This is a genomic window from Streptomyces sp. NPDC101181 (assembly GCF_044767975.1).
Classification (GTDB): Bacteria; Actinomycetota; Actinomycetes; order Streptomycetales; family Streptomycetaceae; genus Streptomyces.
The window spans coordinates 1-55344 of sequence record NZ_JBIWOX010000025.1 but is presented as its reverse complement, the minus strand read 5'-3'; the positions used below and the strand labels follow the sequence as shown (position 1 = coordinate 55344).

Below are 55344 nucleotides of genomic sequence, written 5' to 3'. Positions count from 1 at the left end.
ACCAGGGCCAGCGTGATGATCCCCATCGTCTTCTGGGCGTCGTTGGTGCCGTGGGCGAGCGAGACGAGCCCGGCGGAGGCGATCTGTCCGGCCCGGTAGCCCCTGGCGGTCGACTTCCGCTGGTTCGGGTCGGTCACGTTCCGGTTGATCCGGTACGTCAGCCGGGTGGCCAGCATCGCGGCGATGCCCGCGACCAGCGGGGCGGCGATCGCGGGGAGCAGCACCTTGGTGACGACGGTGCCGCCGTTGATCGAGGACCATCCCGCCGACATCACGGCGGCGCCGATCAGACCGCCGAAGAGAGCGTGGGAGGAGCTGGACGGCAGGCCCAGCAGCCAGGTCAGGAGATTCCACAGGATGGCGCCGACGAGCGCCGCGAAGATGACCTCGGTTCTGATGCCGTCTTCGTCGACGATCCCGCCGGAGATCGTCTTGGCGACCTCCACGGACAGGAACGCGCCGACCAGGTTGAGAACGGCGGACATGGCCACCGCTGACTTGGGCTTCATCGCGCCGGTCGAGATGGTGGTCGCCATCGCGTTGGCGGTGTCGTGGAAACCGTTCGTGAAATCGAACACGAGAGCTGTCACGACCACAATCGCAAGCAGCAGCGTGATGTGTTCCATTTACCCAGGCAATCGTTCGACGTCATTGGCTCGTGGAACGTAGGCAACCTGGATGAACGGAAGATGAACTGGGCGGGGCGCTGTGGTGACCCCGGACGGGACCCGGTGGCTCCACTTGTGTACGGCAGGAGGACCGCGAGGTCAGGGGTGCGCTGTCCGGGCCGCCCTTTGCCGGACGTTGGCGCATTCTTTGACCGGCCGTCCGGACCCCGGAGGAGATCCCGGTCACGTGGGACGCGGCGTTCCGGTGGCCGCCCCCGCCCCTACGCTCGCCCCATGAGCGAACAGCAGCCGGAATCCGTCGCCCGCGCCTGGCGGGACGTGGTCTCCACCGCGCGCCGGAGCGCCGCCGAGGGCCTGGTCGTCGGGACCTCGGGCAACGTGTCGGCCCGGGTCGGCGATCTGGTCCTGGTGACCCCCAGCGGGGTGCCCTACGACCGGCTGGGACCCGGCGACACCGTCGGAGTCGGTCTCGACGGCCGGCAGGTCGTCGGGGACCTCCGGCCCACCAGCGAACTCCCCCTCCACCTGGCGGTCTACCGCGCGACCGACGCCGCCGCCGTGGTCCACACCCACGCCGTCCACGCCACGGCCGTCTCCACACTGCTGCCCGAGGTGCCGCTGGTCCACTACGCGGCCGCCCTCCTCGGCGGCCCGGTCCGCACCGCCGCCTACGCCCGCTACGGCACCCCGGAGCTGGCCGACGCGATGCTGGCGGCCCTGCGCGACCGCACCGGCTGCCTGCTGGCCAACCACGGCACCGTCACCTACGGCGACACCCTCGACCAGGCCTACGAACGCACCGCCCAACTGGAGTGGCTGTGCCGGCTCTGGCTCACCGCCGCCTCCGTCCCGGGCCACGCCCCGGCCCTGCTCAGCGAGGCCCAGCTCGGCGAGGTGACCGAGGCGCTGAAGAAGTACGGCCAGCGGACCTGACCGGGTCCGCGAGTTGCCACCGCTCCCGGGGGCCCTGCCTCCGGGGCCGCCGCCCCCGGCCCACCGCTCCCGGGGGCCTGCCGCCGTGGCCGCCGCCCCCCTCAGGTCCCTGCCCCCGGCCCACCGTCGAGGTGCCGTCCCGCTCCGGCCGCCCGCACCGGACGGCCCCCGCCCGCTGGCACCGCGCCGCCCGCCCCAGGACACTGGGTCCGTGCGCCCGGCAACTGCGACGGCAACGGCCGTCACCACGATCCTCGGCGTCGGCGCGGCAGCGGTCGCGGCCGGCCGGTACGCCAGCGACGCCGCCCTCAAAGCGGCCCACGGGCGGTCCCTCCCCGCCGACCGACGGCTCACCGTGCACTCCACCGCGGCCGGGCAGGTGACGCTGACCCGGTCCTTCTCCGCGCTCCGCCCCGGCACGTACGGGCTCACCGGCCCCGGCGTCCACGCGGTGGTCGGACCCGTCGTCGAGGGGGCGCCCTCCGCCCCCGACACCGTCGTCCGCACGGTGGAACGGGTCACCCGCGGGCTCCTCGAACCGGGCGCGAAGGTCCGCCTGACGACCGAGCTGTACGACGGCGACCCCGGCGTCGATCTGGGCCTGGACCACCGGGAGGTGCGGATCCCCGGCGAGCTGGGGCCCCTGCCCGCCTGGTTCGTGCCCGGCGCCCGCGACACCTGGGTCATCACGCTGCACGGCCTCGGCACCACCCGGGCCCACCCGATGAACCTGATGGGCTTCCTGCACGAGCAGCAGTTCCCCGTGCTGGACCTCGCCTACCGGGGCGATCCCGGAGCCCCCCGCCCCGCCGACGGCCTCGGCCGCTTCGGGGCCTCCGAGTGGCGCGACGCCGACGCCGCCATCCGCTACGCCCTGCGCTACGGGGCCGCCGACGTGATCCTGCACGGCTGGTCGACCGGGGCCACGATGGCCCTGCTCGCCGCCGTCGAGTCCCCGCTGCGCGACCGGATCGGCGGGCTCGTCCTCGACTCCCCGGTCCTCGACTGGCCGGTCACCCTGCGCGCCCTGGCCGCCGCCCGCGGGGTCCCGGCCGCTCTGCTGCCCCTGGCCGTGCGCGCCGCCCAGGGCCGGACCGGGATGAGCGGCGGCCCCCTCGTGCCGGTCACCTCGGCCCCCGCGGCGCTGCGCACCCCGACCCTGATCCTGCACGGGCCCGACGACACCATCGCGCCCTGGGGACCCTCCCGTGAACTCGCCGCCCGCCGCCCGGACCTGGTCAGCCTGCACGCCGTGGCCCAGGCTCCGCATGGGGCGATGTGGAACGCCGGCCCGGCCCGCTACGAGGAGACCCTGCGGCGCTTCCTCACGCCCCTGATGTGAGGCGATGCGGCGACCGTCCCCCTGGGGCACCAGCCCCGGCAGGGCCTTTCATCTACCGGTGAAACAGCTTCCGTTTGGGCTTTCGGGCTGTCAGGGGCAAGACTGCTCCCGTGACGTCCCGTACCCCGCGCGACTCCAGGCTGCGACTTGTCCGCCCGCGACCCCTAGCCACCGCACGCAAGGCCGTGACCACCCGGCGCACCAGGCCGGCCCCGCGGCCGCCCGAGGGCACCCCGCCCCGCACGGAACTGGCCCGCCAGGCCAGGGCGGTGCTCGCCGACGCCGTGCGCGTCGCCCGCTGGGCCGCCGACTCCCCGACACCCCCGGGACCCGGCGCCACCGCCCCGCTCGCCGCCCACGCCCCCGACCGGGCGGCCACCGCCCTGGAACTCTCCCCGGCGCAGGTGCGCGCGGGCTGGGACCGGGCCCGGCTGGCCGGACTCGTCGAACTGCACGGCGACACCGCCCGCCCCGGCTGGCGGCTGCGGGCCTGGGATCGGGACGACTCCGCGGTCCTGCGCGGCTGGGTGGCGCTCTTCGACGCCTGGTCGCTCGTCCACGCCGCCCCCGAGGGCATCGAGGCCGGAGCGGTCGCCGAAGCCGTCGAGGCCGTGCCCCAGGTGCTCTCCCTCCTCCAGCTCTCCGCGGGCCCCGTCGCCGTCCCCGCCCTCCTGGACCTCCTCGGCCAGCGCGTCGCCGAACTCCGGGAGGAGCGCTGCGAGGTCCCCCTCGGGCCCGGCAGATCCACCGCAGCGGCCACCCCGGCCCCGGCCGACACCGCCACCGGCGCCGCCCGGAGCGCCGGTGAACTCAACGCCCTGCTGCTGGACTGGGCCCTGGAAGGGCTTGCCGCGGTCGGCGCGCTCACCCTCGGTCAGGGCCACGCCACCCTCACCCCGCTCGGCAACTGGGCGGTGTGGGTCAAGCTGGAGCAGATCTGCGTCGCCGCCCAGAGCCCTGCCGGGAACATCGAGCAGTCCGCCGCCGACATGCTCCTCGGCTGCGCCCGGCTCACCCCCGGCCCGGCCCGCGACGAGTACCGCGCCTGGCTCGCCGCCCGCACGGTAGGCAGCGCCGTCGCCGAACTGCTGACCGTCGCCCGGGGCGAGGACGCCCTGCTGCGCGGACTGGCCTTCGAGGCGCTGCGCGTCGTCGGCGGCCCCGCCGAACCCGAGGTCCGCGCCGTCCTCGCCGAACCCCCGCTGCGCCCCTACGCGCTGCTCTGGCTCGCCGAGTACGAAGGCAATGACCCCGACGACGCCCAGGAGGTGCTCAGCCGGGAGGAGGCCACCTGGCTCTGGGTCGACACCGCCGCCGCCGTCGCCGACCACGGCGAGATCGCGCTCCTGGTGCGCCACCTCGACTCCGCCGTCCAGGGCACCGTCCCCGCCCTGCTCGACGAGGTCAGGGCCGTCGGCCACCCGCGCACCGTCCAGGTCCTGGTCGCCCTGGCCGCCGCCCACCCGGACCCGGCCCTGGCCAAGGCGGTCCGCCGGGCCGCCTTCCAGGTCCACACCGGCGGCGCCTGAGAGCCGCGCGTCCGGGGTCCGCTCAGCCCGCGGACCCCGGGGCGTACGTCCCGAAGCTCCACACGTTGCCCTCGGCGTCTCGGGCCATGTAGTCCCGGGAGCCGTAGTCCTGGTCGGTGGGCTCCATCAGGATCTCCACCCCGAACTCCCGGGCCCGTGCGCAGTGCGCGTCGACCTCGTCGACCACGACGTACACCCCTGCCGGCCCCGCGCCCGCCATCGCCCGTGCGAACGCGCCCTCGCGCCCCGTGGAACCCAGCATCACCCTGCCGTTGCCGCAGGACAGCTCGGCGTGCAGCACCCTGCCGTTGTCGTCCTCGTAGACCGCCTCCTCGGTGAACCCCAGCCCCTGCGTCAGCGTCCTGATCGCCGCCTTCGCGTCGTCGTACAGAAGCGTCGGACAGACCGTCGGAACCCCGCTCGCCGCGCCCGCCATGGCACTCACCCCTTCTGTCGTCCCCGCTGTCGCACCACGTTCTGTGATGTACGTCTCAGTCTTCCACCGGCCACTGACAACGCCCTCCCGGAGCGGGCCCCCCGGGCGAGCGGGCGGGCAGGACAGACGCGGCTCGGCTCGGGCGAAGCATCGCGGCTCAGCTCAGCTCGGCTCAGGCGAAGGTGTCGCACCGCGCCATGTCCCCGGTCCGCAGCCCGGTCGAGAACCACTGCTGCCGCTGCGCCGCCGAGCCGTGCGTCCAGGACTCCGGCGTGACCCGCCCCTGGTACCGCTGCTGGATCCGGTCGTCCCCGACCGCCGCCGCCGCGTCCAGCCCGTCCCGGATGTCCGCCCGGGTCAGCTCCGTGATCAGCGGCCGGCCCGTCGACTCGTCCGGCGTCGACGTCGCGTGGTGCGCCCAGACCCCGGCGTAGCAGTCGGCCTGCAACTCCACCCGTACCGCGTTGCTGTCCGCGCCCTGCCGCCCGTCCTGCGACCGCTCCAGCGTGCCCGTCTGGTTCTGCACATGGTGGCCGTACTCGTGCGCCACCACGTACGCCTGCGCGAACGGTCCGCCGCTGGAGCCGAACTTCGTCCGCAGGTCGTCGAAGAAGCCCAGGTCCAGATAGACCCTGCGGTCACCCGGGCAGTAGAACGGCCCGACCGCCGAGGTCGCCGACCCGCACGCGGTACCCACCTGCCGGCTGAACAGGACCGTCCGGGCATCCGTGTAGCTGCCGCCGCGCCGCTGGAACTCCTGGCGCCAGAAGTCCTGCACGCTGTTGACCACCGCCACCGTCCGGCAGTCGTCCCGGCTGTTGGCGTCCTGGCCCTTCAGGCAGCTCTCCTGCACCTGGGCGGCCGACGAGGAGCCGACCGACGGGTCGGAGCCGTCCGACGACAGCCCGAGCTGATCGGGCCCCACCCCGAAGAGCAGCCCCAGGATCAGGGCGATCACCCCGGCGATGCCCCCGCCCACGGTGGCCCTCCCGCCCGGGATGCGGCTGCCGCGCACATCCTGGACCTCGGACGTGTCCAGATCGGCGTCGTCGTCGAACCGCACGCTCGCACCACCCTCGCCTCGGGGCGGGCGGCGCGGTGCCGCCCTGCGCCGAGTATCGGACGGTTCCTCCCACCGGGCACGCGGAAAAGCAGTTGCGCGCCGCCAGTAGAATGGCCGCATGGCCATTCTCCTTGCGCATTAGCGGCGTCGAGAGACCTCCGCTTTCGTCCCTCCGCCGTCCACACTGCCCTGGAGTTTTTCCGTGATCACCGCTTCCGGCGTCGAGCTGCGCGCCGGCGCCCGCATCCTCATCGAGTCCGCCTCCTTCCGCATCGCCAAGGGCGACCGCATCGGCCTGGTCGGGCGGAACGGGGCGGGCAAGACCACGCTCACCAAGTGCCTCGCGGGTGAGGGCACCCCCGCGGGCGGCACCATCACCAGGTCCGGCGAGGTCGGCTACCTCCCCCAGGACCCCCGCACCGGCGACCTCGACGTCCTCGCCCGGGACCGCATCCTCTCCGCCCGCGGCCTCGACGAGATCCTGCGCAAGATGCATGAGAACGAGGACCGGATGGCGAACGGCAAGGGCGCCACCCGCGAGAAGGCGATGAAGAAGTACGAGCGCCTGGAGACGGAGTTCCTCACCAAGGGCGGATACGCCGCCGAGGCCGAGGCCGCCACCATCGCCGCCGCGCTCAACCTCCCCGACCGGGTCCTCGGCCAGCCCCTGCACACCCTCTCCGGCGGTCAGCGCCGACGCGTCGAGCTGGCCCGGATCCTCTTCTCGGACGCCGACACGCTCCTCCTCGACGAGCCGACCAACCACCTCGACGCCGACTCCATCGTCTGGCTGCGCGACTACCTCAAGTCCTACCGCGGCGGTTTCGTCGTGATCTCGCACGACGTCGAGCTGGTCGAGACGGTCGTCAACAAGGTGTTCTACCTCGACGCCAACCGCTCGCAGATCGACATCTACAACATGGGCTGGAAGCTCTACCAGCAGCAGCGCGAGGCCGACGAGAAGCGCCGCAAGCGCGAGCGCCAGAACGCCGAGAAGAAGGCCGCCGCCCTCAACTCGCAGGCCGACAAGATGCGCGCCAAGGCCACCAAGACCGTCGCCGCGCAGAACATGGCCAAGCGCGCCGACCGGCTGCTGGCCGGACTGGAGGCCGTCCGGGTCTCCGACAAGGTCGCCAAGCTGCGCTTCCCCGAGCCCTCGCCCTGCGGCAAGACCCCGCTGATGGCGGAGGGGCTGTCCAAGTCCTACGGCTCGCTGGAGATCTTCACCGACGTCGACCTCGCCATCGACAAGGGTTCCCGCGTCGTCATCCTCGGCCTCAACGGGGCGGGCAAGACGACGCTGCTGCGCCTGCTCGGCGGCGCCGAGAAGCCCGACACCGGCGAGATCATCCAGGGGCACGGCCTCAAGCTCGGCTACTACGCCCAGGAGCACGAGACCCTCGACCCCGAGCGGACCGTCCTGGAGAACATGCGCTCCGCCGCCCCGGACCTCGACCTCGTCGAGGTCCGCAAGACGCTGGGCTCGTTCCTCTTCTCCGGCGACGACGTCGACAAGCCCGCGGGCGTCCTCTCCGGCGGCGAGAAGACCCGGCTCGCGCTCGCGACCCTCGTCGTCTCCTCCGCCAACGTGCTGCTGCTCGACGAGCCGACCAACAACCTCGACCCCGCCAGCCGTGAGGAGATCCTCGGCGCGCTGCGCACCTACAAGGGAGCCGTCGTCCTCGTCACCCACGACGAGGGCGCCGTCGAGGCCCTCCAGCCGGAGCGCATCATCCTGCTCCCCGACGGCGTCGAGGACCTCTGGGGCGCCGACTACCGGGACCTGGTCGCCCTCGCCTGATCCGCCGGGATGGATCATTCGGCCTACGCGTGATCCGTCATCTGCGTGAGGACGTCTCGTACTCCGGTGGTGCGCCTGGCGCTCACCCGCCGTACGCCCCCCTTTCGGCCGGTGTTCCCCGTACGGCCCTGACCTGGAGATTCTTCTTCCGGTCCAGGCCGTGCATCCCGCCACCTCCCTTGGAACCGGCGATTCCGTTCATGTCGGGGTCCCGCGTGCCCGGTAATCCGCGCGCATCGACCTTGCCGAATGGGTGGCCAGGAAGCGCGGGAGGGGTGATCATGAGAGTCCAGAGCGCACTTCCCATGAGGAGGCACGGGTGGCCGAGACTCTGAAGAAGGGCAGCCGGGTGACCGGCGCCGCGCGTGACAAGCTCGCGGCAGACCTGAAGAAGAAGTACGACTCCGGTGCGAGCATCCGGGCGCTGGCCGAGGAAACGGGCCGCTCCTACGGATTCGTCCACCGGATGCTCAGCGAGTCCGGAGTGACGCTGCGGGGACGCGGCGGCGCGACGCGTGGGAAGAAGGCGGCTTCGGCCTGACGGCCGCAGGCGTCCGGAGGTCCGCGTCCGAGGTCTTCGGGGCTCGACGGAATCCGGGGTGACCACCCGGGTGACCGCGAGGTCGCCCGGGTGGTTACTGTTCAGTCACTTGATGCCGAGTGCTGACCGCACCCCGATCCGGAGGCTCCCATGACCTCGCTCGACGCTGTGCTCGACCAGGACGGTGTGCGGCTCACCATCGACGGTGCCGTCGCCACGGTGACGCTCACCAACCCGGCCAAGCGCAACGCCCAGTCTCCCGCTCTGTGGCGGGCGTTGACCGAGGCCGGACGGGTGCTTCCCGGTTCGGTGCGGGTCGTGGTGCTCCGCGCCGAGGGCGTGTCCTTCTCCGCGGGCCTCGACCGCCAGGCGTTCACGCCCGAGGGCTTCGACGGCGAGCCGTCGTTCCTCGACATGGCGCGCGGCCCGGAGGACCGGCTCGACGCGATCATCGCCGAGTACCAGGAGGCGTTCACCTGGTGGCGCCGCAACGACCTCGTGTCGATCGCGACGGTCCAGGGCCATGCCATCGGCGCCGGTTTCCAGCTCGCCCTCGCCTGCGATCTGCGGATCGTCGCCGACGACGTGCAGTTCGCGATGCGGGAGACCAGCCTCGGTCTCGTCCCCGACCTCACGGGCACGCACCCCCTGGTCCACCTCGTGGGGTTCGCCCGCGCCCTGGAGATCTGCGCCACCGGCCGCTTCGTGCACGCCGAGGAGGCCGAGCGCACCGGCCTCGCCAACCTCGTGGTCCCGGCCGACCAGCTCGACGCCGCCGCCCGCGACCTGGCCGCGGCCCTGCTGGCGGCACCCCGTGACGCGGTCGTCGAGACCAAGGCGCTGCTCGGCGGTGCGGTGACGCGTACGTACGAGGAGCAGCGCGTCGCCGAGCGCGCCGCCCAGGGCCGCAGGCTCCGCGACCTGGCGGGCATCACCGACTGACGCCACCCCGCGTCGCCCCCCGGACCGTTTGAGGGCCCCGGCTGGCCGGCCGGGGCCCTCCGGCCTTCGCGGGACCGGTTCCCTGACGGGGTCTCATGTACCGGGGCCGGGCTCCACCACGTTCGTGACCAGCACCGTGACCGGGAGCCGGTCCTCCGTGGCCGCGGCGACCGCCCTGCGCACCGACCGGGCCACGTCCAGCGCCCGCCGGTCCGCGGCCGTCGCCACCTCGATCCGTACGTGGTCCTGGGCGGTCCGCACCGCGGGGCCGAGGACCGCGGTCAGCGAGACGACGCCCGGCACTCCGGCGGCCGCGACCGCCGCGGGGCCGTCCGCCGTCGCGACGGGGACCGTGGGCACGGCGGGCGTCACCTGATCGGGCGCATCCCCGTCGAGCAATTCCGTGACCCGCAGGTCCACCTCCGCGATGTCCAGGCCCAGCCGGGCGTCCGCCGCCGCCCACAGCGCTTCGCGCACCGCCGCCGCGGCGTCGGGCAGGGGGCGGTCCGCCCCGGCCGAGAACTCCGCCTCGATCCGCAGCGGCCCGGCCGGCAGCGCGCTCACAGGAGCGGGAGCGGGAGCAGGAGCAGCAGCGGAAACCGAGGCCGGAGCGGGGGCTGAGGCACGGGCTCCGCGGTCCACCGCGGATGTCCCGGTTTCCGCCGGATCCACCGCCGATTCCGCGGCCGAGCCGATCCGCAGCTTCCCCAGCACCGTCCCCGGGACGGCCGCCGCCCCGCGCAGCACCGAGGCGGCGGCCGTCTCCGCGATCCACACGCCGTCCCCCGGTCCGCCCAACGGCAGCAGTCTGCCCAGGCCCAGCCGTTGCCGCACCGCGGCGGCCCATCCGTCGGCCCTCTGCGGGCTCCGCGTAGTCATCGCCCCAGCCTGCCGCATCCACGGCGCGGGATGGGGAAAGCGCACTTAACGTGGGCAAGGAAGTCCAACCCTGCCCCGAAGGGAAGAACGGCGATGACTGAGACCCCCCAGCGCAACAGCCCCGACAGCGGTCCGGGCGACAAGTCCCTGACCAAGCGCGGCGGCGGCGACCCCGGCACCCGGGGCCGCACCACCATCGCCGACGGCGTCGTCGAGAAGATCGCCGGAATGGCGGCCCGGGACGTGGCCGGCGTCCACGCCATGGGCAGCGGCATCTCCCGGACCTTCGGCGCGGTCCGCGACCGGGTCCCCGGCGGCGGCAAGTCCGTCACCCGCGGCGTGAAGGCCGAGGTCGGCGAGTCCCAGGCCGCCCTGGACCTGGAGATCGTCGTCGAATACGGCGTCTCGATCGCGGACGTGGCCCGCGACGTCCGGGAGAACGTCGTCGCGGCGGTGGAGCGCATGACCGGCCTCGAAGTCGTCGAAGTCAACATCGCGGTCAGCGACGTCAAGCTGCCCGACGAGGACGACGACGATGACGAGCCCGAGCAGCGCGTCCAGTAGCCCAGGCCGCCGCGCTCTCGTAAGAACCCGCCGAAAGGCACCCCGCGACAAGGCAGTTGAGGAGCAGAGATGAGCATGGCTGTGGTCGGTCTGCTGGCCGGCATGGCGCTCGGATTCGCCGGGTACTTCGGCGGATTCGGAGCCTTCCTACTGGTCGCCGCGCTGGGCGCGATCGGCTTCGTCGCCGGTCGCTTCCTGGACGGTGACCTGGAACCGGGCGACTTCTTCCGGGGTCGCGAGCGCGGCGACCGACGACGGTGACAGCGGTGACCGGGCGGATCGCCGCCGCCGAACGGGGCGAGACCCGGATCGCGGACCGGGTCGTCGCCAAGATCGCCGCGCAGGCGGCCAAGGAGGCCGTGGACGACCCGCCCGCGGCCGGGGCCACTCCCCGCGCCACGGTCACCGTGCACCGCGACGCGGCCCGGGTGCGGGTCAGCCTGGAACTCGGCTACCCGTGCGACATCGGCCGCCAGTGCGGCGCGGTGCGCCGCCGCGTCGTCCAGCGGGTCACCGCACTGGCCGGGATGGAGGTGCCCGAAGTGACCGTGCAGGTCGAGCGGTTGCACCCGGTGGGGGCGAGCGGAGCACAGGGGAGGATCCGATGACGGAACCCGGCGACTCCACGGGCTCCACCCGGCGCCTGCCCACGGTGGAGCAGCACGACGGCGACGCCCGCCCGGCCGGGTCCGGCGCGGATCCCGCCGACCGGCAACCGGTCCCCACCCTGGAACAGGGCGACGGCGGACCGGCGGGCCGCTTCTGGTCCGCGCGCCGGGTCCCGGCCGCCCTGCTGGCCTTGGTCGTGCTGGGCGCGGCCGGGCTGCTGCTGTACGACGTCGCGGCCGTACGGGCCGACCATCCGGCCATGCGGTGGCGCCGCTCCCTCGCCGACGGCCTCGCCGAACGTTCCCTGGACGACGTCCTGGTCATCGTCGGGGCCGCCGTGGCCGTCGCGCTCGGCCTCTGGCTGCTCCTGCTGGCCCTCACCCCCGGCCTGCGCGATCTGCTGCCGATGCGGCGCGAGCGCGCCGGCGTACGGGCCGGCCTGGAGCGGACCGCCGCCGCGATGGTCCTGCGGGACCGGGCCGTGGAGGTCCCCGGGGTGCAGTCCGTACGGGTCAGGATGGGCAGGCGCAGGGCCAGGGTGCGCGCGCTCTCGCACTTCCGGGAGCTGGACGACGTGACGAAGGATCTGAACGCGGTACTGGAGACGGCCGTGCGGGAGCTGGGTGTGGCCAAGCCGCCGCGCCTCTCCGTCCAGGTGCACCGGCCGGCAAAGAAGGGATGAGCCGCATGCGCTCCACCGTCAACCGGGTCCTGCTGGCCCTGGCCGGTCTGGTGCTCGTCGTCCTCGGCGGTGCGGTGCTCGCCGCCGGGCTCGGCGCGTCCGTGCCCTCCTGGTGGCCCTGGGACGGCAAGGGGGATGTGCTGCTCAGCGACGCCGACCGGGGCCGCTGGCGCGACGAGGGCTGGTGGTGGCCGACGGTGATCGCGGTCCTCGCCGTCCTGGTGGTACTGGCCCTGTGGTGGCTCCTCGCCCAGCTGCGCCGCGGCCGCCTCGCCGAGGTGCTGGTGGACAGCGGCGACGGCGAGGGGGCCCGGCTGCGCGGGCGCGCTCTGGAGAGCGCCCTCGCCGGGGAGGCGGGCGAGCTGGACGGCGTCTCCCGTGCCCACGCCGCCCTGACCGGCCGCCGCACCGCGCCCCGGGCCCGGGTGCGGCTGCTGCTGGAGCCGCACGCCGCACCCCTGGGGACCCTGAACGCGGTGGCCGACGGCGCCCTGACGCACGCCCGCCAGTCGGCGGGGCTGGCCGAACTCCCCGCCGAGGTCCGCCTGAGGGCCGTCAGGCACCGCGCGGAACGGGTGTCCTGACCGCTCCGGGGGCGTACGCCGGGCGGCGGGCCGTGTCCGTCAGAAGCCGTGCCGGTATCCGCCGTCGACCGGCACCATGATGCCCGTCAGATACGAGGCGGCGGGGGAGAGCAGGAAGGCCGCGGTCCTCCCGAACTCCTCCGGCGCCCCGTAGCGGCGCAGCGGGATGCGCGCCTCGTTGGCGGCGCGGGCGGCCTCGGCGTCGCCGGAGAGGGCGTCCAGCTCGCGGACCCGGTCGGTGTCGATCCGGGCGGGCAGCACCCCCACGATCCGGATGCCGCGCGGGCCGAGCTCGTCGGCGAGCGACTTGGCGAATCCGGCGAGACCGGGGCGCAGCCCGTTGGAGATGGTCAGCCCGGCAATCGGCTCGTGCACCGAACCGGAGAGCACGAAGCCGATCACCCCGCCCTCGCCGAGCGCGGCGGCCGCCGTCCGGGCGAGCCGTACCGCCCCCAGGAACACCGTCTCGAACGCCGTCTGCCACTGGTCGTCCGTGTTGTCCGCGAGCAGGCCGGGGGCCGGTCCGCCGACGCTGACGAGGATGCCGTCCAGTCGGCCGAAACGTTCCCGCGCCGTGTCCACCAGCCGCTGCGCGGCGCCGGGGTCGGCGTTGTCGGCGGCGATCCCCATGGCGTCCGGGCCCAGCGCCGCGGCGGCCTCGGTGACGCTCTTCTCGTCCCTGCCGGTGATGACCACCTTGGCGCCGTCGGCGGCCAGGGCCTGTGCGGTGGCGTTGCCGAGGCCCCGGGTGGCTCCGGTGACGATGTACACGCGGTCTTTCAGTCCAAGATCCATGGTCCTATCCTGCCGGGTCGCACGCGGCCAGGTCGACAGCGGAGTTCACCAGCCCGATATGGCTGAACGCCTGCGGGAAGTTGCCGAGCTGCCGCCCGGCCGCCACGTCGTACTCCTCGGCCAGCAGCCCCATGTCGTTGCGCAGCTCCAGCAGGTGCTCGAACATCTCCCGCGCCTCGTCCGGCCTGCCGATCCGGTGCAACGCGTCGACCAGCCAGAACGAGCAGGCCAGGAACGCCCCCTCCTCGCCCGGCAGCCCGTCGACGCAGGCGCCCTCCGTGCTGTAGCGGCGCAGCAGCCCGTCGCTTCCCAGCTCGGCACGGACGGCGTCGACCGTGCCGACGACCCGGGGGTCGTCGGGTGGCAGGAACCCGGTCCGGACGATGAGCAGCGTGGCGGCGTCCAGCTCCCGTGACCCGTAGGACTGGGTGAAGGTGTTGCGCTCGGGGTCGTACCCCTTTTCGCAGACCTCCGCGTGCACCGCGTCCCGCATGGCCCGCCAGCGGTCGGCGTCCCCGGGCAGCTCGGGGTTCTCCTCCAGCGAGCGCACCGCCCGGTCGGCGGCGACCCACGCCATCACCTTGGAGTGCACGAAGTGCCGCCGCGCCCCGCGGATCTCCCACAGCCCCTCGTCCGGCTCGCGCCACGACGACTCCAGGAAGCCGAGCAGGCTGAGCTGGAGGTTCCAGGCGTGCGACTGGTCGTCCAGACCGGCGACCCGGGCCAGCCGCAGCGCGTCGATGACCTCGCCGTAGACGTCCAGCTGACGCTGCCGGACCGCGGCGTTGCCGATGCGCACGGGGCGGGAGTTCTCGTAGCCGGAGAGCCAGGGCAGCTCCATCTCCGGCAGCCGCCGCTCGCCCGCGAGCCCGTACATGATCTGGAGGTCGGCCGGGTCCCCGGCGACGGCCCGCAGCAGCCAGCCGCGCCAGGCCGCCGCCTCCTCCAGATACCCGGCCGACACCATCGCCCCCAGGGTGAGGGTGGCGTCCCGCAGCCAGCAGAAGCGGTAGTCCCAGTTCCGTACGCCGCCGATGTCCTCCGGCAACGAGGTCGTCGGGGCGGCCACGATGCCGCCCGTCGGGGCGTACGTCAGCGCCTTGAGGGTGATCAGCGAGCGCAGCACCGCCTCGCGGTAGGGGCCCTCGTAGGTGCAGTGCTCGGTCCACTTCGCCCAGTCGTGCAGGGTGTGCTTGAGCGCCTGGTGCGGGTCGATCAGCTTGGGGCGCGGCGAGTGCGAGGGGTGCCAGGTCAGCACGAACGCCACGCTGTCGCCCTCGGCGACGGTGAACGAGGAGCAGGTGCTGAACTGCTGCCCCCAGGTCTTGACCGGCGGTTCGCTGCGCAGCCACACGGAGTCGGGCCCCGCGACGGCGACCCGGTGGCCCTGCGACTTGCGCACCCAGGGCACCACCGAACCGAAGTCGAAGCGCAGCCGCAGCACGGAACTCATGTCGACGGTGCCGCTGACGCCCTCCACGATCCGCATCAGGTCGGGCGCCTTGTCGCGCTGCGGCATGAAGTCGATGACCTTGACCGTGCCCGTCCGGGTCTCCCAGTACGTCTCCAGGACCAGCGAGTCACCGGCGTAGCTCCGCCTGGTGCAGACGTCCGAGGCGTCCGTCCCCTGGGGCGCGATCCGCCAGTGGCCGTTCTCCTCGGTGCCCAGCAGGGCCGCGAAACAGGCTCCGGAGTCGAAACGCGGCAGGCAGAGCCAGTCGACAGAACCGTTCCTGCCGACCAGTGCGGCGGTCTGGAGATCGCCGATCAGTGCGTAGTCCTCGATACGTGGGGTCACGCTCTGGCGTCTTCCCTGACCAGGCCCTCGCTAAGCGGAGCCGGACGTGTGCCGCGTCCCACCCGCCCGGACTCCCGGGGCGTCAGGCCCCGTGGTGCGCCCCGGCGTTCAGACGTCGGCCGGTTCCGGCCGCTCGGGCTCGCGGGCTGCGGCCTGCGCGTCCCCGGCCGCCGCCTCCGCCCGGTCGCGCAGCTCCCGCCGCACGAGGATCAGCCAGCCGACCGGGACGGCGGCGACGAACAGCCACCACTGCACGGCGTACGCCATGTGCGGGCCGATCGAACTGTCGTCGGGGGCGGCGATCTGCTCGGGGCTGTTGTCCGCCGGCCGCGGGGCGGTCTGCTCGACGTACCCGCCGAGGACCTTCCGGGACAGCAGCTGCGACTGCTGCTCGCTGTTGATCAGCATGACCTGCCGGTCCGGCAGCCCCGCCAGGTCCTTGATGCCGCTGCTGCCGGTGGTCTCGTCCGCCTTGAGCCGACCGGTGACGGTGACCTCGCCCCGCGGCGCGGGGGGCACGTCGGGGTAGGCCGTCTGGTTCGGGGCGGCGGGGACCCAGCCCCGGTTGACCAGGACCGTGCCGCCGTCCCGCAGGTCCAGCGGGGTCAGCACGTGGACGCCGATCTGGTCGTCCTGCGAGGTGCGGCGGCGCACGACCACCTCGTGCTCGGTGTCGAACGTGCCCGTCGCGCTCACCGCGCGCCAGTAGTCCTCGCGCGGGACGGTGTGCCCGGGGGAGGTGAGGTCGGCGACCGGGACCGGCTGCGCCGCCAGGTTCCGGGAGATCAGTCCGTTCTGCGCGACCCGGTGTTCGTGCCGGTGGAACTGCCAGAAACCCAGCTCGATCATCGTCGGGATCAGGACGAGCCCGAGGAGGGTGAGGATCACCCACTGCCGGGTCAACAGGAAGCGGTACACCCCATGACCGTACAACCGGGGTCACGGGGCGCGGCACGCAGGGGGTACGGCCGGGACTGCCCCACTACGAAGGCTTCCGTCGTGCTCTGTCCGTGATGCGCGCCTTTCCCCTCGGCGGGGTGAGCCGTGCCCGGTTCACTCCGCCGGCGGGGTCTGGTCCGGACGCGGGGCCGGTTCCGCCACGGGAATCGCCTCCTGGACCGCGGTCGTCCCCGGGTTCCAGGTCGCCTCCGGCGGGGGCGGGGGCGCCTGGTGCGGGAGGGTGGGCGCGTCGGCGGGCGCCACATCGCGCAGCAGGTGGGTGAAGGCGCTCTCCTCCAGGATCGGCGTGCCGAACGTCCTGGCCTTCTGCGTCTTGGACGTGACCGCGTCCGGGTCGTTGGTCACCAGCAGGCTGGTGAGCCGGGACACGCTGGTCGCCACATGCAGACCCGCCTCCACGGCCCGGTCCTCCAGCAGTTCCCGGTCCACCGAGGTGTCTCCGGAGAACGCCACCCGCATCCCCTGCTTCAGCGGCCTCTCCTTCTCGTACCGCCCCGGATTGGGATACGGGCAGGCGGGCCGCTTCCGGGAGGGCCGCCAGGTGTTCGGCTGCCGGGCGGGCCGGTACCCGGCGCGCGGGGCGACCGGCGAGTCGGACCACTCGGTCAGGGGCCGGCACTCCAGCAAAGGCAACCGCACCCCCTCCCGCGCCGCCGCGTGCAGGCTCGGCCGGAACGCCTCGGCCAGCACCCGGGCGTCGTCCAGGGCGTGGTGGGCCTGCTGCTGGACGACCCCGAAGTGCGCGGCGAGGGAGGCCAGCTTGTGGTTGGGCAGCGGCAGCCCCAGCTCTTTGGCGAGCGCGATCGTGCACAGCCGCCGCTCGACCGGGGCGACGACCGAAGCCCGTGCGTACTCCCGGGCGATCATCGACCAGTCGAAGGCCGCGTTGTGGGCGACGAGCACCCGGTCCGCGAGCCGCGCCGACAGCTCCTCGGCCACCTCGGGGAAGAGCGGCGCGCCCTCCAGCACGTCACTGGTCAGCCCGTGGATCCAGACGGGCCCGGGGTCGCGCTCCGGATTCACCAGCGTGTACCAGTGGTCCTCGACGTTGCCCAGGGCGTCCAGCCGGTAGACGGCGGCGGACACTATCCGGTCGTCGCGGGCGAGTCCGGTGGTCTCCACGTCGACGACCGCGTACCCCTGGGGGTAGGCGGTCGGCCACGGTACGGCTGTCTGGAGATCGTCGAGCATGGTCACAGAGAATACGGGCCGCGACTGACAGCCCCCCATCCGGCCGTTCCGGGCCGCCGTCGGGTGAGGCGGACGACGGGGCCGGGCGGGATGAGTCCGCTGCCGGTGGCGCGCGCGTCGCGGACCAGGCGGATCGTCAGATCCTCGGCGCCGACCTGCCGATGCGTCGAGTGACCGGGTGTCAGTTGCCGGAGGCCCGGTACGCCGCCCGGCCGGCCGAGCGCTTCGGGCGGCTCGACGCGGGAGAGCCGGTCCAGTCCCGGCCGTGCCGGCGGGACGGTGACCCGCACCTCGCATACTTGTCGGTAACAACCCCTAGCCCTCACCGGTCCGCGGCCCTACCGTGCTCGCATGGAGCCGAACCTGCCCGATGTCGTGCTGTGGTCCATACCGGCCTTCGTGCTGCTCACCGTGGTCGAGATGGTCAGCTACCGCTTCCACCCGGACGAGGACGCCGCCGGGTACGAGACCCGGGACGCCGCCACCAGCGTCACCATGGGGCTCGGGAGCCTCGGCTTCGACCTCCTGTGGAAGATCCCCGTCCTGGCGGTCTACATGGCCCTCTACGAACTGACGCCGCTGCGGGTGCCCGTGCTGTGGTGGACCGTCCTGCTGATGCTCCTCGCCCAGGACTTCCTCTACTACTGGTCCCACCGGGGCCACCATGTCATCCGCATCCTGTGGGCCTGCCATGTGGTCCACCACTCCAGCAGGAAGTTCAACCTCACCACCGCGCTGCGCCAGCCCTGGACCTCCGCGACCTCCTGGCCCTTCTACCTGCCGCTGATCGCCTGCGGGGTGCACCCGGCGGCGCTCGCGTTCTGCCAGTCGGCCAACCTGGTCTACCAGTTCTGGGTGCACACCGAGCGGGTCGGCAAGCTCCCGCGCCCCTTCGAGTTCGTGCTCAACACCCCCTCCCACCACCGCGTCCACCACGCCTCCCAGGGCGGCTACCTGGACCGCAACTACGGCGGGATCCTGATCGTCTGGGACCGGATGTTCGGGTCGTTCGCGGCCGAGACCGAGCGGCCGGTCTACGGGCTCACCAAGAACATCTCCACCTACAACCCGCTGCGCGTCGCCACCCACGAGTACGCCGCCATCGCCCGGGACGTACGAGCCGCCGACACCTGGAGCGAGCGGGCGGGACGGGTCTTTTGCGGACCGGGCTGGCAACCCGCGGCGAAGACAGGAGCCGGGCTGGGGCGGGACGCCGGGCCAAGGACGGCAGCCGGCCCGGTGCCGGGAGCCGAGCCCGGGGCGGGAGCCGGGCCGGGGCCGGGCGGCGGTGCCGCTCCGGCCGCCGCGTCACCGTCCGGTGCGGGTGCTCCGGTCGGTTCTGCCGCGCCCGCCACCGCGACTGCCGCGCCCGCCACCGCGACCGCCGGGCCCCCGGTCACCGGGGCCCCGGTGACCGCGCCCGCAGGAGCCCCGGTCACTGCGGCCGCCCCGGTGACCGCGGCCGTTCCGGTCACCGTGTCCGCCGAAGCGCCCGCGCCGGAACGCGCCACGTGAGCGCCACGGCCGCCCGCCCCATGCGTAGCCGGGGCGGCGCCGAGCGCTTCGCCCGGCCCGTACTGCTCGCGTTCCTGCTCGTCGCGGCTGCCGACCTGGCCGCGCTGCTCACCGGGGCCGGGACCGCCCATCTGATCGCCAAGCCGCTGCTGATGCCGCTGCTCGCCGGGTACGCGGTGCTGCGCGGCGCACCCCGGCTGCTGGTGGCCGCCCTGCTGTGCGGGTGGGGCGGGGACGTCCTCCTGCTCGCCGACAACGACCTGGCGTTCCTCTGCGGCATGGGGTCCTTCGCCGTGGGCCATGTCTGCTACCTGACGCTCTTCGGGCGAGGACGGGCCCCGGCCGCCCCGGCCACCGGGCTCGGCTATCTGCTCGTCCTCGTCGTCTTCCTCGTCCTGATCTGGCCCGGCCTCCCGGCGGACCTGCGGATTCCGCTGACCGGCTACAGCCTGCTGCTCACCGCCATGGCCTGGCGGGCCGGGGTGTCCGGGCCGTACGCGGCGGCGGGCGGGGCGCTCTTCCTGCTGTCCGACGCCCTCATCGCCACCGGTATCGCCCACTGGCCCCAACTGCCCGCCCCCGGCTTCTGGGTGATGCTCACCTACATCGCCGCGCAGTCCCTGCTGACGCTCGGGGTGCTGACGAAGGGGACGGCGGGCCGCGCGATCAGCGCCCCCTGACCCGCGTACGGGGGAGCCAGGCGGGTGCGTCCGCACCGAGGAACCCCGGCGGGCGCGCCCAGTCGGCCGGTCCGTCGCGCCCCGGGAGGGCCACCGGGGACAGGGCGTGCCGGATCTCGCCCAGCGGGCCGGGCGCGCTGGTGGTGAGGTAGGCGGCCGGGTCGTACGGCGGAGCCGGGGCCGGTGACGCCTCGGTCCCGCCGTACCCGCCCTCGCCCTTCCCGCCCCCGCCGTGCGCGTTCCCGCCCCCGTCGTTCCCGCCGCACGCGTCCTCGCCCTCGTCGCTCCCGCCGCCGTCCCCACCGCGCAGCAGCCAGTGCGCCGTCCCCGCCAGGGATGCCCGCAGCAACCGCGTACCGCCGTCCGCGCCGCCCTGCTCCGTCACCGCCCGCAGCACCCCCGCCGCCAGCAGGTAGCCGGTGCCGTGGTCGAGGGCCTGGGCGGGCAGCACTCCCGGCTCCCGGGGGGTGCCCTCCACCGCGGCGATGCCCGTGGCGACCTGGACGAGGCTGTCGAAACCGCGCCGCCCGCGCCACGGGCCCTCCCACCCCCAGGCCGCCAACTGGGCGATCAACAGGCCCGGGTGACGCTCGGCCAGCGCCCCGGGGTCCAGCCCGTACGCGTCCAGCGCCCCCGGCCGGTAGCCGGTGACGACCACGTCGGCCGAGGCGAGCAACTCCTCGAAGACGGCCCGGTCGTGGCGTGCGCCGAGGTCGAGCCGGGTGGACCGCTTCCCGAACCCCGTGTCGCTGTGCGCGTCCTGACTCTCCGGCAGCCGTGGGGTGTCCACCCGCAGCACGTCCGCGCCCAGCAGAGCGAGCGTGCGGGTGGCGACCGGGCCCGCGATGACCCGGGTGAGATCGAGGACCCGCAGACCGGCGGCGGGCGCGGCGGGTGGGACGTCGGGGGGCCCGTGGCGGCGTGGTGCCGTCGGCGGGCCCAGCCGGTCCAGGGCCAGCGGGGGACGGGCGGCGACGGCCGCGCCCTGCGGGTGCGCCGCCCACTCCTCGGGAGACCGGAGGGCGACGGCCAGGCCGCCCGCCGCGTACACCGTCTCCTCGGTCTCCACCGCTCGCCGCTCCGCGAACACCCCGGCCACGGTCCCGGGCGTGGCGTCCTCGGGCAGAGCCAGGGCGGTGAGCAGACGGGCGTGGTGGTGCGGGTAGTTGGCGTGGGTGCGCACCCAGCCGTCCGCGGTGCGCCAGAACCGGGAGAGCGGCGCGAAGGAGACCGGCGCCCGCCCGTCGATCCGCAGATGGCGTTCGCTGACGAAGGCCGTCGCCACCGCGCCGTCGTCCACCCGGACGCGGGGGACCGGCCCGCCCCTCCGGTGGGCCGCCAGCTCCCCGGCCGCCAGCGCGCAGACCGCCACGGCCGAGCGGGCCAGCGCCATGACGGGCAGCCGTGCCTCCAGGAGTCCGCCGGGACCGCCGCTCGCCACCCGGTCCAGCAGGGCCGGGTCCCCGCCGAGCGCCGCCCAGAAGGTCGCCGGACTCGGCAGAGGTGTCGGTGTGTGCGCCATGCGCGAACTATGGCACCGGCTGCCGCCCTGTCGGGCCGGGGCGGGGGAGTGCGCCGCGGCGGTCCGGCGAAAACGCCGGGGGCGCGGGTCCCGGGAGACTCACTCCCCGCACCCGCGCCCCCGGTTCACGGACAGGCCGCCGCCCGCCGCTGCCGGCGGACAGCGCCCACTACCAGCTCGCGGTTCCCGCTACCAGCGGACCGCGTCCAGCGCGTCGGCCACGCCGGCCCCGTAGAAGCCGTTGTAGCTCTTGCCGCCCTCGCAGACCGCGTCGATGACCCCGTCACCGTTGATGTCGTACGGCTCGCCGCACGCCTTCGCGTCCGCCTGGAGCGTCAGCAGGGCCTTCACCACGGCGGGCGAGGCGTAGGGGTGCTTGGACTTGATCAGGGCCACGACGCCCGCCACGTGCGGGGACGCCATCGACGTACCGGCCTTGTAGCCGAACTTGCCGCCGGGCAGCGTGGACAGGATCAGCCCGTTGACGGCCGGGGGCTCGGGGGTCTGGTAGACCGTCGAGTCGCCGCCGGGGGCCGCCACGTCGATGACGCCCTTGCCGTAGTTCGAGTACGAGGACTTCAGGCCCTTGGCGCCCGTCGCGGAGACGGTCACGACGCCCGGCAGCATGGTCGGGATGTCCGGGCAGACGCTCGGGTCGACGGTCCGGGTGACCGGCTCGGTGTCGTTGGGGCTGGTCGTGTCCTCGATCGCGTCGACCGACAGGTCGTGGCGGGAGTTGCCCGCCGCCGCGACGTTGACCGTGCCCTTGCGCTCCGCGTACTTCACGGCGCGGGTGAGCGCGTCGACCAGGGCGCCCTGGTCGGGGTCGTTCTTGCAGGTGAACAGCCACGGGTCGGCGTAGTAGCTGTTGTTGGTCACCTCGACGCCGTGCTCGGCGGCCCAGAGGAACCCGCAGACGACGGCCTCGGTGTAGAAGAACCCGTCCGGGTTCGACACCTTGATGCCCGACACCTTCACGCCCGGGGCGACGCCGGTGACCCCGACGCCGTTCTTCGCGGCGGCGATGGTGCCCGCCACGTGCGTGCCGTGGTCGCTCTCGCCCGCCGCCGGACGCCAGGAGCCGGCGGTGGTGTCCGGAGCGCCCGACACGCAGTTCGCCGAGGCGCGCTCGTCGAAGTTGGGGGCCAGGTCCGGGTGGGTGTCGTCGACGCCGGTGTCGATGACGGCGACCGTCACCTTCTTCGAGCCCAGCGACTTCTGGTGCGCCTTGTCCGCCTTGATGGCGGGCAGCGACCACTGGAGCGGCTCCAGCGGGTCCTCGTCGGGCCCCGCCTGTGCCGCGGCGGCCGCCGCCTGTCCGGCGGTCAGCGGTTGCGCTATGGCGCCGACGTCCTTGGTGGCCTGCGGCACGATCGGGTTGGTGCGGGTGGCGCCGGCCGACTCCACGCCGCGCACCGCGCGGATCGTCTCGCCGAAGGCCGGGTTCTGCGAGTGGACGACGATGACGCCGATCTGCTCATAGGCGACGACGACGGTGCCGCCGGCCTTGGCGATCGCCTTCTTGACGTCCTTGACGGTGCTGTGGCCGCCACGCGTGTTGACCACGTAGGACAGCTTCGGCCCGTCGGTCCGGGCGCTCGCGGCGCTCCGCTCGCCGGTGGGCGCCGCCGTGGCCGACGTCGCGGGCAGGAAACCGAGCGAGGCGGTCAGCGCGAGTCCGAGGGGAACCGCGAGCGCGCGGGTCCGTCTCGATGCCAGATGAGCCATGGGTTCTCCACATCATCCGTGCCGGTCGACCGGACACCTGGCGTGCTCGGTCGCGTACATGACGAGTGAAGCTATCGCTGATCTTTGCGACACATCAACGACTTCGGGCAAGTGAGTTCGAAGAGTGACCGATGCGGCCGAATGCGAACGGGTGACTTTTCGGATGCGGAAACCCGCCGGAACGGGACGCGGGAGGCGGGGCGGCGCACCCGGGGAAGCGAACACCACGTCCCCGGGAGGGCGGACACCAGGTCCCGGAGAGGACGGACACCACGTCCCCGGGAAGACGTAAAGACACAGTGAACCGCTTCGTCGCGCCCTCCGTGCCGTTGTCCAGGAGGTACATCCCGACCCCCGCCGGTATCGAGGCCTCCCTTTGACACCCGCCGTCCCCCGATCACCGCACCCGCGTCGCGAGGAGATTCCGTGGCTACCGATGCACCGCCGCCCGAAGGCGGTTCGCCCGCCGGACCCGCCCAGCCCAGGACGGAGGCGTACGTGGCGGCGCAGGCGAGCGAGGAATTCGCCGACCTGCGCCGCTCCTACCGCTCCTTCGCCTTTCCGCTCACCGTCGCCTTCGTGACCTGGTACCTGCTGTACGTCCTGCTGTGCAGCTACGCGGACGGCTTCATGTCCACCAAGGTCGTCGGCAACATCAACGTGGCGCTCGTCCTGGGACTGGCCCAGTTCGCCACCACCTTCCTCATCGCCTGGCTCTACTCCCGGCACGCCGCCGGCAAGCTCGACCCCAAGGCCGAGGCGATCAAGTCCCGTATGGAGGCCGACGCATGAGCGCCGCCCACGCAGCCGCGTACCCCGCCGTCCAGCTCGCCGCTGAGGGCGCGGGCGAGCACCGGCCGCTGATCATCACCCTGTTCGCCGCGTTCGTCGTGGCGACCCTGTTCATCACCGTGTGGGCGGGCCGCCAGACCAAGAGCGCCGCCGACTTCTACGCGGGCGGCCGCCAGTTCACCGGCTTCCAGAACGGACTCGCGGTCTCCGGCGACTACATGTCGGCCGCGTCCTTCCTCGGCATCGCCGGAGCCATCGCCCTCTTCGGCTACGACGGCTTCCTCTACTCCATCGGCTTCCTCGTCGCCTGGCTCGTCGCCCTGCTCCTGGTCGCCGAACCGCTGCGCAACTCAGGCCGCTACACCATGGGCGACGTCCTCGCCTACCGGATGCGCCAGCGCCCCGTCCGCACCGCCGCCGGCACGTCCACCATCGTCGTCTCGATCTTCTACCTGCTCGCGCAGATGGCCGGGGCCGGTGTCCTCGTCTCGCTGCTGCTCGGCATCACCAGCGACTTCGGGAAGATCGTCATCGTCGCCCTGGTCGGCGTGCTGATGATCCTCTACGTCACCATCGGCGGCATGAAGGGCACCACCTGGGTGCAGATGGTCAAGGCCGTCCTGCTCATCGCGGGCACCCTGCTCATCACCTTCCTGATCCTGCTGAAGTTCAACTTCAACATCTCCGACCTGCTCGGCACCGCCGCCAGCAACAGCGGCAAGGGCGCGGCCTTCCTGGAGCCCGGTCTGAAGTACGACGTCTCGGGTGTCTCGAAGCTGGACTTCATCTCGCTGGGCCTGGCCCTGGTCCTCGGCACCGCGGGGCTGCCGCACATCCTGATCCGCTTCTACACCGTGCCCACCGCCAAGGCCGCCCGTAAGTCCGTGAACTGGGCGATCGGCATCATCGGCGCCTTCTACCTGATGACGATCGTGCTCGGCTTCGGCGCCGCCGCGATCCTCGACGCCGACGACATCATCGCCTCGAACAAGGCGGGCAACACGGCCGCGCCACTCGCGGCGCTGGAGATCGGCGGCGGCTCCGGCTCCACCGGGGGCGCGATCCTCCTCGCGGTGATCTCCGCCGTCGCCTTCGCCACGATCCTCGCCGTCGTCGCCGGCCTGACCCTCGCCTCCTCCTCGTCCTTCGCGCACGACATCTATGCCAACGTGATCCGCAAGGGGCAGGCCACCGAGAAGGAGGAGGTCCGCGCCGCCCGCTGGGCCACCGTCGCCATCGGCGTCGTCTCCATCGCGCTCGGCGCGCTCGCCCGCGACCTGAACGTCGCCGGTCTGGTCGCCCTGGCCTTCGCGGTCGCCGCCTCCGCCAACCTGCCGACGATCCTCTACAGCCTCTTCTGGAAGCGCTTCACCACCCAGGGGGCCCTCTGGTCCATCTACGGAGGCCTCGCCTCCTCCGTCCTCCTGGTGCTGTTCTCGCCGGTCGTCTCCTCCAAGCCGACCTCGATGTTCCCGGACGTCGACTTCGCCTGGTTCCCGCTGGAGAACCCCGGCCTGATCTCGATCCCGCTCGGCTTCCTGCTCGGCTGGATCGGCTCGCTGGTCTCCAAGGAGAAGGCCGACCCCGAGAAGTACGCCGAGCTGGAGGTCAAGTCCCTGACCGGCGTCGGAGCCCACTGAGCCAGGGCACCCGCCCGAACCGTTCGGCTCTTCGGCCCACCCCTGCGGCCGGGACGCCTCGTAGGACCCTACGACGCGTCCCGGCCGCACCTCGTGGCAAACGGGCCCCCTCGATGTCACCGCTCTCACGTAGGCTCGAAAGAGACGGCGGCCGGAGAGACCGGCCGCACCACCGCGGACCACACCGGGGGAGGGGGCCACCGTGCTCATCGACACCTACGACCGGGTCGCCACCGACCTGCGCGTGTCACTGACCGACAAGTGCAATCTGCGCTGCACCTACTGCATGCCCGAAGAGGGCCTGCAGTGGCTCGGCAAGAGCGAGCTGCTCTCCGACGACGAGATCGTGCGCCTCATCCGTATCGCCGTCACCTCGCTCGGCATCACCGAAGTCCGCTTCACCGGCGGCGAGCCCCTGCTGCGCCCCGGACTCGTCTCCATCGTCGAGCAGTGCGCCGCGCTCACCCCGCGCCCCCGCATGTCCCTCACCACCAACGGCATCGGACTCAAGCGCACCGCCACCGCCCTCAGGGCGGCGGGTCTCGACCGCGTCAACGTCTCCCTGGACACCCTGCGCCCCGACGTCTTCAAGACCCTCACCCGCCGCGACCGCCACCAGGACGTCATGGACGGCCTGGCGGCCGCCCACGAGGCCGGGCTGACCCCGGTGAAGGTCAACTCCGTCCTGATGCCGGGACTCAACGACGACGAGGCCCCCGAGCTCCTCGCCTGGGCCGTGGCCCACGACTACGAGCTCCGCTTCATCGAGCAGATGCCCCTGGACGCCCAGCACGGCTGGAAGCGCGACGGGATGATCACCGCCGGGGACATCCTGGCCTCACTACGCACCCGCTTCACCCTCACCGCCGAGGACGGCGAGGCCCGCGGCTCCGCCCCCGCCGAGCGCTGGACCGTCGACGGCGGACCGCACCGCGTCGGCGTGATCGCCTCGGTCACCCGCCCCTTCTGCCGCGCCTGCGACCGCACCCGGCTCACCGCCGACGGCCAGGTCCGCACCTGCCTCTTCGCCCGCGAGGAGACCGACCTGCGCGAGGCCCTGCGCTCGAACGCCCCGGACGAGGAGATCGCCCGGCTCTGGAGGGTCGCCATGTGGGGCAAGAAGGCGGGCTCCGGACTGGACGACCCGTCCTTCCTCCAGCCCGACCGCCCGATGTCGGCGATCGGCGGCTGACCGCCGACCCGCCGGCAGGCCGAGGACGGCACCGGGAGCGCTACGGGGCGCCGTCCGCGGCTTGCCAGTCCTTCAGCGCCACGACGTCCTTGAGGAAACCCCGTACCCCGAGGAACGAGGACAGGTGCTCCCGGTGCTCGTCGCAGGCCAGCCACGTCTTGCGCCGCTCGGGCGTGTGCAGCTTCGGGTTGTTCCAGGCGAGCACCCACACGGCGGCGGCCCGGCAGCCCTTGGCCGAGCAGATCGGAGCACCGGCGGGACTCTCGGCGGACGTCTCGGGAAAGATCACGGCATCCAGCCTAGGTGGTCGGCCCGGGAAGTCCTTCGGGGGTTGACCGTGAGAGTTCGAGCGATGATGGGCGATCAAGGTGCCGAGAGCATCAGGCCGAGTCACGTGTCCAGTTGTGCACGGATGAGCGTGTCGAGTCGCTGCCATGCCGGTGATGAGGCGTTGACCGTGCCCTGAATAAGGGCGGGGATGTCAGACGTCGCATCCAGCGTGGGCAGTTCGCCGGGTCCGTAGCGGTCCTGGGTCGCCTTGACGATCCTGCGGGCGAGGGGCTCGACGCGTGGATCGTCGGCGTCAAGGTCGTGCGCGTGGTCGTAGTCCAGGAAGAGCTGCCGCAGCGCCGGATGGGCCAAAGTGCCGGTCTGGTCATGGAACAGCGCGATCGCTCGGTCCGGGTGGGTGGCGAACACGAGGATCCACAGGTCGCGTTGCAGGCCCACCCATCGAGAGGTGAATCCCCAGCTGCGCAAGTGCTCCAGATGGGCGCCGACCTCGGTGGGCAGTGGTGCCAGGCGCCCGGCTGCGAGGTCGCGCAGGCGACTCTGCGTTGCGTGAAGGCCACGGATGCTGGCGGTGAGCTCGTCGTCGATCTCGCGTAGCGCCCGCTGGAACTCCTCCTCGGTCGCTGTTCTCAGGTCCCGAATACGGGCCAGGGGGACGCCGGCTTCCGCGAGCGTCCGGATCTTGATCAGGTCAATGGCGTCGTTGGCGCCGTACCGCCGGTACCCGGATGAATCGCGGTCGGGCTCAGGGAGCAGTCCCTTGTCGTGATAGACGCGAACGCTCTTGATCGACACTCCGACGTACCTTGCCAGCTGCCCGATGGTGATCACCCAGCCATCATCCCCCTTGACCTTCCCCCAAGGGCAAGGTTGCAGCATGGCGTCATGGCGAATACGAATATCGATCGGGAAACCCTGCGCGAGCTGGCCGACGCGGGCAACGAGACCGCTCTGGACCAGCTGGCCGACCTCGCCGACGCGGCGGACGACCTCGGAGAACTGAGCGAGCTGCTGGACGAGGGGTCGATGCGCGCTGGTTTTCTGCTCACTCGACGTGTGGCCGCGACCGGCGATCTGCGCGAGCTGCAACGGATCTCCGACGCCGGGTACGACGAGGCCGGGGACGAGCTGAACCGATTGCTGAAGGCACCGGCCGACGGGCATCGGGACTGAGAATCCGACTGCTCCAGCCATCCAGGCCGCGCGGTCATCGATTTCAGGCCGCGGCTGTCACTTGCCGGACCTGCGCGATCCTCCCGAGATCGACCGCTGGTCCGGGGCCCTCTCGCGCGTCCCCCGGCCGGAGAAACGGCGACGCCGGGCAGCCACGGGGGGAGCTGCCCGGCGTCGGTCCGTCGCTCCGACGGGGGATGCGGAGCGCTCTCGAAGTATGTCACGGGGACCGGGGTGCGGTGCACCGGAACTTCATGATTGATCTGAGGTTTTCCTGAGCTTCCCGGGGTGTACGGGGTTCAGCTGTGCCCCTGCGACGGGGGCACCCGCCCGCCCGGCTCTTCCGGACCGGGAGACTCCGCCCGGGAGGCCGTCGGAGCCGCCTCCACGGCGGGCCGCATCGGCATCGGGACGTACGTCGTCGGCAGCGAAGGCGCGTTCTCCCGGCCCGCGTTGGCGATGACCACCGCCACGTACGGCAGCAGCACCCCCAGCACCAGCGCCACGATCGCCACATGCCGTTCGACGTTCCACAGCGTCGCGGCCAGCACCACCGACACCGTGCGCACCGACATCGAGATCACATAGCGCCGCTGCCTGCCCCGGACATCGTCCGCCAGCCCCTGACGTGCACCGGTGATCCGGAAGACCTCCGCGCCCTCGTTCTTCCGCAGCATCGCTCCACCACCCGATCTCGTCGCCGGTCGTCCCCGGGCCGGTCCGCGTCCACGGTACGCCGGGCGCCCGCCCGACGGGAGCCCGGGGCGGGGCCCCGGGAGCGAGGGGGCGTCCCCCGGACGGCCCAATCCCGCATGCGCCGCCCCGCGCGGCGGGCCAAGACTGGGCGGACGCGCACACCGCGCCGCACGAGGAGGCGAAATGAGCTGGTTGTGGGCAATCATCGTGGGTTTGGTGCTCGGCGTGATCGCCCGAGCGATCCTGCCGGGCAAACAGGACATCCCCCTCTGGCTGACGGTCGTGTTCGGCATCATCGGCAGCATCATCGGTAACGCCGTGGCCGGCTGGATCGGCGTCGCCGACACCAAGGGCATCGACTGGATCCGCCATCTGTTGCAGCTGGCGGGCGCCGTGGCCGTTGTCGCCGTCGGGGACATGCTCTGGCAGAAGGTCCGGGGCGGCCGCAGTCAGAGAACCTGACCAGCCCCCGTACGACAGCGCCGCGGCCGGACACGCGAGAGAACGCGTGCCCGGCCGCGGCGTCGTACGTGAGGGAGGGCGTACGGTCGCAGGGCCGAGGCAGGGCGGAGGGGGTCAGCCCGCCGGGACCACCTCGACCGCCGCCAGGTTCTTCTTGCCCCGGCGCAGCACCAGCCAGCGCCCGTGCAGCAGCTCCCCGGCCGCCGGAGCCACCTCCCCGTCGACGGCCTTCACGTTGTTCACGTAGGCGCCGCCCTCCTTGACCGTCCGGCGGGCCCCCGACTTGCTCGGCGCGAGACCGACCTCCACCAGGAGGTCCACCAGCGGCCCCAGGTCGGCGACCCGGGCGTGCGGCACCTCCGACAGCGCCGCGCTCAGCGTCGCCTCGTCCAGCTCGGCCAGGTCACCCTGCCCGAACAGCGCCTTCGACGCCGCGATCACGGCCGCGCACTGCTCGCCGCCGTGCACCAGCGTCGTCAGCTCCTCGGCCAGCGCCCGCTGGGCGGAACGCGCCTGCGGCCGCTCCTCGGTCAGCTTCTCCAGCTCCTCCAGCTCCGCACGGCTCTTGAAGCTGAGGATGCGCAGGTAGCGCGAGACGTCCCGGTCGTCCACGTTCAGCCAGAACTGGTAGAACGCGTACGGCGTGGTCATCTCCGGGTCGAGCCAGACCGCGCCGCTCTCCGACTTGCCGAACTTCGTTCCGTCCGCCTTCGTCATCAGCGGCGTCGCCAGCGCGTGCACCGCCGCGCCCGGCTCCAGGCGGTGGATCAGGTCGATGCCCGCGGTGAGGTTGCCCCACTGGTCGCTGCCGCCCTGCTGAAGGGTGCAGCCGTGCCGGCGGTACAGCTCCAGGAAGTCCATGCCCTGGAGCAGCTGGTAGCTGAACTCGGTGTAGCTGATGCCCTCCTGCGACTCCAGCCGACGGGCGACCGAGTCCTTGGTGAGCATCTTGTTGACCCGGAAGTGCTTGCCGATGTCCCGCAGGAACTCGATCGCGGACATCCCCGCGGTCCAGTCCAGGTTGTTGACCATCGTCGCCGCGTTCGGACCCTCGAAGGTCAGGAAGGGCTCGATCTGCCCGCGCAGCCGCCCCACCCAGGCGGCGATGGTCTCCGGGTCGTTCAGGGTGCGCTCGGCGGTGGGCCGCGGGTCACCGATCTGCCCCGTGGCCCCGCCGACCAGCGCGAGCGGCTTCAGCCCGGCCTGCTGGAGCCGCCGCATGGTGAGCACCTGCACGAGGTGCCCCACGTGGAGGCTCGCCGCGGTCGGGTCGAAGCCGCAATAGAAGGTGACGGGACCGTCCGCGAGAGCCTTGCGCAATGCGTCCTCGTCGGTGGACTGGGCGAACAGCCCGCGCCACTTCAGCTCGTCGACGATGTCCGTCACGGTTCCGTGTCTCCTTGGTCTACGTCATCGAATTGCGACACCTCAGTCTAGGGGCTGTTCCGTAATCCCTGGTGGGCGCGCGACGACAGCTACGGCACCTCGCCGCGTTGTCGGAACGTCCGAATACATCTGGTATTCGGACGTCCCTCCGCCTTGCGATGCACCGCATCTGACGCCGCACGCTGATCCACCAGGGATGACGTGACAGCCCTTGGGCGGGTCACACCCCCTGGCTGACCGAGCTCATGTTGAAGTCCGGGACGCGCAGCGCGGGCATCGCCGCCCGGGTGAACCAGTCGCCCCACTCGCGCGGCAGCGTCTTCTCCGTACGCCCCGCCTCCGACGCCCGGGACAGCAGGTCCACCGGCGACTCGTTGAAGCGGAAGTTGTTCACCTCGCCGACCACCTCGCCGTCCTCCACCAGATAGACGCCGTCCCGGGTCAGCCCGGTCAGCAGCAGCGTCGCCGGGTCCACCTCGCGGATGTACCAGAGGCAGGTCAGGAGCAGCGCCCGCCCGGTCGTCGCGGCGACCATCTCCTCCAAGGACCGCTCACCGCCCCCGTCCAGCACCAGGTTGTCGATGGCCGGGGCGACCGGGAGGCCGGTCAGGTCCGCCGAGTGCCGGGTCGTCGTCAGCCGCTCCAGCCTCCCCTCCCGCACCCACTCGGTCGGGGACAGCGGCAGCCCGTTGTCGAAGACGGAGCCGCTGTCGCCGGAGGAGTGGGCGATCACGAACGGCGCCGACTCCAGGCCCGGCGCGTGCGGGTCGCTGCGCAGGGTGAGGGGGAGCGGGGCGAGCCGCTCGCCCAGCCGGGTCCCGCCGCCCGGCGTCGAGAACACCGTCCGGCCCTCCACCGCGTCCCGCGCGGTCGACGACCACAGCTGGTAGATCAGCAGGTCCGCGACGGCCGTCGGCGGCAGCAGCGTCTCGTACCGCCCGGCGGGCAGGTCGATACGCCGCTCCGCCCAGCCCAGCCGCCGCGCCAGCTCCGCGTCCAGCGCCGCGGGGTCGACGTCCTTGAAGTCCCGGGTGGCCCGGCCCGCCCACGCCGAGCGCGTCCGGTCCGGGGACTTCGCGTTCAGCTCCAGCGTCCCGTTCGGCTGGTCGTGGCGCAGTCGCAGCCCCGTCGAGGTGCCGACGTACGTCGAGGTCAGCTCGTGGCTGGCGAACCCGTACAGCTCGCGGCCGCCCGACCGGGCCCGGCCGAAGGCGTCACCGAGGGCCGGGGCGAAGTCCGCGAAGACCTCCGAGCCGGTCTCGGCGGGCGCGTCCGTGAAGTCCGGGGAGGAGGGCACCCCGCCGACCAGCGGCTGCGCGTCCTCCGCCGGACCCGCGCCCCGGGCGGCGGCCTCGGCGGCCCGCACCAGCGGCTCCAGGTCGTCGGCGGTCACGGCGGACCGGGACACGACACCGGACGCGGTTCCCTCGGCCCCGTCCACGGTGGCGATCACGGTCAGGGTGCGCCCCCGGGTCACGCCGTTGGTGGTGAGCGCGTTGCCCGCCCAGCGCAGGTTGGCGGAGGAGTGCTCGTCGGCGATGACCACCAGGCCGTCCGTGGTGGACAGCTCCAGAGCCCGCTCGACGATCTCGTACGGCTTGCTGACCCGGCTCATCGTCCGGCCTCCCGCGTCGTGTTGAGACTGTGCCTGCCCGGGGTGCGAGCCCCGGACCCCCGGCCGGTTCCGTGGTCACCGCTCATCGTCCGGCCTCCTGCGTCGTGTTGAGGATGTTCACGCCTCGGAAGAGGGCGGAGGGACAGCCGTGCGAGACCGCAGCCACCTGCCCCGGCTGGGCCTTGCCGCAGTTGAACGCGCCGCCCAGGACGTACGTCTGGGGGCCGCCGACCTTCTCCATCGAGCCCCAGAAGTCCGTGGTCGTCGCCTGGTACGCCACGTCCCGCAACTGCCCGGCCAGCCTGCCGTTCTCGATGCGGAAGAACCGCTGCCCGGTGAACTGGAAGTTGTAGCGCTGCATGTCGATCGACCAGGACCGGTCACCGACCACGTAGATCCCGCGCTCCACGCCCCCGATCAGGTCCTCCGTGGAGAGCCCGCCCGGATCCGGTCGCAACGACACGTTCGCCATGCGCTGGACGGGGACATGGCCCGGCGAGTCCGCGTACGCGCACCCGTTGGAGCGGCCGAGCCCGGTGAGCTTCGCGATCCGGCGGTCCAGCTGGTAGCCGACGAGCGTGCCGTCCTTCACCAGGTCCCAGGACTGCGCCTCGACGCCCTCGTCGTCGTACCCGATGGTGGCGAGCCCGTGCTCGGCGGTGCGGTCACCGGTCACGTTCATCACGGGGGAGCCGTACGCCAGCTTGCCCAGCTGGTCGAAGGTGGCGAACGAGGTGCCCGCGTACGCCGCCTCGTACCCCAGCGCCCGGTCCAGCTCGGTGGCGTGGCCGATCGACTCGTGGATGGTCAGCCACAGGTTCGACGGGTCGACGACCAAGTCGTACGCCCCCGCCTCGACGCCCGGCGCCCGCATCTTCTCGGCGAGCAGGCCGGGGATCTGCTCCAGCTCCGTGTCCCAGTCCCAGCCGGTCCCGGTCAGATACTCCCAACCCCGGCCCACCGGCGGGGCGATGGTCCGCATCGAGTCGAACTCACCGGTCGCGCCGTCCACCGCGACGGCGGTGAACTGCGGGTGGATCCGCACGCGTTGCTGCGTGGTGACGGTGCCCGACGTGTCCGCGTAGAACTTGTTCTCGTGCACGGTCATCAGGGACGCGTCCACATGTGCCACGCCGTCCGCGCCCAGCAGCCGCCCGCTCCACTCGGCGAGCAGCGCCGCCTTCTCCTCGTCCGGTACGGAGAAGGGGTCGACCTCGTACGCGGACACCCAGGTCCGCTCGCCGTGCGACGGCTCGTCCGCCAGCTCCACCAGCTCGTCGGAACCGGCCGCCGCGATCACCTTCGCGGACAGCTTGGCCATCGCGACCGCCTGCGAGGCGACCTTCGCCGCCGCGTCCATCGTCAGGTCGACGCCCGAGGCGAACCCCCACGCGCCGCCGTGCACCACCCGCACCGCGTACCCGAGGTCGGTGCTGTCCGACGCGCCGGCGGGCCGGGCGTCCCGCAGCCGCCAGGAGGCGCCGCGCACACGCTCCAGCCGGAAGTCGGCGTGGGTGGCGCCGAGTGCTCGCGCCCGTGCGAGCGCCGCGTCGGCGAGAGCACGCGACGGGAGGGCCAGGAATGACTGATCTACCTCGTGGGGCACAGGGAATTCCCTTCTCGATACACGACGGCAGTGAACCATGCCCGAGGAGGACCACACCGGGGGATGCCGCGACTGCGTGAGCACGGCACGCAACTCCCCGGACTGTAGGAATCCCACAGCCCCCCGGACAAGCCACTGTCAGGGCCCGATTCTCCGTTCGGTGCGCGGTACCGATAGGTTTTCGACGTAACCGACCGCCAGGAACCACGCACCAGACCGCCAAGGAAAGGGTGATCCGTTGAGCCGCTCGGTTCTCGTCACCGGAGGAAACCGGGGCATCGGCCTCGCCATCGCCCGCGCCTTCGCCGACAACGGCGACCAGGTCGCGATCACCTACCGCTCCGGAGAGCCGCCCCGGGCGCTCACCGACGCGGGTGTCCTCGCCGTCCGCTGCGACATCACCGACGCCGAACAGGTGGAGCAGGCCTACAAGGAGATCGAGGACAAGCAGGGTCCGGTGGAGGTGCTGGTCGCCAACGCGGGCATCACCAAGGACCAGTTGCTGATGCGGATGTCGGAGGAGGACTTCACCGCCGTCGTCGACACCAACCTCACCGGCACCTTCCGGGTCGTCAAGCGCGCCAACCGCGCCATGCTGCGCGCCAAGAAGGGCCGCGTCGTCCTCATCTCCTCCGTCGTCGGGCTCCTCGGCTCGGCCGGTCAGGCCAACTACGCCGCCTCCAAGGCCGGACTCGTCGGCTTCGCCCGGTCGCTGGCCCGTGAGCTCGGATCGCGGAACATCACCTTCAACGTCGTCGCCCCCGGTTTCGTCGACACCGACATGACCCAGGTGCTCACCGAGGAGCAGCGCAAGGGCATCGTGTCCCAGGTGCCGCTCGGCCGTTACGCGCGGCCCGAGGAGATCGCGGCCGCGGTGCGCTTCCTCGCCTCCGACGACGCGTCGTACATCACTGGAGCCGTCATCCCCGTTGACGGCGGATTGGGCATGGGTCACTGATCACCATGAGCGGAATCCTCGACGGCAAGCGCGTCCTGATCACCGGGGTGCTGATGGAGTCGTCCATCGCGTTCCACACCGCGAAGGTGGCCCAGGAGCAGGGCGCCGAGATCATCCTCACCGCCTTCCCCCGCCCGACCCTGACCGAGCGCATCGCCCGGAAGCTGCCGAAGCCGGCCAAGGTCATCGAGCTGGACGTGACCGACCAGGAGCACCTGGACCGGCTGGAGGGCCTGGTGCGCGAGGAGCTGGGCTCGCTCGACGGCGTCGTCCACTCCATCGGCTTCGCGCCGCAGGACGCGCTCGGCGGCAACTTCCTCAACACGCCCTTCGAGTCCGTCGCCACCGCGATGCACGTCTCGGCGTTCTCCCTGAAGTCGCTGGCCATGGCCTGCAAGCCGCTGATGAGCGAGGGCGGCTCGATCGTCGGCCTCACCTTCGACGCCCAGTACGCCTGGCCGCAGTACGACTGGATGGGCCCGGCCAAGGCCGCCCTGGAGGCCACCTCCCGCTACCTCGCCCGTGACCTGGGCAAGGACGGGCTGCGCTGCAACCTGATCTCCGCCGGACCGATCGGCTCCATGGCCGCCAAGTCCATCCCCGGCTTCTCCGAGCTGGCCGACGTCTGGAACACCCGCGCCCCGCTCGCCTGGGACATGTCCGACCCGGAGCCGGCCGGCCGCGGTGTCGTGGCGCTGCTCTCCGACTTCTTCCCGCGCACCACGGGCGAGATCATCCACGTCGACAGCGGCGTGCACATGATGGGCGCCTGACCCCGCGCGACCTTCGGCGACGGCCCCCGGCCGCGCACCCCTCTCGCCGTACGCGGGGGCGGTACGCGGCCGGGGCCGTCGCCGTGCGTGACCGCTCCGGTCGAAAAGTCCGCCGATCCACCGCAGAATGTGGAGGAACCGGACTTCTGGTCAGGCTGCGGGAGGGAGAACGCCGTGCGCCCCACGCGTCGTCGCACCCGTCTCCTGCTGGCCGCCACGCTCGCCTTCGCCGCCCTCGCGGTCCCCCTGGGGGTGCACGCCGCCCGGGGCGCCGACGCCGCCACGGCCGCGAAACCCTCTGAACCCGAACGGGAGCCCGCGGGCTCCGAGTGCCGTACGTCCGTCGAGGGTTCCCGGGTCGTCGCGTACTGCCACAACCCCTATCCCTCCACCGACCTGGTCCAGCTGCACACCGAGTGCGAGCGCTGGTGGGACGTGGACGCGGACGGCGCGGCGGTCGCGGTGGAGCCCGGCCGGACCGTACGGCTGGAGGACCGCTGCTGGAAGGAGATCGCGACCGCCTGGGTCAGTCACCGCCCCGCCCCGGTGTGAGCGCCTCCCGCCGCCCCGACGGCTACACCCGGTCCGCGAGGCAGTTCAGCGCGTGGCCCGCCGCCTCGGCCGCCGCCGTCTCCGCGTCGCCCGCCCGGATCGCCTCCACCAGCCGGGCGTGGTCCATGTGGTTCTCCGGCCGCAGTTCGGGCCCCACGTCGCCGCGCAGGTAGTCACGCAGAAGATCCCCGAGGTCCGCGTACAGCTCCGTCAGCACGTCGTTGTGCGAGGCGGCGACCACCGCCAGGTGCAGCGTCGCGTCTGCGGCGACGAACGCCTCCGCCTCACCCGACGCCCAGGCCTCCTCCCGGCGCGCCATCAGCGTGTCCAGCTGCCGCAGATCCCGCTCGGTGCGCCGGGCGGCCGCCAGCCGGGCCGCCGAGGACTCCAGCGTGGAGCGCAGCTCCGCGATGTGCCGGGGGTCGGCCGCCGCGAACCTGCGGTGCATCACCCCGGCCAGCTCACTGGTGGCGACCACATAGGTGCCCGAGCCCTGCCGGATGTCGAGCAGCCCGTTGTGCGCGAGCGCCCGCACGGCCTCGCGCACGGTGTTACGGGCCACGCCCAGCTGCTCGACCAGCTCGGGCTCGGTCGGGATCCGTGAGCCGACCGGCCACTCGCCCGAGGTGATCTGGTTCCGCAACTGGGCGATCACCTGGTCGGAGAGTGCCGAACGCCGTGGAGACGTCAGCGCCATGGTGCTCCTTGCTCGTGAGCTGTCAGGTCCGGGCCGGATTCTCTCAGAGAGGCCCGGGGTACCCGAGGGGACCCGGCGGTCCGTGGGGGAGGTTCCGGAGCCCGCCGGGGGGGTCCCGCGAGGGTGTGCGGGATTGGACAACCAATCATCCCATGATTCTATGATGGAGCCATGCCGGACGACGAGACGCAGACCCCGACCCTGAACCGCGGCCCCGCCGCGCGCACCTCCCACGACCCGCGCGAGCCCCGCCTTCCCGTGACGGACGCGGCCCCCGCGCCCTGGCTGCTGCGCCTCATCGCCGTCGGGCTCGTCCTGGCCGCCCTGAACCTCCGCCCCGCCATCACCAGCCTCGGCGCTCTACTCGAAGAGGTGCGCGACGGGCTGCACATGAGCGGCAGCGTGGCCGGCGTCCTCACCTCCGTGCCGCCGCTCTGCTTCGCGGCCTTCGGGGTGATGGCGCCGCGCCTCGCCCGCCGCTTCGGCGCGGGCACCGTCGTCTGCGCGGGCATGGCGGCCATCGCGGCCGGTCTGGTGATCCGCCCGTACATCGGCTCCACCGCCGGATTCCTCGCCGCCAGCGCGCTGGCCCTCATGGGCATCGCCGTCAGCAACATCCTGATGCCGGTGATCGTCAAGCGCTGGTTCCCCGACCGCGTCGGCACCATGACCGGCCTCTACTCGATGGCCCTGGCCCTCGGCACCGCCCTGGCCGCCGCCGTCACCGTCCCGCTCACCGGCGCGCTCGGCGGCTGGCAGTCCGGACTCGCCGTCTGGGCCGTGCTCGCCGCCCTCGCGGTCCTGCCGTGGATCGTCCTCGTACGGGACCGCACCCCCGCCCCGGGGCAGTCCGCCGCTGCGACCGCCACGTCGTCCCGCGCCCCCGCCGCCGACCGGTCCGGCACCGGCACTGACACCGCTCGGGCCGCGGACGCCCGCCCCGCCGAGGGAGCCGCGCTCCGCATCACCCGCAGCCGGACCGCCTGGGGCCTCGCCTGCTTCTTCGGCCTCCAGGCCACCGCCGCCTACATCACCATGGGCTGGATGCCGCAGATCTTCCGCGACGCCGGGGTCTCCGCGGGCACGGCGGGCGTCCTGCTCGCGGTCACCATGGCGATGGGCGTTCCGCTCGCCTTCGTCATCCCCCGCGTCGCCTCCCGCCTCCAGCAGCAGGGCCCCATCGTCGTGGCACTCGGCCTGTGCGGCCTGGTCGGCTACGGAGGCCTCTACCTCGCCCCGGCCGCCGGGGCCTGGGTCTGGGCGGTGCTCCTCGGCGTCGCGAACTGCGCCTTCCCGCTGGCCCTCACGATGATCGGCATGCGGGCCCGCACCGGCGCGGGCGTGGTCAGGCTCTCCGCCTTCGCCCAGTCCACCGGCTATCTGCTCTCCATCCCGGGTCCGCTGCTCGTCGGTGTGCTCTACCAGCACAGCGGCGGCTGGGGCCTGCCGATCGCCCTGATGGCGGGCCTGATGATTCCCCAGATGGCGGCCGGAATCCTGGCCGGACGGGACCGGACGATCGAGGACGAGTGCTGAGATGCGAGACTGAACCCATGCCCGTGCTCGATCCGAATCCCCAGAACGGCCAGAAGAAGCTTCTCCTCGTGTTCGGGGCGATGCTTCTCGTGACCGTGGTCATCGGCGTGATCGCCTCGATCGCCTCCCCCTGAGCCTCCTCGAAGACCCCCTCCACGTCCCCTTCGCCCCCGGTTGGTGGGGCTGCCCCCACCAACCCCTAGGGGGCCGGTGTCAGGGTGAAGTGGGTGGGTAGCCGGGTGGGACCGGTCGCCCGCGAGCCTTAGGTTCACAGGTGACGACGGCCCGAGGCCCCACGGAGGCAGACATGCCGGCACCGACCCATCCCCGGTCCTCCCGGTCCGCCCCGCAGAGGGTGGAGGTCCGGCTGCCCTGGTGGGCCGTCGCCCTGCCCGCCGCGGCCTTCGCGCTCCTGCTCCTGATGATCATCAACCCCGGAGAGGCCACCGCCGCCCCGGGCGCCCCCGTGCTCGGACAGCTGATCGAGCGCGCACTCCACTTCCTCATACGCTGAGACCGGGCTCCGCCCTCCAGGCCCCGGACCAGCGGGGCAACTGGTCGGACGAGCCCGTCAACACCCTGCGCCGCAGGCCGCATTTCATGCGAAGCTGGGCTGTATGAGCGTCGAGACACCTCGCAGGATCGTCCTTCTCCGGCACGCCAAGGCGGAATGGTCACAGGCTTCCGACCACGAGCGCCCGCTGGCCGAGCGCGGCCGCAAGGACGCGCCCGTGGCCGGCCGCAGGCTCGCCGGTTCCGGCATCGACTTCGATCTGGCCCTCTGCTCCAGCGCCGTCAGGACGCGGGAGACCTGGAAGCTGGCGGTCCACGAATTCGCCCAGCGTCCCAGGACCGTCTACGAGGAGAGACTGTACGAGGCCTCCCTCGGCGACCTGATCGCCCTGTTCAACGAGACCCCCGACGACGTCCGCAACCTCCTGGTCATCGGCCACAACCCCGGGATGCACGGGGCCGCCGACGCCCTCTCCGGATCGGCCGAGGGCGACACCCTGGCCAGGATGACCCGCGACGGATTCCCGACGGCGTCCTACGCCGTGGTGGAGTTCCCCGGCTCCTGGAAGAGCGTGGAGCACGGGGCCGGAAAGCTCACCGAGTACTGGACGCCGAACGACTGAGCCCCATGGCTCGCGGGGGCTCGCACACGGGATCACCGGCCCCGCCCCAGCACGACGTACCGCAGACAGGGCGACGGGCCCCGCGCCGTACCACGCCACCCGCACCACGTCACGCGCACGCGGGGCCCCGGCACCACGATGGTGCCGGGGCCCCGCGTGTTCGTTCGTCATCCGGCTCGTTCGACGAGGCCGTCCGCGGCCTCCACCTCTTCGCGGGTGATGCCGAGCAGATAGAGCACGGTGTCCAGGAACGGCACGTTCACCGCGGTGTGCGCGGCCTCGCGGACGACCGGCTTCGCGTTGAACGCGACGCCGAGCCCGGCGGTGTTGAGCATGTCCAGATCGTTCGCCCCGTCCCCGATGGCCACCGTCTGCGCCAGCGGCACCCCCGCCTGTTCGGCGAAGCTGCGCAGCAGCCGGGCCTTGCCCGCCCGGTCCACGATGTCCCCGACGACCCGCCCGGTGAGCTTGCCGTCCACCACCTCCAGGGTGTTGGCGGAGGCGAAGTCGAGGCCGAGGCGCTCCTTGAGGTCGTCGGTGACCTGGGTGAACCCACCGGAGACGACGCCCACTTGGTACCCGAGCCGCTTCAGCGTACGGATCAGGGTGCGGGCGCCGGGGGTGAGCCGCACCTCGGAGCGCACCTTGTCCACCACCGAGGCGTCCAGACCGGCCAGCAGCGCGACCCGGGCGTGCAGCGACTGCTCGAAGTCCAGTTCGCCGCGCATCGCCTGCTCGGTCACCTCGGCGACCTTGTCCCCGCAGCCCGCGTGGGCCGCGAACAGCTCGATCACCTCGTCCTGGATCAACGTGGAGTCGACGTCCATCACGACCAGGCGCTGGGCCCGGCGGCTCAGCCCGGCCGAGACCACCGCGACGTCCACGCCGATCTCCGCGGCTGCGGTCGCCAGCGCGGTCCGCAGCTGCCCGGTCGCCGTCCCGGACACCGCGAACTCGACGGCGGTGACCGGGTACTTCGCCAGCCGGAAGATCCGGTCGATGTTCCCACCGGTCGAGGTGATCGCGGCCGCTATGGCGGCCGTCGACTCCGCGCTGAGCGGATGGCCCAGCACGGTCACATGGGAACGGCCCTCGCCACGCGGGCGGTTGTCGCCGATACCCGAGATGATCTCGGCCTGGAGCTTCAGGGACTCGGCCCAGCTGTGCACGGTCGCCCGCAGGTCGCCCTCGCTCGTCCCGCCCGCTACGGGCGTACTGACCAGGGCGCACAGCACGATGCGGCCCCGGGTGACGACCTGCTCGATGTCGACGACGTCGACCGCGTACGCGGCGAGGGTGTCGAAGAGCCCGGCGGTGATCCCGGGACGGTCCTTGCCGAAGATCTTGACGAGGAGGGTGGGTGCGTCGCTCCCAGGCTGGGACTGAGCTGACAAGGGCGGCTGAGGTAGCTGAGATGCGCTCATGGTGGTTCCACCGTATCGGTCCGGCAGCCGCCCCGGCCGCCCGTCCCGAGGGCCGGACGGAATTCCGCGCGAGGGGGGGATCCGGATTCCGCGCGACGGGGATCCTGAGGCTCCCCGGCTTCTGGTGACACCGTACGGTTCACTGGTTTCGCCCGGATCCGCGGAGGCGCCGAAGATCTGGCCGGTACGCATCTTGCGCACACCTCGCTCCAGCCCCGCGCGCACGCCCTCCAGCCTCTCCGCCGCCCACTCCGGGCGCTCCGCACGGGGTGCTATGAGGATGCTTGGGGGTATCTGGGAATGAGCGACTGATTCCGTCGTTCTTCTTCTGCTAAAACCCTGTTTTCCCCCGCCTTTCGGGGCTTCGGCGCCCGGCCCCCGCGGGGTCTTCGCCCTCCCGGCTTTCGGATCGGGGACGGGTCCTGGAATAGTTCCCCACGATGTTCAGCATCCCTAGACTCCCTGCGACGGGGGTAACACGGGGGACAACTAGTGGGGCGCGGAGTGCCGGAACTCGTACTGGAATTGAATGGCAGCACCTGGACGCTCGACTCGTCCAGGCCGTACACCCTCGGGCGTGATCCGCAGGGCGACGTGACGATCGACGACGCCAGGGTGTCGTGGCGGCACGCCACGATCAGCTGGAACGGCCGCAACTGGTCCATCGAGGACCACGGCAGCACCAATGGCACCTATGCCCAGGGCCGCCGTGTCCAGCAACTGGAGATCGGCCCCGGCACCGTGCTGCACCTGGGCAACGCCACCGACGGCCCCCGGGTGAGCCTCAGTGCCGCCGCGGGCGCGGGCGTCGGCGGTGGCCACGCGGTCGGTGCCCAGCAGGCGCCCGTACACCAGCCGCACCAGCAGCCCCAGGGCGGCGGCGCGGGCTGGTCCGGACAGCAGCAGCCGCCCGCCCACCACGCCCCGGCCCACCACCAGGCCCCCGGTCAGCAGCAGGGCTGGCAGCAGCCGCCGCCCCAGCAGCACGTACCGCACCAGCAGGCCCCGGGCCAGCAGGCCCCGCAGCAGGTGCCGCACCAGCAGTACCCGGGCGGGCCGGGCCAGGGCGCGGGGGCGTCGCCCGTCCACGGGGACCGCAGCCCGACCACGTTCCACCAGCTGGCCCTGGGCCGGGTCATGCGCATCGGCCGTGCGCTGGAGAACGAACTGGTCGTCTCCGACCTCCAGGTCTCCCGCCACCACGCGGAGTTCCACGCGACGCCCGACGGCCGCTTCGAGCTCCGCGACCTCGGCTCGCACAACGGCACGTACGTCAACGGCCAGCCGTTGCAGAAGTCCGGCTCCGCGCTCATCGGCCCGAACGACACCGTCGGCGTCGGTCACTCGACGTTCCGGCTGGTCGGGGACCGGCTGGAAGAGTTCGTCGACACCGGTGAGGTCTCCTTCTCCGCCCGCCACCTCACGGTGACGGTCGACGGCGGCAAGCAGATCCTCAAGGACGTCTCCTTCGGCGTCCCGGAGAAGTCGCTGATCGCGGTCATCGGTCCCTCCGGCTCCGGAAAGTCCACCCTGCTCAAGGCGCTCACCGGCTACCGGCCCGCCAACCAGGGTGACGTCCTCTACGACAACCGGAACCTGTACAAGCAGTTCGCCGAGCTGCGCCAGCGCATCGGTCTGGTCCCGCAGGACGACATTCTGCACAAGGAGCTGACCGTCACCAAGGCCCTCAAGTACGCGGCCAAGCTCCGCTTCCCCGCGGACACCACCGAGGCCGAGCGCCAGGCCCGGATCACCGAGGTCCTCGCCGAGCTGAAGCTCGACATCCATAAGGACAAGAAGATCACCTCGCTCTCCGGCGGCCAGCGCAAGCGCGTCTCGGTCGCCCTGGAGCTGCTGACCAAGCCGTCGCTGATCTTCCTGGACGAGCCGACCTCCGGACTCGACCCGGGCATGGACCGCGACGTCATGCAGCTGCTGCGCGGCCTCGCCGACGACGGCCGCACGGTGCTGGTGGTCACGCACTCGGTGGCCGAGCTGGCGATCTGCGACAAGCTCCTGGTGATGGCGCCGGGCGGGGCCGTGGCCTACTTCGGTCCGCCGGAGGAGGCGCTGAACTTCTTCGGCTACACCAGCTGGGCCGACGTCTTCTCCGCCTTCGAGAACTACCGCGACTACGACTGGGCGGGCCGCTGGCGCGGGTCGCAGCACTACCAGATGTACGCCGCCGACATCGACGCGGTCGCCGCCCAGCCGGTCCACATGCCGCCCCCGCAGCAGATGAGCCCGCCGAAGCCGCAGACCTGGGGCACGCAGCTGTGGACCCTGGTGCGCCGGTACGTCTCCGTCATCGCCTCCGACAAGGCCTTCCTCGGCCTGATGGTGGCGCTGCCCGCGGTGATCGGAGTGCTGAGCGCGGTCATCCCCGCGGACTTCGGACTGGCCGCGCCCACCCCGCCGACCCAGTTCAACGGCAAGGCCGGGATGATCCTGCTGATCCTGGCGGTCGGCATCTGTCTGGCCGGCTCGGCCAGCTCCGTACGAGAACTGATCAAGGAACGCGTCATCTACGAACGGGAACGGGCCACCGGCCTCTCCCGCTCGGCCTATCTGGCGTCCAAGGTCATCGTGCTCGGCGTGATCACGGCCTTCCAGAGCGTCATCCTCTGTGCCATCTGCTTCGCCGTCCGCGACCTGCCGGACGAGGGCCTGTTCATGCCTCCGGCCGTCGAGGTCTGCCTCTCCATCGTGGCCCTCGGGTTCACCTCGATGATGTTCGGCCTGATGATCTCCGCCCTGGTCAAGACCTCCGAGATGACCATGCCGCTGCTGGTCATGTTCGCCATCGTCCAGCTGGTGTTCACCGGTGTCCTCTTCCAGGTCTACGGCACCCCCGGGCTGGAGCAGCTCACCTGGCTGATGCCCTCCCGCTGGGGTGTGGCGGCCGCCGGCAGCACGCTGGACCTGGCCAACCTGATGCCGCCGTGGGACCCGAAGAATCCGACCGACCTCGACCCGCTCTGGGACGCCACGGCGACCCAGTGGGGGATCAACATCTTCGTTCTGCTGGTGCTCGCCCTCATCTGCGCCGTCGCGGTCGCCCGTCTGCTGCGCCGCCACGAGCCCGAGGTCATGCGCAAGTAGTCCATGTCCATGTCCATGGACGACGCCGAGGCCGGCACCCCCACGGGGGTGCCGGCCTCCGGCGTTCGGACGGCTGCGCTCGGCTTGGTCAGTACGCGCTGTTGACGTTGTCCATGGAGCCGTAGCGGTCGGCCGCGTAGTTGCAGGCGGCGACGATGTTGGCGACCGGGTCGTACAGGTCCTTCTTGGTGCCCGACACGTGGTAACGGTCGAAGGTCGGCTGGATCACCTGGAGCAGGCCCTTTGAAGGGATGCCGTTCCGGGCGTTGATGTCCCAGTTGTTGATGGCCCAGCGGTTGCCGCTGGACTCGCGCATGATGTTGCGGTGAATCCCGTTGTAGGAGCCCGGGATGCCTTCCTTCTTCATGATCGACATGGCCTCGCGGATCCAGCCGTCCAGGTTGTTGGCGTAGACGGGCTTGCGCGCGGTGGAACGGTTGGCCTTCTCGGCCCCGCGCTTCTTCGCGTCCGCCTTGGCCTTGGCGGCCTTGTCCTTCGCGTCGGCGGCGGCCTTCGCCTCGGCCTTGGCGGCGGCAGCGGCCTTGGTCTTCGCCTCGGACGCGGCCTTGGCCTTGGCGGCGGCCTTCGTCTCGGCGGCGGCCTTGGCCTTGGCGGCATCAGCGGCCTTCACCAGCTGCTCGGCGGTGGAGTGCTGCTCGATCATGCTGTTCTGCACGGTCTTGGCCTGTGCGGACCCGGCGGCGGTGAGGGCCACGGGCGCGGCGGCGGTCGCTGCCTGCGGGGCAATCTCGGCATCGGCGTTCGACGGGACGAGCGAGAAGGTCAGGGCGGCGACGCCCAGGGCCGACACACCGGCCACGGAGATCTTCTGGACCTTGTTCAGACGACGGAGACGACTGGGAATGCGGTTCGCGGACATGCAGGGATACCTCTTCGAATGCTCAGGTGTCCTCACGGAGGACGAGACCGGAGGTGGTGATGCCTACCTCCGTCGGGGACGAGAGCAATTCTTAGCGGCCGCAAAATCCTGTGGCAAAGGTGTGACGTACGAAGACGCATAGTGGACCGGGCCGGGGAACAGGGTCCCGTTCGCCCGAAATACTCCCTGATCATGCCGGGTCAAACCGCCCTTATGTGCCCACTAGGTACGCTCGTAAGTGACGTGGGTCCTATGCCCGGGGTCACATCGGCCGCGTAACATTCTCACCATTCGTTGCTATAGCAATCCGGAGGGTTACGTTCCTCATCCTGCGGGACGAGGCGGACGCCCCCGGAGTCATACCGGAGGAGGCGCTCCCCGGCGCCCGGCGACGTACCCGTGGCGCAGCGCCGCGGCTCCCCGCCTCGTACCCGCGGCGCCCTCGCCCCGGCCGTCCCGGGCCGGGCCGCGACGTGGTCCTAGGTCCCGCGCCCGAGGAGGCCGGCGGCCCGGACCTAGGGCCCCGCGCGACAGCCCCCGTCCCCCGGCCGATACGGCGGCGCCGCCCCCGCCGGTACGGTGACCCCATGAGTCACCGCCCGCCGTCGGGCCTCGCCGCGGTGAGTGCCGCGCTCCTCGCCATGAGCCGGCATCTGGAAGTGGGCGACGTCCTCAAGACGATCGTCGCCTCCGCCCGCGAACTGCTCGACGCCCAGTACGCGGCCCTCGGCGTCCCGGACGACCACGGCGGCTTCGCCCAGTTCGTCGTCGACGGCGTCAGCGAGGAACAGTGGAAGGCCATCGGCCCCCTGCCCCGGCAGCACGGCATCCTCGCCGCGATGCTGCACCAGGCCAAGCCGGAACGCCTCGCCGACGTGCGCGAGGATCCGCGCTTCGAGGGCTGGCCCGACGCCCACCCCGACATGTCCGACTTCCTCGGCCTGCCCGTCGTGGACGGCGACGAGATCATCGGCGCGCTGTTCCTCGCCAACAAGCAGTGCCCCAAGCCCGACGGCGGCTGCGGCTTCACCGCCGAGGACGAGGAACTGCTCCAGATCCTCGCCCAGCACGCCGCCATCGCCCTCACCAACGCCCGCCTCTACGAGCGCAGCCGTGAGCTGACCATCGCGGAGGAGCGCTCCCGGCTGGCCCACGAACTGCACGACGCGGTCAGCCAGAAACTGTTCTCGCTCCGCCTCACCGCCCAGGCCGCCGCCGCCCTGGTGGACCGCGACCCGGCCCGCGCCAAGGGCGAGCTGCACCAGGTCGCCGTCCTCGCCGCCGAGGCGGTCGACGAGCTGCGGGCCGCCGTCGTGGAGCTGCGCCCCGCCGCGCTCGACGAGGACGGGCTCATCGCCACCCTGCGCACCCAGATCCAGGTCCTGGACCGGGCCCACGCCGCCGAGGTCGCCTTCGAGACCCGGGGCGTACGGGCTCTGCCCGCGGCCCAGGAGGAGGCGCTGCTCCGAGTCGCCCAGGAGGCCCTGCACAACGCCCTGCGCCACTCGGGCGCGGGACGCGTGAGCGTCACCCTGGTCCGGCGCGGCCCCGCGACCGTCCTGCGCGTCACCGACGACGGCCACGGCTTCGACCCCACCACCGTCCGGCTCGCGGGCCGCCACCTCGGCCTCGTCTCCATGCGCCACCGGGCGAGCAGCGTCGGCGGCCAGCTCACCGTTGAATCGGAGCCCGGCGAGGGCGCCACGATCGAGATGGAGGTCCCCGGTGGCTGACAAGATCATCAGGGTGCTGCTGGTCGACGACCACCAGGTGGTCCGCCGCGGTCTGCGGACGTTCCTGGAGATCCAGGAGGACATAGAGGTCGTCGGAGAGGCCGGTGACGGCGCGGAGGGCGTGGCCCGGACCGAGGAGCTCCGACCCGACATCGTGCTGATGGACATCAAGATGCCCGGCACCGACGGCATCGACGCCCTGCGCCGCCTCCGGGAACTCGACAACCCGGCCAAGGTCCTCATCGTCACCAGCTTCACCGAACAGCGCACGGTGGTCCCCGCCCTGCGCGCCGGAGCCTCCGGATACGTGTACAAGGACGTCGACCCGGACGCCCTGGCGGGGGCGATCCGCTCGGTGCACGCCGGTCACGTGCTGCTCCAGCCGGAGGTCGCGGGCGCGCTCCTCGCCGACGACGACACCGGCACCGGGACCGGCCGGGGGAGCACCCTCACCGAACGGGAGCGGGAAGTCCTCGGCCTCATCGCGGACGGCCGTTCGAACCGTGAGATCGCCCGCGCGCTCGTCCTCTCCGAGAAGACGGTCAAAACGCACGTGTCGAACATCCTGATGAAGCTCGACCTGGCGGACCGCACCCAGGCCGCACTGTGGGCGGTACGCCACGGAGCGGCCGGCTGAGGCGGGCCGGAGATCCGGCGGGCCCGTCCGGAAAATCAGGTTCCCGTTCAAGCGGAGATTCATACTGTCGGGTGTATGTCACCCGTACGGCGCATCCTTCCGGGCCGTACGGCGTTCTCCAAGGCGTGCTGCGGCGGCCTGCCGCAGCCTCTCTAGGAGGAACCTGAAGTGAAGAACCTCAAGAAGGCCGCCGCCGTCACCATGATCGCCGGTGGGCTCGTCGCCGCCGGTGCCGGTGCCGCCTCCGCGACGGGCCACAGCGGCGCCGACGCCCACGGCGTGGCCACCCACTCCCCGGGCGTCGCCAGCGGCAACCTGGTCCAGGTCCCGGTCTCCGTCCCGGTGAACCTGGTGGGCAACACGGTCAACGTGGTGGGCCTGCTCAACCCGGCCTTCGGCAACTTCGGCCTCAACCACTGACACCCCGCGTCCCGAAGCCGGACGGCCCCACCCTCCCCGGGCCGTCCGGCTTCCGCGTATCCAGGGCCGAGCGCGCCGAGCCTCCAGAGGCCTCCAGAGCCGCACCCCCAGAGCCGCGGCCCGCCCGGAGACGCCCCGCGGCCCCGCCCCCTCCGGCCGACAGCACCCCATCCGGCGCGCACCGGGCCGCAGCTCTACCGGCGAAGCTCCCCGCCCTCCACATACGCGTTGTACGCCGCCACCAACGCCCGCCGGGCCACCCGCTCCACCGGCCGCAACGCGGCCCCCCGCGCCGCGATCTCCGAAGCGCTCACCGCACCGCCGTGCCCGTTCTCGTACGCCACCGAGACCAGCAGCCCCACCCGCTGCGCCATCTCCAGCACCCGCACCGCCCGCGGCGGATACCCGGGCGCCAGCACCTCGCGCCCACCACCGCGCTCCACCCGCGCCCGGTACGCGTCCACCGCCGCCTCCGCCACCGGCCCCGACCCGGCCACGTCCAGCCGCGACAGCACCGCCGTCGCATCGCGCAACGCCTCCGCCAGCTCCCGCTCGGCCTCGCCCAGCGACGGGACGTCCGCGGGCGGCGCCTCCCGCACCGGCAGCACCCGCCACACCACCTCGACGTGCACGTCCCCCTCCGGGCCCGCCTCACTCACCTCCGGCACCAGCCCGTATGGCACCCCGTACCCGACCACGGCCTCCTCCGCCTCCATCGCCCGCGCGTTGAAATCGGGCGGACCGCTCAGCCCCAGCGGATGCCCCGGCACCGGCAGCGCGACCCGGAACCCGGTGGCCCCCAGCGCCCGCAACCGGCCCAGCGCCAGCGTGAGCCCCACCGGCCCCGTCTCGCCCGGCACCCCCTCGACGCGGTGCACCGCGTCCTGTCCGACGATCGCGAGGACCGCCTCGTCCGGCGAGACGAGTCCCGCCAGAAGCGCGTTCCCCCAGGCGGCCAACAACCCTGAACGTGGTTCGACAAGCATGCCGACAGCCTAGGCAACGGCCGGGCGGCGGCCGGGTGCGGACCTCGCGCCCGGAGCACGTGCACGGTGGCGTAGGTTTTCCCTGGGAGCCGTGCCCACCGGCACGCGACGATCGACGAGACTGCATGGGGAGACGACACGCTCATGAGCGATGTACTGGAGCTGGTGGACGTATCCGTGGTCCGCGACGGACGTGCTCTGGTGGAAGACGTCTCCTGGTCGGTCAAGGAGGGGGAGCGCTGGGTCATCCTGGGCCCCAACGGCGCCGGCAAGACGACTCTCCTCAACCTCGCGTCCAGCTACCTCTTCCCGAGCAGGGGGACGGCCACCGTCCTCGGCGAGCAGCTGGGCGGCGTCGGCACCGACGTCTTCGAGCTGCGTCCCCGGATCGGCATGGCGGGCGTCGCGATGGCCGACAAGCTGCCCAAGCGCCAGACCGTGCTGCAAACCGTCCTCACCGCCGCGTACGGCATGACCGCCACCTGGCACGAGAGCTACGAAGCCGTCGACGAGGAGCGCGCCCGCGCCTTCCTGGACCGCCTCGGCATGACCGAGTACCTGGACCGCAAGTTCGGCACGCTCTCCGAAGGAGAGCGCAAGCGCACGCTGATCGCCCGCGCCATGATGACCGACCCCGAGCTGCTGCTCCTCGACGAGCCCGCCGCCGGACTCGACCTCGGCGGCCGCGAGGACCTCGTACGCCGCCTCGGACGCCTCGCCCGTGACCCGTACGCCCCCTCCATGATCATGGTGACCCACCATGTCGAGGAGATCGCACCGGGATTCACCCACGTCCTGATGATCCGCCAGGGCAGGATCCTCGCCGCGGGCCCGATGGAGACCGAGCTCAGCTCCCGCAACCTCTCGCTCTGCTTCGGCCTGCCGCTGGTCGTCGAGCACACCGGCGACCGCTACACCGCCCACGGCCTGCCGCTCGGCTGATCACCGGCCCCCACGCACCTCCTCCGACCGCCCTCCCACCCCGGTTCCACCCCACCCGGCCGTCCCGTCACCGTAGTTGGCGGCTGTGCGCCCTGTCGGTGACGGAGCGACAGTCCTACGATGACCATGTGGACATCGACGCATGGGTGTGGTGGCTGATCGGCGCGGTGGGGTTGGGCATCCCCCTCGTCATGACCGCGATGCCCGAATTCGGGATGTTCGCCGTCGGGGCGGTGGCCGCATCGGCCGTCGCCGCCCTCGGTGGCGGCATCGTCGCCCAGGTACTGGTCTTCGTGGTGGTGTCGGTGGCGCTGATCGCCGTCGTGCGCCCGATCGCCGCGAGACACCGGGCCGGACAGACCGGACATGCCAGCGGTATCGACGCGCTGAAGGGGCGTCAGGCGGTCGTCCTGGAACAGGTGTCCGCCGCGGGCGGCCGTATCAAGCTGGCCGGAGAGGTCTGGTCGGCCCGCTCGCTCGACGAGGACCAGGTCTTCGAACCGGGCCACCAGGTCGACGTCATCGACATCGACGGAGCGACGGCCGTCGTCATGTGACCGAGGACCGAACGACCATGTGAACGAACGACCCGCGAGGCGGCCCGAGTTCTGCCAGACTCGAAGTCGATCATGTTGATCAACCGAAGGGCACGAGACACACGATGCAACCGATCATCATCGTCCTGATCATTCTGGTGGTGCTCGTCTTCATCGCCCTGATCAAGACGATCCAGGTCATCCCCCAGGCCAGCGCGGCCATCGTGGAGCGGTTCGGACGCTACACCCGCACGCTCAACGCGGGCCTCAACATCGTCGTCCCGTTCATCGACTCGATCCGCAACCGGATCGACCTCCGCGAACAGGTCGTGCCCTTCCCGCCGCAGCCGGTGATCACCCAGGACAACCTGGTCGTCAACATCGACACCGTCATCTACTACCAGGTGACCGACGCCCGCGCCGCCACCTACGAGGTCGCCAGCTACATCCAGGCGATCGAACAGCTCACCGTCACCACCCTCCGCAACATCATCGGTGGCATGGACCTGGAACGTACCCTCACCTCCCGCGAGGAGATCAACGCCGCCCTGCGCGGAGTCCTCGACGAGGCGACCGGCAAGTGGGGCATCCGCGTCAACCGCGTCGAGCTCAAGGCGATCGAGCCGCCCACCTCCATCCAGGACTCGATGGAGAAGCAGATGCGCGCCGACCGCGACAAGCGCGCCGCGATCCTCACCGCCGAAGGCATCCGGCAGTCCCAGATCCTCACCGCCGAAGGTGAGAAGCAGTCCGCGATCCTGCGCGCCGAAGGTGAGGCCAAGGCCGCCGCCCTCAAGGCCGAGGGTGAGGCCCAGGCGGTGCGTACGGTCTTCGAGGCCATCCACGCCGGAGACCCCGACCAGAAGCTCCTCTCGTACCAGTACCTCCAGATGCTCCCGAAGATCGCCGAGGGCGACGCCAACAAGCTCTGGATCGTGCCCAGCGAGATCGGCGACGCCCTCAAGGGCCTCAGCGGAGCCTTCGGCAACCTCGGCGGCGGAGCCCCCGGCTTCAACACCGGAGGCGACGGCGGAGGCGCCAAGGGCGGCATCCCGGCCCCGTCCACCGCGGTGGAGCGACGCGAGGAACCTCCGGTCGTCTGACCCTCCGGCGCTCCGGCCCCCGGGCGCACCCGAACCCCCGGCCGTCGGAGCGGAAACGTCCTTCATGCATGATCGGTGAGGCCCCTCGACCTCCATGGCGGGGAGGCGTCACTGACCAGCGAAGGAGATGGCCTTGTCCATCTGGGAAATGCTCGCCGTCTTCGCCGCCGGAATGGGCGCCGGCACGATCAACACGATCGTCGGCTCGGGCACTCTGATCACCTTTCCCGTCCTGCTCGCCACCGGCCTCCCACCGGTCACCGCCACGGTGTCCAACGCCCTGGGCCTCATCCCCGGCGCCATCAGCGGTGCCATCGGCTACCGCAAGGAGCTGGTCGGGCAACGCCGACGCGTCCTCAAGCTGAGCATCGGCGCGGCCATCGGCGGCCTCACCGGGGCCACCCTGCTGCTGGCCCTGCCCTCCACGGCCTTCGAGACGATCGTCCCGGTCCTGGTCGCCCTCGCCCTGGTCCTGGTGATCCTTCAGCCCCGCATCAGCAAAGCCGTCCAGAACCGCCGCGCGCACACCGGCACCCGGGCCCGCCCCGACGGCGGCCCGCTCCTGTTCACCGGCCTGATGCTCGCCAGCGTCTACGGCGGCTACTTCACCGCCGCCCAGGGGATCATCTACCTCTCCCTGATGGGCATGCTGCTCGACGACACCATGCAGCGCCTCAACGCCGTCAAGAACATCCTGGCGGCCGTCGTCAACAGCATCGCCGCCCTGTTCTTCCTCTTCGTCGCGCACTTCGACTGGACGGCCGTCCTCCTGATCGCCGTCGGTTCGGCCATCGGCGGCCAGATAGGAGCCAAGGTCGGCCGCCGCCTGCGCCCCACCGTCCTGCGCGCCCTCATCGTCGCGGTCGGCACGGTGGCCATCGTCCAGCTCCTGCTCCGCTGACGCACAGAGGCCCGCCCCCAGCACAGGGACGGGCCCACACCGCGGCCGCACCAGCACCCGAAGCCGTACGGAACACCCAGCACCCGAAGCCTTACGGAACACCCAGCCGCACAGCCCTGCCCGGACGCCTCCCGCTACGCCGCCTCCGGCTACGCCGCCACCCGGTCCAGCCAGCCGGGAAGCGCCGCCCGGTCACCGGCCCCCATCGCCAGCAGCATCGCCTCGGCGGGGGAGGGGACGAACGGCTGCTTCAGCAGCGGCATCCCCGCCTGCTCCGGAGTCCGCGCCGCCTTGCGGTGGTTGTCCTCGGCGCACGAGGCCACCGTGTTCAGCCAGGTGTCCCGCCCGCCCTGGGCCCGCGGCACCACATGGTCGACGGTGGACGCCCGCCGACCGCAGTACGCGCACCGGTACTGGTCGCGTACGAGCACACCCCTCCGGGACCACGGGGCCTGTCTTCGGAACGGCACCCGGACATAGCGGCAGAGCCTGATCACCCGGGGCACCGGAATGTCCACGGCGGCACCACGCATACGCAGCTCGGGATGCGACTGCTCGACGACGGCCTTGTCCGTCAGGATCAGGACCACCGCACGGTTGAGCGTCACCGTCGACAACGGCTCGAAGCTCGCGTTGAGAACCAGCGTGTCACGCATCCTGCCCACCTCCCGTGTGCCGCCCGCCCCCTGGCAGGCCCGGATCAACTCTGGCTGGGCAGGCCGCGATGGACAACGCAATAAAAAATGCCCTGCTCTGGTCTCTCCAAGACCAGAGCAGGGCAAACAACAGACGAACTAATCGGACGCGGGAGCCTCGTACTCACCGATCAACCGCGCACGCCCCAGCGTGTGGAACCGGAGATTGAATCCGACCACGGCGGGGGAGGATTCGCTGTCGATCCCGAGCTTCTCGGTGTCCACCGCGTACACCGTGAACACATAGCGGTGGTTCTCCCCGGCCGGCGGCGCGGCACCGCCGAAATCCTTCGACCCGTAGTCGTTACGGGCCTGGACGGCCCCCTGCGGCAGCCCCGTGAACTCCCCGCTGCCCGCACCGGCGGGCAGCTCCGTCACCGACACCGGGATGTCGAAGACCACCCAGTGCCAGAACCCGCTGCCCGTAGGCGCGTCCGGATCGAAGCACGTCACGGCGAAGCTCTTGGTCTCCTCGGGGAACCCCTCCCACCGCAGCTGCGGCGAGGTGTTCCCGGAGGCGTACACCTGGGCGTCGCCCAGCACGGCCCCCGGCGCGAGATCGTCGCTCACCACGGTGAACGCCGGAACCTCCGGATGGAAATCGTGCGGCAGCGGGGCCCTCTTCTGCTCGGTCACGTCGCGTACCCCTCCTGATCGGGCCGGTCTGCCGCGAGCGGACCCACGGCCGCTCGCCCACAGACACCTCGGGCGGCTTTCCCCTCCGACCCTAAGCCGTCGTCAGAACCAGTTGCGCTGACCGCCGACCTGGGCCAGCCACTGGTTGAGGTAAGCGGCCCAGTCCGTCTGCTGGTAGTCGTGCAGCCCCACCTTGAACGCCCGGTAGGAGTCGCTGCCCTGGCTGAACAGCCCCGGCTTCTTGTCCATCTCCAGAATGACGTCCATCTCGCGCTCATCGGCGACGAACGTCAGCTCCACCTGGTTCAGCCCGCGGTACTGCGTGGGCGGAACGAACTCGATCTCCTGGTAGAACGGCAGCCGCTGGCGCGTACCGCGGATGTGACCGCGCTCCATGTCCGCGCTGCGGAAACGGAAACCCAGCTGCCCGAAGGCGTTGAGGATGGCCTCCTGCGCCGGCAGCGGGTGCACGTTGATCGGGTCCAGGTCACCGGAGTCCAGCGCCCGCGCGATCTCCAGTTCGGTGGTCACCCCGATGTTCATGCCGCGCAACTGCTGGCCGCCGAACATCGTGACCGGCGTCTCCCAGGGGATCTCCAGACCGAAGGGCACCACATGCACCGCGCCCTCCTGCACCTCGAACGCCCCGCCGAGCTTCAGCTTGGTGAACTCGATGTCCTGCTTGGTCTCCTGGTCCCCGCTCTCGACCTCGACCCGCGCCTGGAGCCCGACGTTGAGCCCCTCGATCTGCTGCGCCACGGACCCGCCCTGGATCCGCACCTCACCCTGGACGACCCCACCGGGGACGACGTTCACCTCGGTGAGCTCGGTCTCCACCGAGGCGCCACCGGCACCCATACTCGCGAGCAGCCGCTTGAAGCCCATAGTCACTCCTTGTTGGTCCTGACCCCTAAATACGCGCCATGACGGCAGCCGGTTCCCGGCCACGTCATCCCAGTACCCTCGGACGGCATGACCAAGAGCCCGGACCGCACGCCACTGCCGCGAGACTTCTTCGACCGCGACGTCCTGGAGGTCGCCCCGGACCTGCTGGGCCGCACCCTGGTCCGGCGCAGCACTGCGGGCACGATCGAAGTGCGCCTGACCGAGGTCGAGGCGTACGCCGGTGAGATCGACCCGGGCTCGCACGCCTTCCGCGGCCGCACTTCCCGCAACAGCGTGATGTTCGGCCCGCCCGGTCACACGTACGTCTACTTCACCTACGGAATGTGGCACTGCCTCAACCTGGTCTGCGGCCCCGAAGGCAGGGCGAGCGGGGTCCTCCTCCGGGCGGGCGAGATCAACGCGGGTGCCTGCCTAGCCCGTGAACGAAGGATCTCGGCCCGGAGCGACAAGGAACTGGCCAGAGGCCCCGCCCGCTTGGCCACCGCCCTGGACGTCGACCGGGAGTTGAACGGCAGCGACCTCTTCGACGGCCCGGCCCCGGCCCTGTCCGTCCTGCACGGCACGCCACCACCGGCTGACCTGGTACGCAACGGCCCCCGCACCGGAGTGGGCGGCGACGGCGCCCACCAGCCCTGGCGCTTCTGGATCGACGGAGACCCGACGGTGAGCCCGTACCGAGCCCACACCCCGCGGCATCGATCGAGCCGGAAGGCAACTTGACGCACTCTGGATGAACCCCTAACGTAGTCCGAGCGGCTTGACACGGGTACAGCTGTCGGTACGGTCCTTCGGACCGAATCGGGCCACTCGAAGCGGCCACACCACAACCTTCGATTTCACCCTGGCGGGTGCGAATTCGGCATGTCCGTATTTCGCTCGACAAGCTCGATTATGAGCTGCCAAGAGAATCGGCTAACGTGGTGAACACGCCGAAAGGCGCGACCATTCCATGGGTCACCGGAAATCAAATGCGGACCGGAAACGGACCGAATGAAGTCTGGTAACGTTGGAGTCGCTGGAAAGGAAAAGCGCGAAAGCGAAGAACCTGGAAAGCGAAATTGTACGGCCCGCTTCGGCCGGGAATCGGACACTGGAAAGTGTCTGGTAGAGTCGGAAACGCAAGAACGGTAAGACTGAAGGGAAGCGCCCGGAGGGCCCGGTGATACGGGGTCGAAGGAAGCGTCCGTTCCTTGAGAACTCAACAGCGTGCCAAAA

General features: G+C 71.8%; 55 protein-coding genes and 2 pseudogenes (1 of these 57 only partly in view). 34 read left to right on the top strand and 23 right to left on the bottom strand.

Going from position 1 to position 55344, the window contains the following annotated elements; all coding sequences use genetic code 11:
* A protein-coding gene (locus tag ACIRRU_RS27985; RefSeq protein ID WP_403685082.1) for an anion permease crosses the window boundary here: on the bottom strand, positions 1-626 show its 5' end (the start). The gene continues 637 nt to the left of window position 1, outside the view; the window shows 626 of its 1263 coding nt (coding positions 1-626); its start codon is at positions 624-626; its stop codon lies beyond the left edge, outside the window.
* A 276-nt stretch (positions 627-902) separates the two neighbouring features.
* Here ACIRRU_RS27985 and ACIRRU_RS27980 point away from each other — a divergent pair, with 276 nt between their 5' ends.
* From ACIRRU_RS27980 to ACIRRU_RS27970, 3 genes are all read left to right on the top strand, one after another.
* Positions 903-1562: a class II aldolase/adducin family protein gene (locus tag ACIRRU_RS27980; protein WP_403685081.1), complete on the top strand. Its 660-nt coding sequence runs from the start codon at positions 903-905 to the stop codon at positions 1560-1562.
* A gap of 211 nt (positions 1563-1773) precedes the next feature.
* Positions 1774-2904, top strand: coding sequence for an alpha/beta hydrolase family protein (locus tag ACIRRU_RS27975; protein ID WP_403685079.1), 1131 nt, complete (start codon positions 1774-1776; stop codon positions 2902-2904).
* Between the two features lie 185 nt (positions 2905-3089).
* Positions 3090-4433: a hypothetical protein gene (locus ACIRRU_RS27970; protein ID WP_403685116.1), complete on the top strand. Its 1344-nt coding sequence runs from the start codon at positions 3090-3092 to the stop codon at positions 4431-4433.
* A gap of 22 nt (positions 4434-4455) precedes the next feature.
* On the opposite strand, the gene ACIRRU_RS27965 is transcribed toward ACIRRU_RS27970, so the two are convergent.
* Entirely contained in the window at positions 4456-4869 is a 414-nt protein-coding gene (locus ACIRRU_RS27965; protein ID WP_403685078.1) for a VOC family protein, read from the bottom strand.
* Positions 4870-5041: 172 nt separating this feature from the next.
* Positions 5042-5932 carry a neutral zinc metallopeptidase gene (locus ACIRRU_RS27960; protein WP_403685077.1) on the bottom strand — a complete coding sequence of 297 codons (891 nt, stop codon included), beginning with the start codon at positions 5930-5932 and terminating at the stop codon, positions 5042-5044.
* A 202-nt stretch (positions 5933-6134) separates the two neighbouring features.
* Between ACIRRU_RS27960 and ACIRRU_RS27955 the strand changes: the two genes are divergently transcribed.
* The 3 genes from ACIRRU_RS27955 (at position 6135) to ACIRRU_RS27945 (ending at position 9216) form a co-directional block, all read left to right on the top strand.
* Complete coding sequence (locus ACIRRU_RS27955) at positions 6135-7733, top strand: ABC-F family ATP-binding cassette domain-containing protein (protein ID WP_363203291.1); 1599 nt, start codon at positions 6135-6137, stop codon at positions 7731-7733.
* Between the two features lie 319 nt (positions 7734-8052).
* A complete protein-coding gene (locus ACIRRU_RS27950; protein ID WP_006123601.1) occupies positions 8053-8274 on the top strand; it encodes a helix-turn-helix domain-containing protein in 222 nt (73 codons plus the stop codon).
* A 150-nt stretch (positions 8275-8424) separates the two neighbouring features.
* Positions 8425-9216, top strand: coding sequence for an enoyl-CoA hydratase/isomerase family protein (locus ACIRRU_RS27945; RefSeq protein ID WP_403685075.1), 792 nt, complete (start codon positions 8425-8427; stop codon positions 9214-9216).
* A gap of 93 nt (positions 9217-9309) precedes the next feature.
* Here the strand turns inward: ACIRRU_RS27945 and ACIRRU_RS27940 are convergent, their stop codons facing one another.
* The gene (locus ACIRRU_RS27940) at positions 9310-10095 is read right to left on the bottom strand and encodes a hypothetical protein (RefSeq protein WP_403685073.1); all 786 of its coding nucleotides are present in this window, start codon (positions 10093-10095) and stop codon (positions 9310-9312) included.
* Between the two features lie 93 nt (positions 10096-10188).
* Between ACIRRU_RS27940 and ACIRRU_RS27935 the strand changes: the two genes are divergently transcribed.
* From ACIRRU_RS27935 to amaP, 5 genes are all read left to right on the top strand, one after another.
* Positions 10189-10659 (top strand): Asp23/Gls24 family envelope stress response protein, encoded by a 471-nt coding sequence (locus ACIRRU_RS27935; protein WP_403685072.1) that lies wholly within the window; start codon positions 10189-10191, stop codon positions 10657-10659.
* Between the two features lie 69 nt (positions 10660-10728).
* On the top strand, positions 10729-10920 hold the full coding sequence (locus ACIRRU_RS27930; RefSeq protein ID WP_363203295.1) for a hypothetical protein: 192 nt from the start codon (positions 10729-10731) through the stop codon (positions 10918-10920).
* Complete coding sequence (locus tag ACIRRU_RS27925; protein WP_403685070.1) at positions 10917-11267, top strand: hypothetical protein; 351 nt, start codon at positions 10917-10919, stop codon at positions 11265-11267. The genes ACIRRU_RS27930 and ACIRRU_RS27925 overlap by 4 nt, the downstream gene beginning before the upstream one ends.
* Entirely contained in the window at positions 11264-11950 is a 687-nt protein-coding gene (locus tag ACIRRU_RS27920; RefSeq protein ID WP_403685068.1) for a DUF6286 domain-containing protein, read from the top strand. Before ACIRRU_RS27925 ends, ACIRRU_RS27920 begins: the two co-directional genes overlap by 4 nt.
* A 5-nt stretch (positions 11951-11955) precedes the next feature.
* The gene (gene amaP / locus ACIRRU_RS27915; RefSeq protein WP_403685067.1) at positions 11956-12534 is read left to right on the top strand and encodes an alkaline shock response membrane anchor protein AmaP; all 579 of its coding nucleotides are present in this window, start codon (positions 11956-11958) and stop codon (positions 12532-12534) included.
* Between the two features lie 39 nt (positions 12535-12573).
* On the opposite strand, the gene ACIRRU_RS27910 is transcribed toward amaP, so the two are convergent.
* The 4 genes and pseudogenes from ACIRRU_RS27910 to ACIRRU_RS27895 all read right to left on the bottom strand — a co-directional run.
* Complete coding sequence (locus tag ACIRRU_RS27910; RefSeq protein WP_403685065.1) at positions 12574-13329, bottom strand: SDR family oxidoreductase; 756 nt, start codon at positions 13327-13329, stop codon at positions 12574-12576.
* A 4-nt stretch (positions 13330-13333) separates the two neighbouring features.
* Entirely contained in the window at positions 13334-15127 is a 1794-nt protein-coding gene (locus ACIRRU_RS27905; RefSeq protein WP_403685063.1) for a glycoside hydrolase family 15 protein, read from the bottom strand.
* A gap of 108 nt (positions 15128-15235) precedes the next feature.
* On the bottom strand, positions 15236-16045 hold the full coding sequence (locus tag ACIRRU_RS27900) for an SURF1 family protein (protein ID WP_403685061.1): 810 nt from the start codon (positions 16043-16045) through the stop codon (positions 15236-15238).
* A 228-nt stretch (positions 16046-16273) separates the two neighbouring features.
* A pseudogene (locus tag ACIRRU_RS27895) lies at positions 16274-17284 on the bottom strand (DEDDh family exonuclease); the annotation flags it as partial.
* 345 nt (positions 17285-17629) lie between these two features.
* On the opposite strand from ACIRRU_RS27895, the pseudogene ACIRRU_RS27890 reads away from it, so the two are divergent.
* Both ACIRRU_RS27890 and ACIRRU_RS27885 read left to right on the top strand, forming a co-directional pair.
* A pseudogene (locus ACIRRU_RS27890) lies at positions 17630-18511 on the top strand (sterol desaturase family protein); the annotation flags it as partial.
* 278 nt (positions 18512-18789) lie between these two features.
* Complete coding sequence (locus ACIRRU_RS27885) at positions 18790-19473, top strand: lysoplasmalogenase (protein WP_403685059.1); 684 nt, start codon at positions 18790-18792, stop codon at positions 19471-19473.
* Here the strand turns inward: ACIRRU_RS27885 and ACIRRU_RS27880 are convergent.
* Together ACIRRU_RS27880 and ACIRRU_RS27875 are read right to left on the bottom strand one after the other, a co-directional pair.
* Positions 19460-20995, bottom strand: coding sequence for a CoA transferase (locus ACIRRU_RS27880; RefSeq protein WP_403685058.1), 1536 nt, complete (start codon positions 20993-20995; stop codon positions 19460-19462). The two genes, ACIRRU_RS27885 and ACIRRU_RS27880, sit on opposite strands and share 14 nt — an antisense overlap.
* 189 nt (positions 20996-21184) lie before the next feature.
* Complete coding sequence (locus tag ACIRRU_RS27875; protein ID WP_403685056.1) at positions 21185-22723, bottom strand: S8 family peptidase; 1539 nt, start codon at positions 22721-22723, stop codon at positions 21185-21187.
* Positions 22724-23149: 426 nt separating this feature from the next.
* Between ACIRRU_RS27875 and ACIRRU_RS27870 the strand changes: the two genes are divergently transcribed.
* From ACIRRU_RS27870 to moaA, 3 genes are all read left to right on the top strand, one after another.
* Positions 23150-23515: a DUF485 domain-containing protein gene (locus ACIRRU_RS27870; RefSeq protein WP_403685054.1), complete on the top strand. Its 366-nt coding sequence runs from the start codon at positions 23150-23152 to the stop codon at positions 23513-23515.
* Positions 23512-25155, top strand: coding sequence for a cation acetate symporter (locus ACIRRU_RS27865; protein WP_403685052.1), 1644 nt, complete (start codon positions 23512-23514; stop codon positions 25153-25155). The genes ACIRRU_RS27870 and ACIRRU_RS27865 overlap by 4 nt, the downstream gene beginning before the upstream one ends.
* A gap of 202 nt (positions 25156-25357) precedes the next feature.
* Entirely contained in the window at positions 25358-26347 is a 990-nt protein-coding gene (gene moaA / locus ACIRRU_RS27860; RefSeq protein ID WP_403685050.1) for a GTP 3',8-cyclase MoaA, read from the top strand.
* 40 nt (positions 26348-26387) lie between these two features.
* Here moaA and ACIRRU_RS27855 read toward each other — a convergent pair whose 3' ends face one another.
* Both ACIRRU_RS27855 and ACIRRU_RS27850 read right to left on the bottom strand, forming a co-directional pair.
* Positions 26388-26636: a hypothetical protein gene (locus ACIRRU_RS27855; protein ID WP_403685048.1), complete on the bottom strand. Its 249-nt coding sequence runs from the start codon at positions 26634-26636 to the stop codon at positions 26388-26390.
* A gap of 101 nt (positions 26637-26737) precedes the next feature.
* Entirely contained in the window at positions 26738-27469 is a 732-nt protein-coding gene (locus tag ACIRRU_RS27850; protein ID WP_403685046.1) for a MerR family transcriptional regulator, read from the bottom strand.
* Positions 27470-27523: 54 nt separating this feature from the next.
* Between ACIRRU_RS27850 and ACIRRU_RS27845 the strand changes: the two genes are divergently transcribed.
* The gene (locus tag ACIRRU_RS27845) at positions 27524-27811 is read left to right on the top strand and encodes a hypothetical protein (RefSeq protein ID WP_403685044.1); all 288 of its coding nucleotides are present in this window, start codon (positions 27524-27526) and stop codon (positions 27809-27811) included.
* A 299-nt stretch (positions 27812-28110) separates the two neighbouring features.
* Here the strand turns inward: ACIRRU_RS27845 and ACIRRU_RS27840 are convergent, their stop codons facing one another.
* Positions 28111-28488, bottom strand: coding sequence for a DUF3099 domain-containing protein (locus ACIRRU_RS27840; protein ID WP_363203308.1), 378 nt, complete (start codon positions 28486-28488; stop codon positions 28111-28113).
* A 202-nt stretch (positions 28489-28690) separates the two neighbouring features.
* On the opposite strand from ACIRRU_RS27840, the gene ACIRRU_RS27835 reads away from it, so the two are divergent.
* The gene (locus ACIRRU_RS27835; RefSeq protein ID WP_363203309.1) at positions 28691-28969 is read left to right on the top strand and encodes a GlsB/YeaQ/YmgE family stress response membrane protein; all 279 of its coding nucleotides are present in this window, start codon (positions 28691-28693) and stop codon (positions 28967-28969) included.
* 114 nt (positions 28970-29083) lie between these two features.
* On the opposite strand, the gene tyrS is transcribed toward ACIRRU_RS27835, so the two are convergent.
* The 3 genes from tyrS to ACIRRU_RS27820 form a co-directional block, all read right to left on the bottom strand.
* Positions 29084-30355, bottom strand: coding sequence for a tyrosine--tRNA ligase (tyrS, locus tag ACIRRU_RS27830; RefSeq protein WP_403685041.1), 1272 nt, complete (start codon positions 30353-30355; stop codon positions 29084-29086).
* Between the two features lie 220 nt (positions 30356-30575).
* Positions 30576-31970 carry a metallopeptidase TldD-related protein gene (locus tag ACIRRU_RS27825; protein WP_403685039.1) on the bottom strand — a complete coding sequence of 465 codons (1395 nt, stop codon included), beginning with the start codon at positions 31968-31970 and terminating at the stop codon, positions 30576-30578.
* An 82-nt stretch (positions 31971-32052) separates the two neighbouring features.
* Complete coding sequence (locus ACIRRU_RS27820; protein ID WP_363203312.1) at positions 32053-33576, bottom strand: TldD/PmbA family protein; 1524 nt, start codon at positions 33574-33576, stop codon at positions 32053-32055.
* 238 nt (positions 33577-33814) lie between these two features.
* On the opposite strand from ACIRRU_RS27820, the gene fabG reads away from it, so the two are divergent.
* The 3 genes from fabG to ACIRRU_RS27805 all read left to right on the top strand — a co-directional run bounded on the left by fabG (position 33815) and on the right by ACIRRU_RS27805 (position 35859).
* Positions 33815-34534, top strand: a complete 720-nt coding sequence (gene fabG, locus ACIRRU_RS27815) for a 3-oxoacyl-[acyl-carrier-protein] reductase (protein ID WP_403685037.1) — start codon at positions 33815-33817, stop codon at positions 34532-34534.
* A gap of 5 nt (positions 34535-34539) precedes the next feature.
* Entirely contained in the window at positions 34540-35307 is a 768-nt protein-coding gene (gene fabI, locus ACIRRU_RS27810) for an enoyl-ACP reductase FabI (protein WP_403685035.1), read from the top strand.
* A 174-nt stretch (positions 35308-35481) separates the two neighbouring features.
* Positions 35482-35859, top strand: a complete 378-nt coding sequence (locus tag ACIRRU_RS27805; protein WP_403685034.1) for a hypothetical protein — start codon at positions 35482-35484, stop codon at positions 35857-35859.
* 22 nt (positions 35860-35881) lie between these two features.
* Here the strand turns inward: ACIRRU_RS27805 and ACIRRU_RS27800 are convergent, their stop codons facing one another.
* Complete coding sequence (locus tag ACIRRU_RS27800) at positions 35882-36556, bottom strand: FCD domain-containing protein (protein ID WP_363203316.1); 675 nt, start codon at positions 36554-36556, stop codon at positions 35882-35884.
* A gap of 171 nt (positions 36557-36727) precedes the next feature.
* Between ACIRRU_RS27800 and ACIRRU_RS27795 the strand changes: the two genes are divergently transcribed.
* The 4 genes from ACIRRU_RS27795 (at position 36728) to ACIRRU_RS27780 (ending at position 39228) form a co-directional block, all read left to right on the top strand.
* Positions 36728-38092, top strand: a complete 1365-nt coding sequence (locus tag ACIRRU_RS27795) for a CynX/NimT family MFS transporter (RefSeq protein WP_403685033.1) — start codon at positions 36728-36730, stop codon at positions 38090-38092.
* A gap of 17 nt (positions 38093-38109) precedes the next feature.
* On the top strand, positions 38110-38226 hold the full coding sequence (locus tag ACIRRU_RS27790; protein ID WP_363203318.1) for an SGM_5486 family transporter-associated protein: 117 nt from the start codon (positions 38110-38112) through the stop codon (positions 38224-38226).
* A 173-nt stretch (positions 38227-38399) separates the two neighbouring features.
* Positions 38400-38606 (top strand): hypothetical protein, encoded by a 207-nt coding sequence (locus ACIRRU_RS27785; protein ID WP_403685031.1) that lies wholly within the window; start codon positions 38400-38402, stop codon positions 38604-38606.
* Positions 38607-38709: 103 nt separating this feature from the next.
* Positions 38710-39228: a histidine phosphatase family protein gene (locus ACIRRU_RS27780; RefSeq protein ID WP_363203320.1), complete on the top strand. Its 519-nt coding sequence runs from the start codon at positions 38710-38712 to the stop codon at positions 39226-39228.
* A gap of 167 nt (positions 39229-39395) precedes the next feature.
* Here ACIRRU_RS27780 and serB read toward each other — a convergent pair whose 3' ends face one another.
* The gene (gene serB, locus ACIRRU_RS27775) at positions 39396-40652 is read right to left on the bottom strand and encodes a phosphoserine phosphatase SerB (RefSeq protein WP_403685028.1); all 1257 of its coding nucleotides are present in this window, start codon (positions 40650-40652) and stop codon (positions 39396-39398) included.
* A 492-nt stretch (positions 40653-41144) separates the two neighbouring features.
* On the opposite strand from serB, the gene ACIRRU_RS27770 reads away from it, so the two are divergent.
* On the top strand, positions 41145-43754 hold the full coding sequence (locus ACIRRU_RS27770) for an FHA domain-containing protein (RefSeq protein ID WP_403685026.1): 2610 nt from the start codon (positions 41145-41147) through the stop codon (positions 43752-43754).
* Positions 43755-43842: 88 nt separating this feature from the next.
* Here the strand turns inward: ACIRRU_RS27770 and ACIRRU_RS27765 are convergent, their stop codons facing one another.
* A complete protein-coding gene (locus tag ACIRRU_RS27765; protein WP_403685025.1) occupies positions 43843-44634 on the bottom strand; it encodes a transglycosylase SLT domain-containing protein in 792 nt (263 codons plus the stop codon).
* A gap of 587 nt (positions 44635-45221) precedes the next feature.
* Here ACIRRU_RS27765 and ACIRRU_RS27760 point away from each other — a divergent pair.
* The 3 genes from ACIRRU_RS27760 to ACIRRU_RS27750 all read left to right on the top strand — a co-directional run bounded on the left by ACIRRU_RS27760 (position 45222) and on the right by ACIRRU_RS27750 (position 47424).
* Entirely contained in the window at positions 45222-46367 is a 1146-nt protein-coding gene (locus tag ACIRRU_RS27760) for a GAF domain-containing sensor histidine kinase (RefSeq protein WP_403685023.1), read from the top strand.
* Positions 46360-47004 carry a response regulator gene (locus ACIRRU_RS27755; protein ID WP_403685022.1) on the top strand — a complete coding sequence of 215 codons (645 nt, stop codon included), beginning with the start codon at positions 46360-46362 and terminating at the stop codon, positions 47002-47004. Before ACIRRU_RS27760 ends, ACIRRU_RS27755 begins: the two co-directional genes overlap by 8 nt.
* A gap of 168 nt (positions 47005-47172) precedes the next feature.
* Positions 47173-47424, top strand: a complete 252-nt coding sequence (locus tag ACIRRU_RS27750; RefSeq protein WP_363203326.1) for a chaplin — start codon at positions 47173-47175, stop codon at positions 47422-47424.
* Between the two features lie 194 nt (positions 47425-47618).
* Here the strand turns inward: ACIRRU_RS27750 and ACIRRU_RS27745 are convergent, their stop codons facing one another.
* Positions 47619-48410, bottom strand: a complete 792-nt coding sequence (locus tag ACIRRU_RS27745; protein ID WP_403685020.1) for a hypothetical protein — start codon at positions 48408-48410, stop codon at positions 47619-47621.
* 144 nt (positions 48411-48554) lie between these two features.
* On the opposite strand from ACIRRU_RS27745, the gene ACIRRU_RS27740 reads away from it, so the two are divergent.
* From ACIRRU_RS27740 to ACIRRU_RS27725, 4 genes are all read left to right on the top strand, one after another.
* The gene (locus ACIRRU_RS27740; RefSeq protein WP_403685018.1) at positions 48555-49352 is read left to right on the top strand and encodes an ABC transporter ATP-binding protein; all 798 of its coding nucleotides are present in this window, start codon (positions 48555-48557) and stop codon (positions 49350-49352) included.
* 128 nt (positions 49353-49480) lie between these two features.
* Positions 49481-49909, top strand: coding sequence for an NfeD family protein (locus tag ACIRRU_RS27735; protein ID WP_363203329.1), 429 nt, complete (start codon positions 49481-49483; stop codon positions 49907-49909).
* Positions 49910-50013: 104 nt separating this feature from the next.
* Positions 50014-50991 carry an SPFH domain-containing protein gene (locus ACIRRU_RS27730; protein ID WP_363203330.1) on the top strand — a complete coding sequence of 326 codons (978 nt, stop codon included), beginning with the start codon at positions 50014-50016 and terminating at the stop codon, positions 50989-50991.
* A 133-nt stretch (positions 50992-51124) separates the two neighbouring features.
* On the top strand, positions 51125-51892 hold the full coding sequence (locus tag ACIRRU_RS27725; protein ID WP_403685015.1) for a sulfite exporter TauE/SafE family protein: 768 nt from the start codon (positions 51125-51127) through the stop codon (positions 51890-51892).
* Positions 51893-52041: 149 nt separating this feature from the next.
* Here ACIRRU_RS27725 and ACIRRU_RS27720 read toward each other — a convergent pair whose 3' ends face one another.
* The 3 genes from ACIRRU_RS27720 to ACIRRU_RS27710 all read right to left on the bottom strand — a co-directional run bounded on the left by ACIRRU_RS27720 (position 52042) and on the right by ACIRRU_RS27710 (position 54108).
* Complete coding sequence (locus ACIRRU_RS27720; RefSeq protein WP_363203332.1) at positions 52042-52548, bottom strand: HNH endonuclease; 507 nt, start codon at positions 52546-52548, stop codon at positions 52042-52044.
* Positions 52549-52686: 138 nt separating this feature from the next.
* Positions 52687-53223 (bottom strand): YbhB/YbcL family Raf kinase inhibitor-like protein, encoded by a 537-nt coding sequence (locus ACIRRU_RS27715; RefSeq protein ID WP_403685013.1) that lies wholly within the window; start codon positions 53221-53223, stop codon positions 52687-52689.
* 102 nt (positions 53224-53325) lie between these two features.
* A complete protein-coding gene (locus ACIRRU_RS27710) occupies positions 53326-54108 on the bottom strand; it encodes a sporulation protein (protein WP_363203334.1) in 783 nt (260 codons plus the stop codon).
* A gap of 87 nt (positions 54109-54195) precedes the next feature.
* Between ACIRRU_RS27710 and ACIRRU_RS27705 the strand changes: the two genes are divergently transcribed.
* Positions 54196-54849, top strand: a complete 654-nt coding sequence (locus tag ACIRRU_RS27705) for a DNA-3-methyladenine glycosylase (protein WP_403685011.1) — start codon at positions 54196-54198, stop codon at positions 54847-54849.
* Positions 54850-55344 lie beyond the last annotated feature (495 nt).

Excerpts from the sequence above, each read along its gene's own strand:
- ACIRRU_RS27845 (WP_403685044.1), top strand. The coding sequence starts at position 27,524 with ATGGCGAATACGAATATCGATCGGGAAACCCTGCGCGAGCTGGCCGAC.
- amaP (WP_403685067.1), top strand. The coding sequence starts at position 11,956 with ATGCGCTCCACCGTCAACCGGGTCCTGCTGGCCCTGGCCGGTCTGGTG.
- ACIRRU_RS27790 (WP_363203318.1), top strand. The coding sequence starts at position 38,110 with ATGCCCGTGCTCGATCCGAATCCCCAGAACGGCCAGAAGAAGCTTCTC.
- serB (WP_403685028.1), bottom strand. The coding sequence starts at position 40,652 with ATGAGCGCATCTCAGCTACCTCAGCCGCCCTTGTCAGCTCAGTCCCAG.
- ACIRRU_RS27835 (WP_363203309.1), top strand. The coding sequence starts at position 28,691 with ATGAGCTGGTTGTGGGCAATCATCGTGGGTTTGGTGCTCGGCGTGATC.
- ACIRRU_RS27785 (WP_403685031.1), top strand. The coding sequence starts at position 38,400 with ATGCCGGCACCGACCCATCCCCGGTCCTCCCGGTCCGCCCCGCAGAGG.
- ACIRRU_RS27910 (WP_403685065.1), bottom strand. The coding sequence starts at position 13,329 with ATGGATCTTGGACTGAAAGACCGCGTGTACATCGTCACCGGAGCCACC.
- ACIRRU_RS27935 (WP_403685072.1), top strand. The coding sequence starts at position 10,189 with ATGACTGAGACCCCCCAGCGCAACAGCCCCGACAGCGGTCCGGGCGAC.
- ACIRRU_RS27920 (WP_403685068.1), top strand. The coding sequence starts at position 11,264 with ATGACGGAACCCGGCGACTCCACGGGCTCCACCCGGCGCCTGCCCACG.
- ACIRRU_RS27945 (WP_403685075.1), top strand. The coding sequence starts at position 8,425 with ATGACCTCGCTCGACGCTGTGCTCGACCAGGACGGTGTGCGGCTCACC.
- ACIRRU_RS27795 (WP_403685033.1), top strand. The coding sequence starts at position 36,728 with ATGCCGGACGACGAGACGCAGACCCCGACCCTGAACCGCGGCCCCGCC.
- ACIRRU_RS27745 (WP_403685020.1), bottom strand. The coding sequence starts at position 48,410 with ATGCTTGTCGAACCACGTTCAGGGTTGTTGGCCGCCTGGGGGAACGCG.
- ACIRRU_RS27730 (WP_363203330.1), top strand. The coding sequence starts at position 50,014 with ATGCAACCGATCATCATCGTCCTGATCATTCTGGTGGTGCTCGTCTTC.
- ACIRRU_RS27705 (WP_403685011.1), top strand. The coding sequence starts at position 54,196 with ATGACCAAGAGCCCGGACCGCACGCCACTGCCGCGAGACTTCTTCGAC.
- ACIRRU_RS27800 (WP_363203316.1), bottom strand. The coding sequence starts at position 36,556 with ATGGCGCTGACGTCTCCACGGCGTTCGGCACTCTCCGACCAGGTGATC.
- fabI (WP_403685035.1), top strand. The coding sequence starts at position 34,540 with ATGAGCGGAATCCTCGACGGCAAGCGCGTCCTGATCACCGGGGTGCTG.
- ACIRRU_RS27710 (WP_363203334.1), bottom strand. The coding sequence starts at position 54,108 with ATGGGCTTCAAGCGGCTGCTCGCGAGTATGGGTGCCGGTGGCGCCTCG.
- ACIRRU_RS27940 (WP_403685073.1), bottom strand. The coding sequence starts at position 10,095 with ATGACTACGCGGAGCCCGCAGAGGGCCGACGGATGGGCCGCCGCGGTG.
- ACIRRU_RS27880 (WP_403685058.1), bottom strand. The coding sequence starts at position 20,995 with ATGGCGCACACACCGACACCTCTGCCGAGTCCGGCGACCTTCTGGGCG.
- ACIRRU_RS27780 (WP_363203320.1), top strand. The coding sequence starts at position 38,710 with ATGAGCGTCGAGACACCTCGCAGGATCGTCCTTCTCCGGCACGCCAAG.
- ACIRRU_RS27720 (WP_363203332.1), bottom strand. The coding sequence starts at position 52,548 with ATGCGTGACACGCTGGTTCTCAACGCGAGCTTCGAGCCGTTGTCGACG.
- ACIRRU_RS27980 (WP_403685081.1), top strand. The coding sequence starts at position 903 with ATGAGCGAACAGCAGCCGGAATCCGTCGCCCGCGCCTGGCGGGACGTG.
- ACIRRU_RS27765 (WP_403685025.1), bottom strand. The coding sequence starts at position 44,634 with ATGTCCGCGAACCGCATTCCCAGTCGTCTCCGTCGTCTGAACAAGGTC.
- ACIRRU_RS27865 (WP_403685052.1), top strand. The coding sequence starts at position 23,512 with ATGAGCGCCGCCCACGCAGCCGCGTACCCCGCCGTCCAGCTCGCCGCT.
- ACIRRU_RS27840 (WP_363203308.1), bottom strand. The coding sequence starts at position 28,488 with ATGCTGCGGAAGAACGAGGGCGCGGAGGTCTTCCGGATCACCGGTGCA.
- ACIRRU_RS27740 (WP_403685018.1), top strand. The coding sequence starts at position 48,555 with ATGAGCGATGTACTGGAGCTGGTGGACGTATCCGTGGTCCGCGACGGA.
- ACIRRU_RS27825 (WP_403685039.1), bottom strand. The coding sequence starts at position 31,970 with ATGAGCCGGGTCAGCAAGCCGTACGAGATCGTCGAGCGGGCTCTGGAG.
- ACIRRU_RS27930 (WP_363203295.1), top strand. The coding sequence starts at position 10,729 with ATGAGCATGGCTGTGGTCGGTCTGCTGGCCGGCATGGCGCTCGGATTC.
- ACIRRU_RS27760 (WP_403685023.1), top strand. The coding sequence starts at position 45,222 with ATGAGTCACCGCCCGCCGTCGGGCCTCGCCGCGGTGAGTGCCGCGCTC.
- ACIRRU_RS27965 (WP_403685078.1), bottom strand. The coding sequence starts at position 4,869 with ATGGCGGGCGCGGCGAGCGGGGTTCCGACGGTCTGTCCGACGCTTCTG.
- ACIRRU_RS27875 (WP_403685056.1), bottom strand. The coding sequence starts at position 22,723 with ATGGCTCATCTGGCATCGAGACGGACCCGCGCGCTCGCGGTTCCCCTC.